Source organism: Curtobacterium sp. LFS084 (assembly GCF_047977705.1).
GTDB lineage: Bacteria > Actinomycetota > Actinomycetes > Actinomycetales > Microbacteriaceae > Curtobacterium.
This window is the reverse complement of the sequence record NZ_JBFPFM010000005.1, coordinates 1-57249: the sequence shown is the minus strand read 5'-3', so window position 1 is coordinate 57249 and position 57249 is coordinate 1. Positions and strand designations below refer to the sequence as shown.

49 protein-coding genes (1 of these 49 only partly in view) are annotated in these 57249 nt (G+C 70.9%); 27 read left to right on the top strand and 22 right to left on the bottom strand.

What is annotated here, in order from left to right:
* From ACNQOV_RS05060 to ACNQOV_RS05050, 3 genes are all read right to left on the bottom strand, one after another.
* Positions 1-615, bottom strand: the 5' portion of a protein-coding gene (locus ACNQOV_RS05060) for a hypothetical protein (RefSeq protein ID WP_416393633.1). Its footprint begins 333 nt before the window's first position; the window shows 615 of its 948 coding nt (coding positions 1-615); its start codon is at positions 613-615; the stop codon falls past the left edge of the window.
* 93 nt (positions 616-708) lie between these two features.
* On the bottom strand, positions 709-939 hold the full coding sequence (locus ACNQOV_RS05055; RefSeq protein WP_416393632.1) for a hypothetical protein: 231 nt from the start codon (positions 937-939) through the stop codon (positions 709-711).
* A complete protein-coding gene (locus tag ACNQOV_RS05050; protein ID WP_416393631.1) occupies positions 936-6938 on the bottom strand; it encodes an RHS repeat-associated core domain-containing protein in 6003 nt (2000 codons plus the stop codon). Before ACNQOV_RS05050 ends, ACNQOV_RS05055 begins: the two co-directional genes overlap by 4 nt.
* Before the next feature lie 359 nt (positions 6939-7297).
* On the opposite strand from ACNQOV_RS05050, the gene ACNQOV_RS05045 reads away from it, so the two are divergent.
* Both ACNQOV_RS05045 and ACNQOV_RS05040 read left to right on the top strand, forming a co-directional pair.
* A complete protein-coding gene (locus ACNQOV_RS05045; RefSeq protein ID WP_416393630.1) occupies positions 7298-7831 on the top strand; it encodes a hypothetical protein in 534 nt (177 codons plus the stop codon).
* A 65-nt stretch (positions 7832-7896) separates the two neighbouring features.
* Positions 7897-8133, top strand: a complete 237-nt coding sequence (locus tag ACNQOV_RS05040; RefSeq protein ID WP_416393629.1) for a hypothetical protein — start codon at positions 7897-7899, stop codon at positions 8131-8133.
* 36 nt (positions 8134-8169) lie between these two features.
* On the opposite strand, the gene ACNQOV_RS05035 is transcribed toward ACNQOV_RS05040, so the two are convergent.
* Positions 8170-8742: a TetR family transcriptional regulator gene (locus tag ACNQOV_RS05035; RefSeq protein WP_402264848.1), complete on the bottom strand. Its 573-nt coding sequence runs from the start codon at positions 8740-8742 to the stop codon at positions 8170-8172.
* Between the two features lie 87 nt (positions 8743-8829).
* On the opposite strand from ACNQOV_RS05035, the gene ACNQOV_RS05030 reads away from it, so the two are divergent.
* Positions 8830-9705, top strand: coding sequence for an SDR family NAD(P)-dependent oxidoreductase (locus ACNQOV_RS05030; protein ID WP_416393628.1), 876 nt, complete (start codon positions 8830-8832; stop codon positions 9703-9705).
* A 396-nt stretch (positions 9706-10101) separates the two neighbouring features.
* On the opposite strand, the gene ACNQOV_RS05025 is transcribed toward ACNQOV_RS05030, so the two are convergent.
* Together ACNQOV_RS05025 and ACNQOV_RS05020 are read right to left on the bottom strand one after the other, a co-directional pair.
* A complete protein-coding gene (locus ACNQOV_RS05025) occupies positions 10102-10689 on the bottom strand; it encodes a TetR/AcrR family transcriptional regulator (protein WP_416393627.1) in 588 nt (195 codons plus the stop codon).
* 70 nt (positions 10690-10759) lie between these two features.
* The gene (locus ACNQOV_RS05020) at positions 10760-12862 is read right to left on the bottom strand and encodes an MDR family MFS transporter (RefSeq protein ID WP_416393626.1); all 2103 of its coding nucleotides are present in this window, start codon (positions 12860-12862) and stop codon (positions 10760-10762) included.
* Positions 12863-12972: 110 nt separating this feature from the next.
* Here ACNQOV_RS05020 and ACNQOV_RS05015 point away from each other — a divergent pair, with 110 nt between their 5' ends.
* The 3 genes from ACNQOV_RS05015 (at position 12973) to ACNQOV_RS05005 (ending at position 16981) form a co-directional block, all read left to right on the top strand.
* Positions 12973-13449, top strand: coding sequence for a MarR family winged helix-turn-helix transcriptional regulator (locus ACNQOV_RS05015; protein WP_416393625.1), 477 nt, complete (start codon positions 12973-12975; stop codon positions 13447-13449).
* Positions 13450-13625: 176 nt separating this feature from the next.
* The gene (locus ACNQOV_RS05010) at positions 13626-15470 is read left to right on the top strand and encodes a DEAD/DEAH box helicase (RefSeq protein ID WP_416393624.1); all 1845 of its coding nucleotides are present in this window, start codon (positions 13626-13628) and stop codon (positions 15468-15470) included.
* 194 nt (positions 15471-15664) lie between these two features.
* Positions 15665-16981: a fibronectin type III domain-containing protein gene (locus ACNQOV_RS05005; protein WP_083858030.1), complete on the top strand. Its 1317-nt coding sequence runs from the start codon at positions 15665-15667 to the stop codon at positions 16979-16981.
* A gap of 78 nt (positions 16982-17059) precedes the next feature.
* Here the strand turns inward: ACNQOV_RS05005 and ACNQOV_RS05000 are convergent, their stop codons facing one another.
* On the bottom strand, positions 17060-17986 hold the full coding sequence (locus ACNQOV_RS05000; protein ID WP_022908163.1) for an NAD-dependent epimerase/dehydratase family protein: 927 nt from the start codon (positions 17984-17986) through the stop codon (positions 17060-17062).
* A 125-nt stretch (positions 17987-18111) separates the two neighbouring features.
* Here ACNQOV_RS05000 and ACNQOV_RS04995 point away from each other — a divergent pair, with 125 nt between their 5' ends.
* The 7 genes from ACNQOV_RS04995 (at position 18112) to ACNQOV_RS04965 (ending at position 26334) form a co-directional block, all read left to right on the top strand.
* Positions 18112-18831 (top strand): TetR/AcrR family transcriptional regulator, encoded by a 720-nt coding sequence (locus tag ACNQOV_RS04995; RefSeq protein WP_022908164.1) that lies wholly within the window; start codon positions 18112-18114, stop codon positions 18829-18831.
* 258 nt (positions 18832-19089) lie between these two features.
* On the top strand, positions 19090-21111 hold the full coding sequence (locus tag ACNQOV_RS04990) for a glycosyltransferase (RefSeq protein ID WP_022908165.1): 2022 nt from the start codon (positions 19090-19092) through the stop codon (positions 21109-21111).
* Positions 21108-21521 (top strand): ATP-binding protein, encoded by a 414-nt coding sequence (locus ACNQOV_RS04985; protein ID WP_022908166.1) that lies wholly within the window; start codon positions 21108-21110, stop codon positions 21519-21521. Before ACNQOV_RS04990 ends, ACNQOV_RS04985 begins: the two co-directional genes overlap by 4 nt.
* Positions 21518-24091 carry an OpgC domain-containing protein gene (gene opgC / locus ACNQOV_RS04980; protein WP_416393623.1) on the top strand — a complete coding sequence of 858 codons (2574 nt, stop codon included), beginning with the start codon at positions 21518-21520 and terminating at the stop codon, positions 24089-24091. Before ACNQOV_RS04985 ends, opgC begins: the two co-directional genes overlap by 4 nt.
* A 230-nt stretch (positions 24092-24321) precedes the next feature.
* A complete protein-coding gene (locus ACNQOV_RS04975) occupies positions 24322-25800 on the top strand; it encodes a putative Ig domain-containing protein (RefSeq protein WP_416393622.1) in 1479 nt (492 codons plus the stop codon).
* Positions 25800-26087 carry a hypothetical protein gene (locus ACNQOV_RS04970; RefSeq protein ID WP_416393621.1) on the top strand — a complete coding sequence of 96 codons (288 nt, stop codon included), beginning with the start codon at positions 25800-25802 and terminating at the stop codon, positions 26085-26087. Before ACNQOV_RS04975 ends, ACNQOV_RS04970 begins: the two co-directional genes overlap by 1 nt.
* Before the next feature lie 40 nt (positions 26088-26127).
* Positions 26128-26334 (top strand): hypothetical protein, encoded by a 207-nt coding sequence (locus tag ACNQOV_RS04965; RefSeq protein ID WP_416393620.1) that lies wholly within the window; start codon positions 26128-26130, stop codon positions 26332-26334.
* A 126-nt stretch (positions 26335-26460) separates the two neighbouring features.
* Here ACNQOV_RS04965 and ACNQOV_RS04960 read toward each other — a convergent pair whose 3' ends face one another.
* The 8 genes from ACNQOV_RS04960 to ACNQOV_RS04925 all read right to left on the bottom strand — a co-directional run bounded on the left by ACNQOV_RS04960 (position 26461) and on the right by ACNQOV_RS04925 (position 34810).
* Positions 26461-27342: a hypothetical protein gene (locus tag ACNQOV_RS04960; RefSeq protein WP_416393619.1), complete on the bottom strand. Its 882-nt coding sequence runs from the start codon at positions 27340-27342 to the stop codon at positions 26461-26463.
* Positions 27343-27428: 86 nt separating this feature from the next.
* The gene (locus tag ACNQOV_RS04955) at positions 27429-28055 is read right to left on the bottom strand and encodes a response regulator (protein ID WP_416393618.1); all 627 of its coding nucleotides are present in this window, start codon (positions 28053-28055) and stop codon (positions 27429-27431) included.
* Entirely contained in the window at positions 28052-29488 is a 1437-nt protein-coding gene (locus ACNQOV_RS04950; protein ID WP_416393617.1) for a sensor histidine kinase, read from the bottom strand. Before ACNQOV_RS04950 ends, ACNQOV_RS04955 begins: the two co-directional genes overlap by 4 nt.
* Before the next feature lie 150 nt (positions 29489-29638).
* Entirely contained in the window at positions 29639-30757 is a 1119-nt protein-coding gene (locus ACNQOV_RS04945) for a Gfo/Idh/MocA family protein (protein ID WP_416393616.1), read from the bottom strand.
* Positions 30754-31548, bottom strand: coding sequence for a ThuA domain-containing protein (locus ACNQOV_RS04940; RefSeq protein ID WP_022906941.1), 795 nt, complete (start codon positions 31546-31548; stop codon positions 30754-30756). The genes ACNQOV_RS04945 and ACNQOV_RS04940 overlap by 4 nt, the downstream gene beginning before the upstream one ends.
* A 129-nt stretch (positions 31549-31677) precedes the next feature.
* Positions 31678-32568 carry a carbohydrate ABC transporter permease gene (locus ACNQOV_RS04935; RefSeq protein ID WP_022906943.1) on the bottom strand — a complete coding sequence of 297 codons (891 nt, stop codon included), beginning with the start codon at positions 32566-32568 and terminating at the stop codon, positions 31678-31680.
* Positions 32565-33515, bottom strand: coding sequence for a carbohydrate ABC transporter permease (locus ACNQOV_RS04930; protein WP_031262171.1), 951 nt, complete (start codon positions 33513-33515; stop codon positions 32565-32567). The genes ACNQOV_RS04935 and ACNQOV_RS04930 overlap by 4 nt, the downstream gene beginning before the upstream one ends.
* A 62-nt stretch (positions 33516-33577) precedes the next feature.
* Positions 33578-34810 (bottom strand): sugar ABC transporter substrate-binding protein, encoded by a 1233-nt coding sequence (locus ACNQOV_RS04925; protein WP_042723770.1) that lies wholly within the window; start codon positions 34808-34810, stop codon positions 33578-33580.
* Positions 34811-34963: 153 nt separating this feature from the next.
* Between ACNQOV_RS04925 and ACNQOV_RS04920 the strand changes: the two genes are divergently transcribed.
* Positions 34964-35980 (top strand): LacI family DNA-binding transcriptional regulator, encoded by a 1017-nt coding sequence (locus ACNQOV_RS04920; protein ID WP_416393615.1) that lies wholly within the window; start codon positions 34964-34966, stop codon positions 35978-35980.
* 561 nt (positions 35981-36541) lie between these two features.
* Here the strand turns inward: ACNQOV_RS04920 and ACNQOV_RS04915 are convergent.
* Both ACNQOV_RS04915 and ACNQOV_RS04910 read right to left on the bottom strand, forming a co-directional pair.
* Positions 36542-36697 (bottom strand): hypothetical protein, encoded by a 156-nt coding sequence (locus ACNQOV_RS04915; RefSeq protein ID WP_022906947.1) that lies wholly within the window; start codon positions 36695-36697, stop codon positions 36542-36544.
* A gap of 159 nt (positions 36698-36856) precedes the next feature.
* The gene (locus tag ACNQOV_RS04910; protein WP_022906948.1) at positions 36857-37303 is read right to left on the bottom strand and encodes a MarR family winged helix-turn-helix transcriptional regulator; all 447 of its coding nucleotides are present in this window, start codon (positions 37301-37303) and stop codon (positions 36857-36859) included.
* Positions 37304-37422: 119 nt separating this feature from the next.
* Here ACNQOV_RS04910 and ACNQOV_RS04905 point away from each other — a divergent pair, with 119 nt between their 5' ends.
* A complete protein-coding gene (locus ACNQOV_RS04905; RefSeq protein WP_416393614.1) occupies positions 37423-38412 on the top strand; it encodes a helix-turn-helix transcriptional regulator in 990 nt (329 codons plus the stop codon).
* A gap of 131 nt (positions 38413-38543) precedes the next feature.
* Here the strand turns inward: ACNQOV_RS04905 and ACNQOV_RS04900 are convergent, their stop codons facing one another.
* Positions 38544-39578, bottom strand: coding sequence for a LacI family DNA-binding transcriptional regulator (locus ACNQOV_RS04900; protein ID WP_416393613.1), 1035 nt, complete (start codon positions 39576-39578; stop codon positions 38544-38546).
* A gap of 147 nt (positions 39579-39725) precedes the next feature.
* Here ACNQOV_RS04900 and ACNQOV_RS04895 point away from each other — a divergent pair, with 147 nt between their 5' ends.
* From ACNQOV_RS04895 to ACNQOV_RS04865, 7 genes are all read left to right on the top strand, one after another.
* Positions 39726-41024 (top strand): ABC transporter substrate-binding protein, encoded by a 1299-nt coding sequence (locus tag ACNQOV_RS04895; RefSeq protein ID WP_416393612.1) that lies wholly within the window; start codon positions 39726-39728, stop codon positions 41022-41024.
* A gap of 5 nt (positions 41025-41029) precedes the next feature.
* Positions 41030-42058, top strand: coding sequence for a carbohydrate ABC transporter permease (locus ACNQOV_RS04890; RefSeq protein WP_416393611.1), 1029 nt, complete (start codon positions 41030-41032; stop codon positions 42056-42058).
* Positions 42055-42930 carry a carbohydrate ABC transporter permease gene (locus ACNQOV_RS04885; RefSeq protein WP_022906953.1) on the top strand — a complete coding sequence of 292 codons (876 nt, stop codon included), beginning with the start codon at positions 42055-42057 and terminating at the stop codon, positions 42928-42930. Before ACNQOV_RS04890 ends, ACNQOV_RS04885 begins: the two co-directional genes overlap by 4 nt.
* Before the next feature lie 188 nt (positions 42931-43118).
* The gene (locus ACNQOV_RS04880; protein ID WP_416393701.1) at positions 43119-45488 is read left to right on the top strand and encodes a glycoside hydrolase family 3 N-terminal domain-containing protein; all 2370 of its coding nucleotides are present in this window, start codon (positions 43119-43121) and stop codon (positions 45486-45488) included.
* Between the two features lie 144 nt (positions 45489-45632).
* Complete coding sequence (locus tag ACNQOV_RS04875) at positions 45633-46955, top strand: PP2C family protein-serine/threonine phosphatase (RefSeq protein WP_416393610.1); 1323 nt, start codon at positions 45633-45635, stop codon at positions 46953-46955.
* Positions 46956-47071: 116 nt separating this feature from the next.
* A complete protein-coding gene (locus tag ACNQOV_RS04870) occupies positions 47072-47833 on the top strand; it encodes a sulfite exporter TauE/SafE family protein (RefSeq protein WP_416393609.1) in 762 nt (253 codons plus the stop codon).
* Positions 47834-47903: 70 nt separating this feature from the next.
* Positions 47904-48479 carry a TetR family transcriptional regulator gene (locus tag ACNQOV_RS04865; protein WP_031263102.1) on the top strand — a complete coding sequence of 192 codons (576 nt, stop codon included), beginning with the start codon at positions 47904-47906 and terminating at the stop codon, positions 48477-48479.
* Between the two features lie 3 nt (positions 48480-48482).
* Here ACNQOV_RS04865 and ACNQOV_RS04860 read toward each other — a convergent pair whose 3' ends face one another.
* Complete coding sequence (locus tag ACNQOV_RS04860) at positions 48483-48803, bottom strand: DUF4190 domain-containing protein (protein ID WP_022908184.1); 321 nt, start codon at positions 48801-48803, stop codon at positions 48483-48485.
* An 87-nt stretch (positions 48804-48890) separates the two neighbouring features.
* Here ACNQOV_RS04860 and ACNQOV_RS04855 point away from each other — a divergent pair, with 87 nt between their 5' ends.
* Positions 48891-49280, top strand: a complete 390-nt coding sequence (locus tag ACNQOV_RS04855; RefSeq protein ID WP_416393608.1) for a hypothetical protein — start codon at positions 48891-48893, stop codon at positions 49278-49280.
* Between the two features lie 13 nt (positions 49281-49293).
* On the opposite strand, the gene ACNQOV_RS04850 is transcribed toward ACNQOV_RS04855, so the two are convergent.
* From ACNQOV_RS04850 to xylA, 3 genes are all read right to left on the bottom strand, one after another.
* Complete coding sequence (locus ACNQOV_RS04850) at positions 49294-50280, bottom strand: acetylxylan esterase (RefSeq protein ID WP_416393607.1); 987 nt, start codon at positions 50278-50280, stop codon at positions 49294-49296.
* 128 nt (positions 50281-50408) lie between these two features.
* On the bottom strand, positions 50409-51887 hold the full coding sequence (locus ACNQOV_RS04845) for an FGGY family carbohydrate kinase (protein WP_416393606.1): 1479 nt from the start codon (positions 51885-51887) through the stop codon (positions 50409-50411).
* Entirely contained in the window at positions 51884-53074 is a 1191-nt protein-coding gene (xylA, locus tag ACNQOV_RS04840) for a xylose isomerase (protein ID WP_022908177.1), read from the bottom strand. Before xylA ends, ACNQOV_RS04845 begins: the two co-directional genes overlap by 4 nt.
* Positions 53075-53171: 97 nt before the next feature.
* Between xylA and ACNQOV_RS04835 the strand changes: the two genes are divergently transcribed.
* Genes ACNQOV_RS04835 through ACNQOV_RS04820 form a run of 4 tightly spaced genes read left to right on the top strand, consistent with a single transcriptional unit; the run spans position 53172 to position 57224 of the window.
* Positions 53172-54350: a Gfo/Idh/MocA family protein gene (locus ACNQOV_RS04835; protein ID WP_416393605.1), complete on the top strand. Its 1179-nt coding sequence runs from the start codon at positions 53172-53174 to the stop codon at positions 54348-54350.
* A 48-nt stretch (positions 54351-54398) separates the two neighbouring features.
* A complete protein-coding gene (locus tag ACNQOV_RS04830) occupies positions 54399-55046 on the top strand; it encodes a ThuA domain-containing protein (protein ID WP_416393700.1) in 648 nt (215 codons plus the stop codon).
* Positions 55047-55057: 11 nt separating this feature from the next.
* Positions 55058-56143 (top strand): Gfo/Idh/MocA family protein, encoded by a 1086-nt coding sequence (locus ACNQOV_RS04825; protein WP_416393604.1) that lies wholly within the window; start codon positions 55058-55060, stop codon positions 56141-56143.
* Positions 56144-56174: 31 nt separating this feature from the next.
* On the top strand, positions 56175-57224 hold the full coding sequence (locus tag ACNQOV_RS04820) for a sugar phosphate isomerase/epimerase family protein (RefSeq protein WP_416393603.1): 1050 nt from the start codon (positions 56175-56177) through the stop codon (positions 57222-57224).
* The last annotated feature ends 25 nt before the right edge of the window (positions 57225-57249 follow it).

Genomic DNA, 57249 nt, shown 5'->3' with positions numbered 1-57249 from the left:
GTAGTCCGGACCAAGTGGGCCAGGCGTACGAATCGAGCTGGCCAGGTCGCTGAGCGCGTCGAGGACTTTCAGCTGTCGCACGATCGGGGTCCACAGCGACGCCAGGCCGTCGGCCATGGTCCCGGACTGGCCAAGCAGCGCCGGGGTGACAAGGGCCGCCGGGCGAGCCCACTGCTGAGCCAGCAACTCGGACGCGAAGGACTGCGTGGCAACGTTCAGGCGGAGCGTCTCTGTCATCTGCAGCACCGAGCTCCGCAGGACCTCGTTCGCGAAGAAGTTCGTCTGCATGGCCCCGGCGATCGACGCGACCTTCGCGGTATCGACGACCTCGCGCCGGTACGGCTCGAACACTCGGCTCGAGGCAGTGAGATCCGTGAAGACGCTTGACGCACGGACCGCCGGTTCGGTGAGCTGCTTGATCGTCGCGCCGATGCCGCTACTGCGAATCATCTCGCGCTGCATGTCGGCGAAGAACCTGGTGTCGATCAACGCGCCGCGCTTGAAGAAGTTGCTCGTATCGACGAGCTTGCTCGAAGCAGAGCCGGCGCTCGTGCCCGCCTTGAGGGCACCTTGGAAGATCCAGCTCGGGTCATAAAAGGAGAACGAGGACGCCATGGATTGATCGTCGCACGACCGACCGACGGCCAGGCGGGAGCGCGGGCCTCGAGCCACCGCCAGAGGTGGGCGGACGACTCGAAGCACCACGCGTCATGCCGGTTCGGTGGGCCAGTTCGCCAGTTCAGAGAGCGCGCTTTGGATGAAGCCCATGACCACGTCCACGGGGATCTCCGCTTCGTCGATTGTGACGACGGAAACTTTCTGTGTCTCGTCGTCGCGATAGACCTGGAGCACGAGGCGGTCGTTCAGATCGTAGAGTTCGACTCCAACCCCATCTCGAGATCCGACGTAGCTGGCGTACTTGGTGCTGTAGTTCGTCATGGTTCCAACAGTCCTAGGTAGTCCTTGCCGTTTCTGTCAACGCCGATGCGGATCCCGCGGCCGTGACTGTCGAAGTACTCGGTGACCATGTCCTTGCGCTCGATGCGGAGGTTCGGATCGTTGAGTATCTCGTCGATCAGCTTCGCTGCTTTCGAGTTGCGTTCGTTGAGAGGGCCGCTGTTCAGAGGTTCGAAGGAGCCACCTGGTCGACTGCCGTGCTTCTGGAAGGCGCGGGCCGCCCAGTTCAGGCCGTTCTTGTTTGGTGCCGCCGCGAGGGCACGTGCTTCGGAGATCGCGGCGACTCGTGATTCCGCGGCTGCGCCGGCGCGGATGGCACCGCGGACGGCAAGGCCGTCACCGGCCGTCGCGACGGTCGTTGCGGCCACGCCGGTGACGACACCGCCGCCGTACCAGCCCGTGTTGGACGTTACGATGCAGCGGCCGTCCGGCGCGACGTTTTCTGTGATGATCTGTGTGAGGCCGAAGCTCGCGCCGTCTCCGAACCCGACGGCGAAGGACGCGAGGTTGCCCGTCCATCCGTGGGTGAGAGCGTCGCCGATCGCGAGGCCAGTGGGGCTGACAGTGAAGTCGGAGAAGGACTGTGCGATCGTCCTGGCGCCTGAATTCCAGTTCGAGATGGCGTCGGATCCCCACCAGAGGCCTGTTGGATCGGTGTTGAGGATCGGGTTGTTGCCCGCGTATGCGTACGGCTGGCCGGTCGCGTCGATGGCGGGGTCGAAAGTCGTGAATTGCCCGGTGGTGGGGTCATAGCTGCGGGCGCGGAGGTAGACCAGTCCGGTGTCTGCGTCGGTGAGGCCTCCGGTGTACCCGATTGCGGGCATGCTGCCGACGTCTCCGAGTAGGTTGCCGAAGGCGTCGTAGCTGGCGGTGCCCGTGACCGTGCCGGCGTCGTCGGTTGCAAGTCGGGGCGAGCCGATGAGGTCCGTCGTCAGGTAGTTGGCTGCGCCGGTCTGGTTGTTGATGCTGATGACCGGTGTGCTGGTCGACCCGTAGATGTATGTGTTGGCGCCGTCATCGAGCAGCAACGGCAGCGCGCCCACCGTGGACCAGGTGAGATGCACGGTGGAGCCGTCCGCTGTACGAGACGTGCGAAGTCCGTCGCCGTTGCTGGTATACGAGATCGCGTCGCCGCTGACGCCAGTCACCTTGTTGAGGCTCCCGGAGCTGTCGTAGCCGTAGTGGACATCGGCCGAGCCAGACGCGGAGCTGATTCGGTTCCCGGCGCCGTCATATTTGAACGTCGATGTGGCCGCGGCCGCTCCCCCGGCTTCGTGGGTGGTCATGCGGGTCACCTGTTGCGCGCCGTTGTAGGTGAGGGTGCTGCCGTTGCTGGTGGTGAGCGAGCCCGCGGGGGTCGCCGCGTAGGGCGTCGCGTTGCTCGAAGTGAGCTGCCCGAGCGCGTCGTACGTGTACTGCTGCGTCGGAGCGTCCACGGCCGACCCGGAAGTTGTTGCGGAGGCAACTTCACCGGACGCCGTGTACGAGTAGCCGAACGATGCGAGCGGGTCAGCGCCGTCGGTGGAGGTCATCGACGTCACCTGACCGGCGCTGTCGTAGCCGATCGTGTCGGTGACGCCGTTGCCGGCGGTCTGCTGCTGCAGGTTGCCTTTCGCGTCGTAGGTGAAGGACACGGCGTGCCCGTCCCAGTCGGTGACCTTCGTGACCTGCCCGGACCCGTTGCGCGTGTAGTCAACCGTTTTCCCACCGGGGTAGCGGACGTTGGCGACGTTGCCGGCGTCGTCGTAGCCATATCCGATGCGGGTGCCGGCACCGTTCGTCTCCGAGGTGAGCCGGCCGTCGGCGTCGTACTCGTAGGCGCTGGTACCGGTGGCATCGGTCATGCTGACGCGATTGCCGACTGCGTCGTAGGAGTACGTCGCCGGGGCGTCGCTTCCGGCGGCTACCTTTTGGAGGTTGCCGTTGTCGTCGTAGGAGTAGGTCGTGACGGTGCCGTTGCCGTCGGTTGAGGTCTTCACCTTCCCGGCCGAGTCGTACGTGTACGCAGTGGTGATCCCGCCCACGTCGGTCTTGCCGGTGCGGAGCCCGGCGTCGTCGAACGTGTACCGGGCGGTCCTGCCGTCCGGGTTCGTGAACGAGGTCACGTTGCCGAGCTCGTCGTACGTGAAGCGCTTCGTGGACGCGTCAGCCAGGGTGACGGTGTCAGCTGCACCGTCGTCGGTGTAATGCGTGCGCGTCACGCGGCCGCCCGGGTCCGTGACCGACACCTGCTGACCGGCAGCGTCGTACGCGTAGGTGGTCTTCCGACCGAGCTGGTCCGTGGCCGTCGTCAACTGTCCTGCGTTGTCGTAGACGTTCGCGGTGACGCCGCCGTCAGCGGCGGTCATGGAGGTGAGGTTGCCGCCCGCGTCGTACCCGTAGAGCGTGGTGTGACCTTCAGCGTCTGTGGTGGATGCCTTCTGCCCGAGCACCGTCCACGTCGTTGAGGTCACCGCGCCGGCGGGGTTGGTTGACGACGTCAGCCGGCCGGCCGGGTCGTAGGTGAACGTCGTCTTCTCGCCCGCGCTGTCGGTCGTGGTGAGCTGTTGACCAGCCATGTCGAATGTGCTTGAGGTCGTCCGGCTGTTCGGATCCTCGACAGCGACGATGTTCCCATCGAGGTCGTAGGAGGTCGCCGTCGCCTTCCCGCGTGGATCCGTGATCGACAGGATCCTGCCCGCTGCATCCAGCGCGCGTGTGGCTTCGGGGACGCCCGGTGCGGTCACACCGATGATTCGGCCAGCCGAGTCGTATCGGGTTGTCGTTACGCGTCCGTTGGGGTCAGTGACCGTTTGCTGCTGTCCAGCGCTGTTATACGTGTAGAGCGATACCCCTCCGGCAGCGTTCTGCCATGTGGCCGCAGTGCCGTCGGCGTTTCGCGTCCACGTCTGCGTGCGTCCGGATGGGCTGACCGACTTGAGTAGATTTCCGTCAACGTCGTAGGTGTTGGACGTTGTGCGACCCATGCCGTCAGTCGTCGATGTGACCTGGTTGAACCGGTTGTAGGTGTTCGTCGTGGTGCGGCCGAGCGGGTCCGTCTTGACCAGAACGTTCCCGGCCGCGTCGTAGGCAAAGGTCGAGATGTTGCCGCGGGGGTCGGTCTGCTTGACAAGGTTTCCCGAGGAGTCGTACTCACTGAGAGTTGACCTCGCTGCGGGGGTCGTGGCTCCTTCGACCAGTTTGACGATGACGCCGTTTGCGTAGGTCTCCGTTGTCACGCCTCCGTCAGGGGCCGTGATGGTGGTGGTGTCGGAGGTGTATGCGAATTTCGTGACACGCCCGATCGGATCACGTTGATCTGTAACCCTGTGCTGGCTGTCGTACGAGTTCTCGGTGCGCCCGCCGCCGGGCTTGGTGATGGAAGTGACGTAGTGCGACGGGTCGTAGGTGTACTTCCACACCACGCTGTTGACTGCTCTAACGACCTCGAGGTTGCCGGCGCTGTCGTAGGCGTAGAACACCGAGCGGCCCGCGGAATCATCCGCCTTCGTGATATGACCGTTTGACCAGGTGAGGTCGATGCTCCGGCCGCCGGACCCGACGATTGAGGTAGCTGTGGTGCCGGAGTACCGGACAGTGGTTTCGTTTCCCGACGTGTCTCGGAATGTACTGACCCTCCCGGCGTCGTTGAAGACAATCATCTCGGCGCCCTTGCGCGTGAATGTCCATGATCCGGTTGTCGGGTCTTGTGTGAGGGAAGCGAGAATGCCAGTGCTCGCGACCCACGCTCCCGAGCTGTCCAACGTGAAGTAGATCTGGGCGCCGTTTTCCTGGTCGATTCGAACTACGGACGGTTTCCCGCCGTCGCCGTCGCCGTCGCCGTCGCCGTCGCCGTTACCGGTGATGGTGAGCTTCGCGTCGATGTTGGAGGCAGAGCCGTACCCGAACACCCCGTCGTGTGGCGCGTTCGAAGTGGAGTAGGTGCGTTCGAGTGCGACTTTGGGGCCGATGCCGGGGAGGTCGAGGTCTGTTGCGGAGTGCCAGTACTCGCCGGTGGCCGTGTTGATTGGGTCTGCATGGGAGCACCCGCAGTTGGTTGCCGCTGGGTTCCCACCCCCAGCTTGGCTAGTGGCAAGGCTGTCCGTGAAGCTCGTCCAAGCCGTTCTGACGGGAGGGTGCGTGGCTACGCGGGTGTCCGTGGCGAGCTCGACGCGCGTGCCGATGATGCCATCGGTTCGGGCGTCTCCTTCGATGTGCACTGTGGTTGTGTCACCATTCAAGTCCACGCGACTCGCTCGCGCGATTTCGGTAGCTGACCCGTCCGGGCGTTGCCCCATGAGAGAGATGTGGCAGTCGATGAAGTAGAGATCGGAACGCTCCTCGCAGACGCGGCCGGTCTGTGTGAAGCCCTTCGCGGAGAAGTCGGCGGAGTAGCTGAGCCGGCCGTCGGATCCACGTGAAAGCCTCAGGTTTGAAACCTTGACCGTCGCCTTTTCGGGGTAAGGGTCAGTGACGGAAGTCCATGGTGATGTGACATCGGCGGTGTCTGCGCGGGCGATTGACAGGACGGCGCGGACCTGTAGAACGCGAGCGCTCTTCGTTGTGCCGCTGAACTCGTAGGAGCCCGGGTCTCCGATGAGGTCGAATTGATCGCGACGGCCAAGTTGATCCGTGGTGCCGTTGTCGAGCTTTGCTTGCAATGTCATGAAGCATGCGTACCCACCCCACGTCGAGCTGCCATTGGCGCAGGGGCGGCCGGTCTGGGTGAACCCCGACGCGGAAGCGGTAGCTCGGAAGCTTAGGCTGCCGTCATCACTCCGGCTCATGTGAATCCCGGACAATCCGACCGTGGCCGCGTCTGGATAGCGATCCGATACCGGGACCCAATCGGTATGGATCGAAGACTTGCTGCTCGCCAACGTTGCTCGGATGGCAGAGATCTTCGTGACCGATGCCTGGCTGTTGAAGGACGTAGCCGTCGGGTCGCCCTCATGGTCGACCATCACAGCTTGATCGAGGGTCATGAAGTCGCCGTCAGCCGTTTTCGCCTCGAGTCGGACCGAGCAGCTGTCGCTGCCGTAGACGGACGAGCGGTTCTGACAGATTCGCCCGGGTTGCGTGAACCCGCGTTCAGTGGTGCTCGCCGTCCAATGAAGTTGACCGCTCGGTGCACGGTCGACGTGGACGGAGTCAAGCGTGATGGACGCCTCCCGAGGGTAGTTGTCGTCAACGGTGCGCCAGGGAGTAGTAATCGAGCCCTTCGAGCCTTCAACCGCCACGCGGAACTCGGTCACGGTAGCCAACGCGACCGTTCCGGAGATTTCCCACGATGCCGGGTCGCCTGTCGTGTCGACGCGTGAAAGAGAGCCGAGGGTCGTCGTGGTGCCGTCGACTCCACGCGCGTACGCGACGAGGTTGCAGTAGTCGTAATAACCAGACGAACCGTCCTGGCACGGCCGACCAATCTGAGTGAACCCGGCTGCGGTCGCCTTCACCTCGAACCTCAGTCTGCCGTCTGGCTCGCGCGAAAAGTTCGCCGAAGTGGCGGCTACGGTCGCAGCCGACGGATACGAATCTCTGACGCTTTGCCAGCCGGAATTCTGCTGAGAGTATCCCTGCGACGTCGACGCATAAAGTTCCGCGGAGAATGCATCAACCGGAGCCATCTTGCTGGTCGACGCGTAGTTCTTCGCGAAGGGGTCTCCCTTTTCATCGAGGGAACCGATTCGGTCGATTTCGCGGGTTGTGCCGTCCTGATACCGCACTCGGACCGTGAGTGTGCAGGAAGAAAACGATCCGGATCCCTCGGCACATGCCGAGTGTGGCCCGGTGAATCCCGAGACGCCGACGTCGAAGTTGTAGCTCGCGGACCCGTCTGAGTTTCTGCCGAAGTCGTTAACCTGCAGAGAGACACCGCCCGCGACCGCCGCGGACGCCGCGACAGGGGTGAGCAGCGCGCTCACCACAACCACAATTCCAGTGACGGCCACCAGCAACTTGCTTCCTCGTGCGAACATCGCACTGAGCATGGTGAATTCCAAGCTTTCCCCCCTGAGTCTTTCAGCCTGACCGTATCCTGAGTGCACTTGCAGGAGCATCCCCACTACGGGGCGCACGGAGTTGGCGTCTTTTTCGACGGCCCGAGAGCATCGTGCCGCGGCGGCTAAACATCATCGCCTACGGGTAGCCCCCCTCTGAGCCTGGGGTTCAGCGGCTGGTGTCCGCCCGGTGGTGCCGCAGGTGCCGTCCTGGCTCCGGAGGTGTTCGGGGACCTGGCGGAATCGTTCCTGGCACTGCAAGGGCCGAACAGGTGGGGGCGCTGGGCTTCAGCACGATTGGATAGCTCCGACTGCTCGATTTGACCTAAGATAAATTATCGGCAGTCCGTTGGCGGCCTTGCGTGACCTCCCCGCGAGAGCGCCGATCAGTAAGAAGTGATCTGCTCTGCCCCTGGATCGCCGATCCAGTTAGAAGTGCCGAGCAGGCGACGCAGGATGTGGTCTGCTGCGCGCGGCAGGGCGTACGGAAGCAGGGCCCGCCAGGAGATTCCGTCGGCAAAGCGCGAAAGCTGTCGACGCGGATCCATCCGTCGCGGCTGTTCCGTCTTCTCGGCGCTGCAACGATCGTGATCAGTTGCGTCGTGATCGAGCTGGGCCTTGATTCAGTCAGCTCGAAGTTTCGTCTCAGGTCCGACAGCACTACGCACACGAGGAGCAACCGGGTGATCGTCAAGCGAGGGAAAGAAGTGCAAGCTGCGATCATCGCGTCCGTCTTCGTCATCCTCGGTGCGGTGTGCCTGCTGACGCCGCTTCGCGACCTCGTTACCCGTCGTGGTTTCCCGATGTGGGTGCTCGGGCTCGTGTTCGTCTTCGTAGGCTGCGTCTTTTGGTTCGGAGTGATCCAGAACGTGCTGCGTCGAGGACGCGGCAACTGACGGGGGCCAGAGTGAGCACGACGGGTGGGACGCTTTTGGGCGCGCTACTGCTCCGGTGAACCTCAATGGCTGATTCGCTGGCGCTCTGGGGCCTCGGCGGCGCGTTCGTGCTGATCGGATGCGCGACTGCTGCATACCCGACGGAGATGCGCGACTTCCTCCAGCGGCAGATCCGCACCGTCCAGGGCAAGAAGGCCGCCGATCGTTACGCCCGGCTCCCCACGGCGCTCTTCCGTGCCCTTGGCATCGCAATGCTCTGCGTCGGCATCGTGCTCGGCGCGTTCGGAGCGACGGGCGGCTGAGCGTCGACAGATGGCTGAGCGCGCCGAAGGCCTCGATCAGCCCCGCACGACCGCCGCCACCGTCGCCACGACGACCTCCCGCCGCCGCGCCGCACCAACCTCGTCCGTCAGCCGGGCGTACTCCGGTGTCGCACCACTCCACAGCGCAGCGGTGTGGATCACGACCCCGAGGAGCTCCGCCGCCGAGAACGCCGTCGGCAGCCGTCCGTCCCGCTGCGCGTCCTCGATAGCCCGGAGCTTCGCGGCGTTGCTCTGCACCACGGCGTCGATCGGGTGCGAGGTGTCACCCCGCTCGAGCCGGTACCAGGTCGCCAGGCGCTGCACCCACGGCCTGTGCGCGTACGAGTCGTGCAGGCGTCCGGCGTACTCGGGGAGGTCGTCGGCGTCGATCGTGACCTCGTCGAGCGTCTCAGCGACCATCGCGTCGAAGACCGCGTCGAACAGGCCGTCCTTGCTGCCGAAGTAGTGGTAGATCTGCGCCTTGTTGCTCGCAGCGGCGGCGGCGATCCGGTCCACCCGCGCGCCGGCGATCCCGACCGCCGCGAACTCGTCGCGGGCGGCGACGAGGAGTCGGGCGCGGGTGGCGTCGGCGTCGCGGGGCATCGGCATCCGCCCACGTTATCAACCGGACGGTTGACAAGCGAGCAGCAGGGATGTTCCATGAGGGGAGTCAACCAACCAGTCAGTTAGGACACCATGTCCGTCTTCCTCGTCACCGGTGCCTCGCGGGGCCTCGGCCGCTCGATCGTCACCGCAGCCCTCGCCGCCGGTCACCAGGTGGTCGCCGGGGTCCGGGACCTCCTCGCCCTCGACGACCTCATCGCCGGCACCGAGCCGACGTCGGCCAGCGCCCAGCTCGTCCCGGTCGCCCTCGACGTCACCGACCCCGACGCCGCCCGTGCAGCCGTCCGCACCGCGGTCGGGCGCTTCGGACGGCTCGACGTGCTCGTGAACAACGCCGGGTACGCGAACCTCGCCAGCATCGAGGACGTCGACCCTAAGGACTTCCGCGCCCAGGTCGAGACGAACCTGTTCGGCGTGGTGACCCTCAGCCAGGAAGCCGTGCACGTCATGCGCGAGCAGGGCTCCGGACACATCGTGCAGGTCTCGTCCGTCGGTGGCCGCATGTCGACGCCGGGGCTCGGCGCGTACCAGACCGCGAAGTGGGCCGTCGGCGGGTTCTCCTCGGTGCTCGCGAAGGAGGTCGGGCCCCTCGACATCCACGTCACCGTCCTCGAGCCGGGCGGTATGCGCACCGACTGGGCCGGCTCGTCCATGACGGTCGCTCCGGTCCGGCCGGAGTACGAGGCGACCGTCGGCGTGTCCGCGCGGATGCACGGAGGCACGAGCATCGGTGCGAGCGACCCGGACCTCGTCGCCCAGCTCGTCCTGCAGGTCGTCGCGATGGACGAGCCGCCGCTCCGCCTGCTCGTCGGCCCGGACGCGTTCGAGCACGGGACGACCGCCGGTCGCGCGCTCCTGGCCGAGGACGAGCGGCACGAGGCGCTCAGCCGGTCGACGCAGGCGGCCGACGCGACACCCGAGCAGCTGGACCCGCTGGCGCACGCCTGAGTCGTGACCGCCCGCCGGACGGGAGGCGCGGTGCCAGCTGGTACCGCGCCTCCCGTCCGCGAACGGTGCCGTCGTCACGCGCTGGCCGACAGTTCACGGGGCGGGGAGCGCGTGAGGTGTCGGTGAGCGCGAAACGTCCCCTGCACGCGCACCCGCCCCCTCGCGTGCACGACGCACCGTGCGGGTACACGGTGCGTCGTGGTGTGGTCACGTCGCGACACGCGCCGTTGCGCGCCGCGACGCGAGTCCGTCGGCCGCGGGGCGGCAGGGGCTGGTCGTGCGGTCCCGGCCGTGGGTCCGGCCGGTGTCAGGAGCGTACGCAGGATCGGGGCTTCCGTGGCGGAGTGCTGCGGGATGCCGAACACGCCCTGCGGGTCCACGCAGGCGGGCGTCCGGTCAGGCGGCGGCCAGCGCGCCCATCTCGGCGACGACGGCGCGGAGCCTGGTGGCGAGTTCCTCAGGGCCGCTGACGGTCTCGCGGTGCGCCACCTCGGACAGCGCGGACATCACGAGCGCCACCGCGGTGCGGGCGGTCTGCTCGTCGGTCCGGGCCCCGACCGTGGCGAGCAGGGACTGCCGGGACTCGGCCATCCACTGCATGACCATCGCGGACATCTCGGGGCGGAGCACGAGCAGCTCCTTCATCCGGCGCCGGTCCTGCGACAGGGGCACGGTGGCGGCGACGAGGCCGCACAGGTCGTCGATGAACCGACCCTCGGCGGCGGCGAACCAGGTCGTGGCAGCCTCCGGGACCTCGACGGTGTCGAGGCCGAGGGCGGCGTGCGCCTTCGACGAGAAGTAGTTGAAGAAGGTCCGCGGCGAGACGTCGGCATCGGCGCAGATCTGCTCCACGGTGACCCCGTCGAGGCCGTGCGCGGAGACGAGCGTCAGCGCGGCGTCGTGCAGCGCCGTGCGGGTCTGCTGCTTCTTCCGTTCACGCAGCGAGCACGGCTCCGTCGCCGTCGTCGCGGGGATGGTGGTCACGGTCGCTCCTGGGGTGGTGGTGTGGGGCGCCCGTCCACGAAGGGGGACAGCGGACGGACGCCCCGGTCGGTCACCGACGCCGCGCGGGCTGCGTCGGGGTGGATCCGGTCATCGGGCCGGTGAAGGACCCCGCCTCGGCGGCGGCGAGACCAGCGGCGGCCTCGAGCTCGTCCTCGGCGGAGAGCCGGTCGTCGTCGGCGTCGCGCTTCGCACCGGCGGCATCCGCCTGCTCCTGCAGGGCCGAGCGCTGACGCAGCGGCGGCACCCGGAAGAACCAGGTGAGGACGAAGGCGAGCAGGATCACGCCGAGCCCGACCCAGTAGATCGTCACGGACGAGGCGTTGAAGCCCGCCATGAACGGCCGGGTGAGCCGGCTGTCCGCACCGGTCAGGAACGAGGTGTCGTTCGTGCTCATGGTGCTCGACCCGGAGTCACTGCTGTCCGAGACCTGCTTCGCGACGGCCGGGGTGAGCTCGCCCACCCAGTACGACCGCTCGGAGGCGTCCGACCAGTCGACGACGAACCTGCCGTCCTGCACCGAGGCGTGGGCCTTCTCGGCCGCTGCGGCGAGGGCCTGGTCCTGCACGGCTGCCGGGGCGCTCGCGGTCGCCTGCTGCACCTGCGCGGTGACGTCGTCGAGCGACGCCTGCACGTTCTGCTCGAGCGGGGTGACGATCGGCGACCAGATCTCGTCCATGACGCCGCGGTTCGCGGGCGCCGTGGCCACGGTCGGGTTCGTCGCCGCCTCGAGTGCCTGGCGCAGGTCGGTCCGGTCCGCGGTCGCGTGCAGGATGTTCGACGGCATGACCGAGAACAGGATGGACAGGAGCACCGCGGTGCCGAGCGTGCCACCGATCTGGCGGAAGAACGTGGCGGACGACGTGGCGACGCCCATGTCCCGGGCCTCGACCGAGCCCTGCGACGCCAGGGTGAGCGACTGCATGACCGAGCCGAGCCCCAGGCCGATGAGGAACATGCCGATCATCAGGAACCAGAGCGGCTTGTCGATGGTCATGAACGTCAGCACGACGTAGCCGGAGGACACCAGCGCGGTGCCGATCACCGGGAAGATCCGGTAGCGGCCGACGCGGGCGACGATCTGGCCGGAGGTGATCGACGCGATCATGAGCCCGCCGACGAGGGGGAGCGTCGCGAACCCGGACTCGGTGGGGGTCAGGCCGACGACGATCTGCAGGTAGAGGGGGATGGTCAGCATGGCGCCGAACATCGCGAAGCCGACCAGGAAGCCGATGACGGTCGCCATCGAGAACGTGCCGGAGCGGAAGAGCTTGAGCGGGATGATCGCGGCGTCGCCCATCTTCGACTCGACGAGCAGCAGGACGACCAGGCCGACGACACCGATGACGTAGCAGGCGATCGCGGCGGGCGACCCCCAGCCCCAGGTGCGGCCCTGTTCGGCCACGAGCAGGAGCGGGACGAGCGTGACGATGACCGCCGTGGCGCCCCACCAGTCGACCTTCGGCTTCGCACCGTCGCCGCCGTGCACCTTCGGCAGGTGCAGGAAGACGAGCACCATGACGAGGGCCGCGATGCCGATCGGCACGTTGATGAGGAGCACCCAGCGCCAGCCGGTGATCCACAGGATCTCGGAGGAACCGGCGAGCAGACCGCCGATGAGCGGGCCGATGACGCTCGAGATGCCGAACACCGCGAGGAAGTAGCCCTGGTACTTGGCACGCTCACGCGGGGCGAGGATGTCGCCCATGATCGCCAGCGGCAGTGACATGAGCGCACCGGCGCCGATGCCCTGCACGGCGCGGAAGCCGGCGAGCATGAGCATCGAGGTCGACATCGACGAGAGCACGGCGCCGAGGATGAACACCACGATGCCGAAGATGTAGAGGGGACGGCGTCCGAAGATGTCGGAGAGCTTGCCGTAGATCGGCGTCGCGATCGTCGAGGTGATGAGGTACGCGGTCGTGACCCAGGCCTGCTGGTCGAGCCCGTGCAGGTCGTCACCGATCGTCCGGATGGCCGTGCCGAACACCGTCTGGCCGAGCGAGGACAGGAACATGCCCGCCATCAGCCCGTAGATCACGAGGAGGATCTGGCGGTGGGTCATCAGCGGCTGCTGACCGGCTGCGGCGGAGTCCGTGGGGACCCCGGCTGCGCGTCGGCCGTGCTGCACCGGGACGGGTGCGGTGGCGGTCATCGAGCTCCTTGCTTCGTACTGTGTTTCCTGCTGTGAAAGTTTGCAGACCGCGCAACGATACATCCATTGCTTCCGACAAGCAACTAAATGTGGCCGCTACGCTGTGCGGCATGACCGAGGGCCGGGACGACGCCGAGCGACTGCTGCGCGCGCAGCTCGACCGACTGTGGGTCCGGCAGACCCTGCGGTCATCGCTCATCGAGTCGCGCGGGGGACTCGACCCCACGGCACGCGTGATCCTGCGCGCGGTCGACCACTTCGGGGCCGTGCGGTCGATGGCCATCGCGAACGCCACGGGGCTGTCGCGCCCGGTGATCAGCCGTCGCGTGGCGTCGCTCGTCGAGTCCGGGCACCTCGGCACCGAACCGGACCCGGCGGACGGTCGCGCCAGCCTCGTCTCGATCGCGCCGGCCGGACGCACGCTGCTCGACACGCTCGACGTCGCCGGCGCCGAGGTCTTCGACGACCTCACCGGGGCCTTCGCGACGGGGGAGCTGCACACCCTCGCGGGGCTCCTCGCCCGGCTGAACGACCGCGCCGACGCGGTCCTCGGGATCGGCGCCACGGACCGGCGCGACGCGTCCTGACGACGCGGCACGCGTCCTGGACGTGACCACGGGGCGGACGGGAGGCGCGGTGCGGGCCCGCCCCGCCCTCCCTCGCAGGCTCGGTCGGCGCGTCTCGCGTGCCGCTGGCGCGTCACCGCTGAGCGAGACGCGCCACACCGTCACTGCTGACGCCGTATTCGAGATACCGTTTCCGCATGAGCACGGACACCGCCACCACCACTGAGACCCTCGACGACGGGCCAGTGGTGACCTTCGCCGACCTCGGCCTGAGCGATGCTGTGCTCAAGGCCGTCAAGGACATCGGCTACGAGACCCCCTCCGCCATCCAGGAGGCCACGATCCCGACGCTGCTCGAGGGGCGCGACGTCGTCGGCCTCGCGCAGACCGGAACCGGCAAGACCGCGGCGTTCGCGCTCCCGATCCTGTCCCGCATGGAGGCCGGCGCCGAGGTGCCGCAGGCGCTCGTGCTCTCCCCGACCCGTGAGCTCGCCCTGCAGGTGTGCGAGGCGTTCGAGCAGTTCGCGTCGCACATGAAGCACGTGCACGTCCTGCCCGTCTACGGCGGCCAGGCCTACGGTGTGCAGCTGTCCGCGCTCCGCCGTGGCGTCGACGTGGTCGTCGGGACCCCCGGTCGCATCATGGACCACATCGCCAAGGGCACGCTCGACCTGTCCGAGCTGAAGTACCTCGTGCTCGACGAGGCCGACGAGATGCTCAAGATGGGCTTCGCCGAGGACGTCGAGACGATCCTCGCCGAGACCCCGGACGACAAGCAGGTCGCGCTCTTCTCGGCGACGATGCCCGCGCAGATCCGCCGCATCTCGCAGCAGTACCTCACCGACCCGGCCGAGATCACGGTCAAGACGAAGACGAAGACCGCCGCGAACATCACGCAGCGGTACCTCATGGTGTCGTACCCGCAGAAGGTCGACGCGCTCACCCGCATCCTCGAGGTCGAGGACTTCGAGGGCATGATCATCTTCGTCCGCACGAAGAGCGAGACCGAGACCCTCGCCGAGAAGCTCCGCGCCCGCGGGTACGCCGCAGCAGCCATCAGCGGTGACGTCGCCCAGGCCCAGCGCGAGCGCACGGTCAACCAGCTGAAGTCGGGCAAGCTCGACATCCTCGTCGCCACCGACGTCGCCGCCCGCGGCCTCGACGTCGACCGCATCACGCACGTCGTGAACTACGACATCCCCGTCGACATCGAGTCCTACGTGCACCGCATCGGCCGCACCGGGCGTGCGGGCCGCTCGGGCGACTCGATCAGCTTCGTCACCCCGCGTGAGCGTCGTCTGCTCTCGGCGATCGAGCGGCACACCAAGCAGCCGCTCACGCAGATGCAGCTGCCGACGATCGAGGACGTCAACGAGACGCGCCTCACCCGCTTCGACGACGCCATCACCGCGGCGCTCGAGCAGCAGGACCGCATCACGGCGTTCCGCGACATCATCGCCCACTACGTCGAGCACCACGACGTGCCGGCGGACGACGTCGCCGCCGCGCTGGCCGTCGTGGCGCAGGGCGAGGACCCGCTGCTGCTCGACCCGAAGGCCGACGAGCTGCGGAACCGCGTCGACCGCGACGGCCGTGGTGGCGACCGCCGCGACCGCGACGACGACCGCGGCGCCCGGGGCGAGCGGTCCGACCGTGGCCCGCGCCGCTCGCAGCCGATGACCGCCTACCGCATCGAGGTCGGGCGTCGGCACCGCGTCGAGCCGCGCCAGATCGTCGGGGCCCTGGCGAACGAGGGCGGCCTGCGACGCGACGACTTCGGGGCGATCCAGATCCGTCCGGACTTCTCGATCGTCGAGCTGCCCACCGACATGGACGCCGGTGTGCTCGACCGGCTGACGGACACCCGCATCAGCGGCAAGCTCATCGAGATCAAGCCCGACCGCCGCGGTGGCGGTGCCGGTGGTGCGCGTCGGTTCGACCGCGACGACCGTGGGCCGCGTGCCGGTGGTCGGGACCGCGACGACCGCGGCCCGCGTCGGTACGACCGCGACGACCGTCCGGAGCGCAAGCCGCGTCACTGAGGCACGACCGGGCGCGGGCTGCCCGCGCGGCGGATCACGGAACGCCCCGCCGTCCGGGTGCTGCCTTGCGGGATGACGCACGAGGGCGTGCGCTGCCCGCACGATCCCCGTGCCGACGGGTCCGCGGCGCCCGAGCGGTGGTCTGATACCCCTAGCCGTGGCGCAGGACCACGGGACGACCGAGGGGAACGCACGTGTTCAGAGCCGTAGTCACCGCCGCCGCAGCGGTGGCGCTCGTCATCGGGGGAGCAGCGCCGGCGACGGCCGCACCCTCGTCGGTGCCGGGTGCGCCCACCTCCGTCCGCGTCACCGGTGCCGCCGACAGCGCGACCGTCACCTGGGGACGGCCGGGGTCCGGTGCGAAGGTCACCGGCTGGCGCGTCACGGTGTCGCCCGCCGAGCAGCAGCCGGACGGCGGCGTCGACCGACTCCCGGCGACCGCCCGCTCCGACCGGTTCGGCGACCTGACCGCGAGCACGACCTACACGTTCTCGGTCCGTGCGGTCGGGACCCGCGGCGCGGGCAAGGCCGTCTCGGTGCGCTACACCGCGCCCGGGTCGGTCCGGACCGTGCAGTCGCTGTACGCCCTCGACGGCACCGGCTCCGTCGTGCGCTTCCCGGTCAGCGGGACCGGCGCACCGACCACGATCGCGCCGAACGGCGCGGGCTTCACGGCGGACGACGTCGGCGACGTCTTCGTGCCCTCGGGAGACCGCACGTCCATCGTGATGTACCCGGCGGGCGGCGCTGCTCCCCGGACGGTGGCGACGGGGCTGCACCTCGGCGCCGACCTGCGCTCGGACGTCGCCGGGAACCTGTACTGGGTCGACTCGTCGACGGGCGCGATCACCAAGCTGCCGGTGACGGGTGCCGCGCCGAGGGCGATCATCCCCTCGGCCGGGACCGGGTGGGCGGTCGGACGCGACGGCACGGTCTCCGCGGTGACGTTCGGCCGGGCGGGCGCGGACAGCACCGTCGTCTCCGTGTCACCCTCGGGTGCGCGCACCACGCGGAGCTTCCCGGAGACGGGGTACCGCGTGTTCGCCGGCGTCCTCGCCGACGGCCACGGCAACCTCTACCTGAACTACACCGCGACGGGTGCCTCCGGCGCCAGCGGGTGGGTGCTCCTGGCCGCCGGCTCGTCGACGCTCACCGCCGCCGACGACCGGCTCGCATTCGACTACGCGGCGACGACCACCCGTTCGCTGCTCATCGCCAAGTCTGCGGAGTGGTGCGCCGCCCCGGCGGACTCCAGCCCGACCGGCTGCTCGGCGGACAAGACGATCACGAGCGTCGTGTCCCGGAACGCCGACGGCTCCGTGGCCGAGCGGGTCACGAGCGGCGTGAAGGCCCAGGGGCGCGGGCTGTGGATCGGCGCCGCCGACGAGGCCGGCGACCTGTTCATCGACGTGCGTGCCGGTGCGACACCGGGCCTCTGGCGGCTCGACGCCGCCGGCGGCGTCGCCCAGCGGCTGTCCGCCGGAGCGTTCACGCGGTTGCTGGTGATCTGAGGTCGGACCCGACCGGACGCCGGACGCCAGGCGCGGTGCCAGCGGGTGCCGCGCCTGGCGTCCTGCCGTGCGTAGCGGTCACACCACACCCGTCACGGTCCGTCGGCACACCTCGTCCCACGGGGTCGGCTCGATCCCGAACCGGGCGCGGCTCGCCGAGTCGTCGACCACGTACGGCGCGGTCCACTGGTAGCCCATCTCGGCGATCTCGCGCATCATCGGCGACACCAGGCCCATCGCGCGGAACACGCCGACGGGCATCCGACCGACCCGCACCGGGGGCTTCCCGGCCGCGGCCAAGACCTCGGTGAGCGCCTGCACCTGCGTCCGGGGCGCGTTGCTCGGCACCATCCAGGTGCGCCCGTGGGTGCCCTCGTCCGCACCGGCGGCGACGAGCATCCGTGCGACGTCGAGCACGTCGGTGAAGGTGTGCGGCAGGTCGGTGCGTCCGACCATGGACACGGACCGGCCCTCGAGCGCGGCCGGGAGCACGCGGGTGACGTGCCCGTTCTGGCCGATGCCGGGGCCGACGTAGTCCGACGCGCGGACCTCGACGGCGCGGACCCGTCCGGCCTCGTGCGCGGCGCGCGCATCGGCCCAGAGGCGTGCCCGCAGGATGCCCTTGTGGTCGGTCGCGGCGTCCGGCAGGCTCTCGCGCATCGGGCCGTCCACCGGACCGTACGGGTAGAGGTTGCCGGTGATCGCGTACACGGCGCCGGTCCGTTCGGCGGTGGTGAGCAGTGCGGTCGCGAGCGGCGGCCAGGTCCGTTCCCACTGCGTGTAGTCGCCGGGGTTCGCGCAGTTGTAGAGGACGGCGGCCCCGTCGGTGACGCGGGTGAGCGCGTCGGCGTCGGACGCGTCGAGTGCGACGTGTTCGACGCCGTGGACACCCGTGTCCCGGCCGGACCGGGTGACGACGGCGACCCGCTCGCCCTGCTCGGCGAGGAGTGCGGCGACGTGACGGCCCACGGGACCGGCGCCGACGACGACGTGCTGGTGTGACATGACTTCCTGCTTTCGTTCGTGAGCGAGAGCACCGCTCTCTGTGTCCAGGATGCACGCCCGGTCGTCGAATTGCAAGAGCAGTGCTCTCGTTTGTGTGCAGTGCTCTCGCGTGGCATGGTGGAGGGATGACCGACACGGCCCCGACCGCCCGAGCCCGCGCTCGCGAGGCGGTGCACGCGAGCATCCTCGCCGCCGCCCGGGTGCGGCTCACCGACGAAGGTCCATCGCAGCTGAGCCTGCGGGCCGTGGCCCGTGACGTCGGCATGGTGTCGTCGGCCGTCTACCGGTACTTCCCGAGCCGCGACGACCTGCTGACGGCGCTGCTCATCGCCGACTACGACGAGCTCGGGGCCGCGGTCGAGGCGGCCGACGCGGCAGCGGGTCCGGCCCCGGGGGCACGGTGGGTCGCGGTCTGCCGAGCGATCCGCACCTGGTCGATCGCCCACCCGGGGGACTTCGCGCTCCTGTTCGGCTCGCCGGTGCCCGGGTACGCCGCGCCGCGATCGACCGTCGAGCCGGCGTCGCGGACGACGCTCACGATCGTGCGGGTGGTCGCCGATGCCGTGGCCGACCCCGGGTACCGGGCGCCGGACGCGCCCCGGTCGGGCCCGGGCCGGCTCACGCCCGCCGTCGCCGACGGGGTGGAGTCGCTCCGGGCCTTCGGAACGGGGCTACCGGAAGAGGTCCTCGCCCGCACGCTCATGGCCTGGACGACGGTGTTCGGCACGGTGTCGTTCGAGCTGTTCGGGCACTACGTCGGGTCGGTCTCCGACGGCGCGGCCTTCTTCGACGAGGTCGTCGCCCGGCTGGCCGAGGGGCTCGGGATCGTCGCCGCGTTCGACTGAGTGCTGTCCGTCCCACGCCGGTGGACGGATGCGGGCTGTCCCCAGACCGGGGCGCCGGTCTGGCAGGAGGGTGCTCCCTGCGGTAGACAGGTCGTGGGCCCCGGCCGTACCCGACGGCGCAGCCCTCGCCCGGGACGGCACACCTGGAGTCACCCCGGACGGACCACCACCCTCGGGCGCGCGCCGCGGCCGGGGCCGACGGATCAGGGAGGCACGCTTGCGACGCAGCACGTTCGGCGACGCCGTCGGGGGCACCCGGTGACCGCGCTCGACGTCAGCCGGCAGGACCGCCGCCGCCTCACCACCGGCACGTCCCGGCGTCGACTCGTCACGGTGCGGACCGTCGCACTGCTCGCCTCGATCGCCGGCGTGAACTACGTCGTGTGGCGGTGGGCCGCGTCGGTGAACTGGCACTCGTGGTGGATCGCCGTGCCGCTGATCCTCGCCGAGACGTACAGCGTGATCGATTCGCTCCTCTTCGCGTTCGGGGCCTGGCGGCTCCGTGAACGCGGCGAGCCACCGACCTCGCCGGGGGACCACGTCACCGTCGACGTGTTCATCACCACCTACGACGAGCCGGTCGACCTCGTGCTCCGCACCGCGCGCGCCGCGAAGGCCATCCGCCACCCGCACGCCACGTGGATCCTCGACGACGGCAACCGTCCGGAGATGCGTGCGGCCGCCGAGTCGCTCGGCATCGGGATCATCACCCGTGGGGCCGACTGGGTCGATCGGCCCCGGCACGCCAAGGCCGGCAACCTCAACAACGCACTGCTCGCGACCCAGGGCGAGTTCCTGCTCATCCTCGACGCCGACCAGGTGCCGGACCCGGCGATCCTCGACCGCACGCTCGGGTACTTCAAGGACACCGAGATGGCGCTCGTGCAGACGCCGCAGTGGTTCGAGAACGTCCCCGACGCCGATCTGCTCGGCAGCCAGGCGCCGTTGTTCTACGGCCCGATCCAGCAGTCGAAGGACGGCTGGAACGCCGCGTTCTTCTGCGGTTCGAACGCGATCCTCCGCCGCGAAGCGCTCATGCAGCTCGGGGTCACCCGCTACGTGCGCGAGGTCGAGGCGTCGGTCGCGCGGACGATCAAGACCTCGCGGAAGCTCCTCGCCCGTGCGCGGGAGACCGAGACCGACGAGCGGGTGCTCGGCGCCCTCGACGAGGCCGAGGCCGTGATCGACCGGGCTCGCGACCAGGTGGAGCGCGGCGAGCCCCTCGGCGACGTGACCTACGACTTCCAGCGCGGGATCGACGCCATCTCCTACCGGTTCGCGGCCTCCGACCTCGAGTCCGTCCGCAACGACCTGCAGGAGCTCGCGGCGATGTCGACCGACGCGAACACCTTCGCCGGCCTCGACGATGCGGCGCTCGACGTCCTCGGTCGTCGCGACGCCTCGCCGGTCGCCGCGATCGAGTCCATCGCCGTGCTCACCCGCGCGCTCGACGTCAACCGCGACGACGAGGCCCAGCCGATCATGCCCCTGGCGACGATCTCGGTGACCGAGGACATGGCGACCGCGATGCGTCTGCACGGCCTCGGCTGGAAGTCGGCGTACCACGACGAGATCCTCGCGACGGGCCTCGCCCCCGAAGACCTGCCGACCATGCTCGTGCAGCGGCTCCGTTGGGCGCAGGGCACCATGCAGGTCTTCTTCCGCGAGAACCCCCTCGTGCAGAAGGGGCTCTCGTGGGGGCAGCGGCTCATGTACTTCTCGACGATGTGGAGCTACCTGTCCGGCTTCGCCGCGATCGTCTACATCGCCGCGCCGGTGCTCTGCCTGTCGTTCGGCGTCGTGCCGGTCCAGGCGTACAGCGTGGACTTCTTCGCCCGGCTCATCCCGTTCCTGGTGCTGAACCAGCTGCTGTTCTGGGTGGTGGCGGCCGGCAGACCGACGTGGCGCGGACAGCAGTACTCGCTGGCGCTGTTCCCGGTGTGGATCGAGTCGGTGACGAGCGCCTTCGAGAACGTGTTCCGCGGCAAGCCGTTGGGCTTCCGGGTCACCCCGAAGGTCCGTGACGAGTCCGAGCAGCGGCCGCGGTGGGACCTCGTCAAGCCGCAGCTCGTCGCGATGGGGGCCCTCGTGGCGGCGCTCGTGCTGATCGGCATCCGGTACCTGACCGGTCAGGCGTCCGGCATCGCACCCCTCGTAAACACCGCGTGGGTCGTGTTCGACCTGTTCATCTTCAGCATCGTCATCCGTGCGGTGCTGTACCGGGGCCCCGGGACGGCACGGTCCGGCCACGGGTCGAGCACGGTCGGAGGACCCCTGTGAGCCCGGAACGCATCGAGTTCGACGTCCCCGCGGTCCCCGAGTCGCTCGACGAGGTGCAGGACCGTTTCGGTGCGTGGTGGGACGCCCTGGGCATCGACGACCTCCGACTCCGGTTCGGTCTCGAGACCGCCGTCGCCGAGATCGCGGCGAACATCGTCGAGCACACCCGTCGTGCCGACCAGGAAGCAGGCAGGCGCTACACCGTGGAACTCGACGTGACCGACCGCGAACTCGTGGCCGTCCTCACCGACAACGGGCTGCCCGTCGACATCGACCTCGCCGCGGTGACGATGGCGGACGTCGACGAGGAGAGCGGCCGCGGCCTCGCCCTCGCGATCGCCGCACTCGACCGGCTCGAGCACCGGCACGAGGGCGGGCACAACGTGTGGACCCTGGCGTGCACGCGGTGAGCCGACCCGCCGCCCGGCTCCTCGCGTTCCTGGTCGTCCTCGCGACGTTCGCGCTGGGCGGTGCGCTGCCGGCGTCCGCGGTGCAGGCGACGACCGCCGCAGCGGCGTCGGCGACGACCGCAGCGGCGTCGGCGACGACCGCCGCAGCAGCGTCTGCGACGACCGCCGCCGCGGCGGGACCGAGCTCCGGGACGACCTGGTTCGGCCCGGACATCGACTGGGGTGACGACGCCCCCGACGGCTACGCCGGACGCCTCGGCGCGACACCGTCGATGTACGGCGTCGAGATCCCGTACCCGCTCGACCGCAGCGCCCGCAAGGAGTTCCTCCGCGCGACCAGAGCGGCGGCGACGCAGGGCGCGGTCCTCGTCGTGAGCTTCGAGCCCGACCGGTCGCTCGGGTCGCTGACCGCCGCCGACGCCCGAGCCGCGAACACCCTGCTCGAGGACGTCCACCGGCAGTACGACACCCAGCTCCTCGTCCGGTTCGCACCGCAGATGAACGGCACGTGGGTGCGGTGGGGGCAGCAGCCGACCCAGTTCGTGCAGGCCTTCCGCGCGCTCGCGACGGCGGTGCACGCCGGCAGCTCGGACGCCCTGATGGTGTGGTCCCCGTCGTACGGCGCCGGGTACCCCTTCGGCGAGTCCGCGGGACGCCTGCAGGACCTCTCGGCGACGGACGTCTCGAAGCTCGACACGAACGGCGACGGGCGGCTCACCGCCGACGACGACCCCTACGCGCCGTACTGGCCGGGGGACTCCGCCGTCGACTGGGTCGGGCTGTCGATGCTGTACTTCGGCAAGGGCAAGGCGACCGAGGCCGCCGGCCGGGACGTCCCGCTCACCCGGAACGACGTCCCCGAGGCCGGCGAGGTCTCCGCTCGCTTCGACGAGACCTGGGGCTACGAGCAGCGACAGCAGGGGAGCTTCTACGACCGCTTCGCCGTGGCGGACGACCGGCCGATGCTGCTCGACACCGGGGCGCTGTACGACCACTCGCTCCGTGGCGACGACGAACTCCCGGTGAAGCAGGGCTGGTGGCGACAGGTGATCGCCGCCGTGCAGGACCGCCCGTTGATCCGCGGGGTGACGTTCCTCGAGACGAACCGCCGTGAGCCCGAGGCCGGCAACCGGGTCGCCGACTGGCGCGACACCGCGGTCCCCGGCATCGCGGGTTCCTTCCGGACGGACCTCGAACGCGCGGGCGACTTCGTCTTCGGACCGGTCACCGAACGGGTCACGCCCGTGGCCGGAGCCGCGGCGACCGACCAGCAGTACGACACCGGCGGCGACCAGATGGCGTGGATCGTCTGGTGCGCGGCCGGCCTGGCGGTGGTCTTCCTGCTGAGCGGGCTGTTCGGCCGCCTGCTGCCGAGCTGGCGGTACCCGGACGACGGCAAGCCCGGGCGTGACCTCCGGCTCGACCTGTTCCGCGGCTTCATCATCCTCGCCGTGGTGATCACCCACATCGAGATCGGCGGTCCTTACTCGTACATCACGCTGCACGCCGTCGGTGCGATCACGGGCGCCGAGATGTTCGTGTTCCTGTCCGGCATGGTGCTCGGCATGACGTACCCGTTCGCCATCAAGAAGTTCGGCGAGTGGGCGGCCGCGATCGGGGCGTGGAAGCGGGCGCGGAAGCAGTACCTCGTCACGCTCGCGGTGATCCTCGTCGTCTTCGCGCTGAGCTTCGTGCCCTTCCTCAACACCGACGCGATCACCACGTTCACCGACCGGGGGACCGGCACCGGGGGCGTCGGGGCCGAGGGGCGCGTGTACGACCTCTACCCGAACGCGATGCAGCTGCTGGCCTACCCGCCGCCCTGGTACGCGATCCGGCAGTTCCTGCTGCTCGAGATGGGCCCGTGGCCGTTCAACATCATGGGGCTCTTCGTCGTGCTGAGCCTCTTCATCCCGGCGTTCATGTGGGTGATCCGTCGCGGCTTCTGGTGGTCGCTGCTCGTCGTCAGCTGGGCGCTGTACCTGTTCCAGGCGCTCAACCCCGAGTTCCGGCCGCTGAACTCCCAGTTCGAGGCGGTGTTCCCGCTCCTCACCTGGCAGGTGGTGTTCACCCACGGCCTCGTGCTCGGGTACTACCGTCGCCAGATCATCGCCGCCCTCACCGGACGACTCGGCAAGGTACTCATCGGCGTGGGCATCGGCGGCTACGCCCTGTTCCTCGTGTACGTGTGGGCGGGCAACCACTTCGGGTTCACGCCCGCGCCGTTCCCGGCGTCGATGTACGACCAGCTGTACAACACCGCCTACCAGCGCGTCGACCTGCAGTGGGGACGCCTGGTGGACATCGCCTTCTTCGCGATCGTCTCCTACGCGATCCTCACCGTGTTCTGGAAGCCGATCTCGACGGCGATCGGCTGGCTGTGGATCCCGATCGGCCAGGCGAGCCTCTACGTCTTCGTGTGGCAGGTGTTCTTCGCGCTGGCGATCGCGTCCATCCCGGGCATCGACTGGGGCAACGCGTGGATCGGTTTCGCGACCCACACCCTGCTCATCCTGTTGGCCTGGTACATGGTCCGGAAACGGTTCCTGTTCTCGGTCATCCCGCGCTGACGCGCTGGCTGACGGACTGGAGGCGCGGTGCCAGCCGGCACCGCGCCTCCCGTCCGGCCGGCGGTCGCGGCGCGTCGGCTGCCCGCGTCCGTCTGGCCCCACTTGGTGGGTGAGACGCGCCGGGTCCCTCGCGGAGTGCGCTGCCGTTTGGTTACGCTCCGAGAGCGCCGCATCCGGCGTCTTGCTTCCGTTCGACCGTCGGTCGGACAGCACCACCCGAGGGGACGCCCGTGCAGCACAGCCCTGCCACGATCCGACGCGCCTGCGCGATCGGAACCACCATCGCGATCGTCAGCGTCATCACCGGGTTCGGCGCCCTGGGTGCGACGGGTGCGTACGCCGATGGGCAGACAGCCGCGTCCACGACCGACTCGCAGACGCCCGCAGCGAGCGCCTCGGCGGTCCCCACGCCCATCGCGGGTACGACCGCACCGGCTGTGGATCCCGACTCGACGGTCGGTGCGTCAGCGCCGCGCACCGCGGTGCCGTCGCCGGCTGCGGCGACGCCTGCTGTTCCGTCCTCGAGCAGCACACCGACGCCTACCGCCGCGTCGACGGCGGCCGTCGTGTCGATCACCGGTGACGCGGTCGTCGGGGGTTCCCTCACGGCGACCTGGCACGACCTGGTCGCTCCCGTCACCTTCACCTGGAGCAGCGGCTCCACGGTCGTGCCGACGACCACGGACACCTACCACCTCACCGCGGCGGATGCGGGGAACGTGATCACGGTCACGATCACCAGCAGCACCGACCAGACCGCCTCGGCCTCCACGGAGCCGGTCACCGCACCGGCGGCGTTCCCGGACGCCTCGAGCCCGGAGGACCCGATCCTCCTCACCGCGACCGCGGGTGAAGCGTTCACGCACACGTTCACCGCGACCGGGTTCCCGAAGCCGACGTACGCGGTGACCTCCTCCCCGGGCGACGACCTCGGCGACGACCCGGTCACGTCCGACGAGGACGGTGACGCCGCATACCTGCCCGACGGGTTGACGTTGGACCACACCACCGGCGTGCTGTCGGGCACCAGTGACTACGCCGGCACGTACGCGTTCCGCATCACCGCCACCAGCGGCACGACGACGGCCTCGCAGGACGTCACCATCACCATCAGCCCGGCTGCGGCCCTCGGCGTGGAGGTCACCGCGGAGGACAAGGCCACGTTCCTGACCGCGCACTCCACCAGCTGGGTCATCGAACGCGACGGCACCGTCTGGACCTTCCAGAACGAGACCACCCGGGATGGAGACGGCTACACCACGATCGGGTTCGGTCTGGAGGGCGGCCAGCCCACCATCGGCCAGGGCGGGACCCTGCTCGTCAGCGGGAACCTCGTCGACCGGTTCGGCAACGCCGTCTCCGAGGCTGACGGGTACCCGGCGCCGTTCACCGTGACCTCCGATGATCCGTCCGACGTCGTCGTCGCCAACACCGAACCGTACGAAGGCGCGCAGGTCACGTTCCCCCACGCTTCGACACACACCCTCACCGTGACGTCCAAGACGTTCGACACCGCGTTCGCCGTCGACGTGCGACCCACCGCCGCCACGGTCAGCGCCACGCCCGCCACGACGCCGACCGTCGCCCGACGCGAGCTCGCCTACACCGGGACGGACACCACGCAGCTGCTGCCCTGGGCCGCCGGGCTCACCATCGCCGGCCTCGCACTCACCACGTCCCAGCTCCTGCGCCGCCGGAAGCAGCGCTGATGCACCGTCAGAGCGCTCATCGAGTGCCCGGGAACGACACACGGCGGCTGGTCCTGCTCGCCGGCATCTTCGCAGCAGTCGCAGGGTTGCTGAGCGGTACCGGCGCACTCCTCCTGGTCATCCTCGCCGCGGCGGGCAGCACCTTCCCGTTCGGAGCAGCGCTCCTCGTGCTCGCTGGCGTGCCGTTCCTGCTCATCGGTGCCACGCTGGCCGTGATCGGCGCCGTCGAGCGCCGCGGTGCCCTGCGAGCGACCCGGTCGGCCGATCGGCGACCGCGCCGTCCCTGACTGCGTCCGCTGTCCCGACCGCGGTCGCCTCTCCCACCAGATGACCCGCATGGAGGAGCGTGGGCTGCACCGTCGGCGGAACGTGGACGGCGAGGTCCTCGTGCAGGTCACGGAGCAGGGAGCGGACCTCGTCGACATCGCGCGGCCGATCCACGCCGCGGCGGTCCGGGAGCACCTGCTCGACCACATCGGGGATCGGGACCGCACGGCACTCGTGCGGCTGCTCGAGGCACTCGCGGGGGACTGAGGTCGTCGGGACGGAGGACCGCTCGACGCGCGGGCGCGCAGTCCGCAGCACGTCCAGGAGGCGGGGGGGGGGGGGGGCCCCCCCCCCCCCCCCGCCTCCCGTCACGGTGTGCGCTGTCCGTCCGCGTCAGCGGACCGCGACGCGCAGCGGCTGCGGGTCCACCGGGTCCGGCGGGACCGGCAGCGAGCCGCGGATCTGGTTCTGCGCCTGGCACTGGCTCGTGCAGTTCGTCGCACCCTGCGAGAGCTCGACGGCGTCCTCGCCGAGAACCCCGCCCATCCGGCCGCCGGGCTGGACGGTCCACGTCGTCGTGGTCGCGGTCTGCGATGTCTTGGTCGCGACCTGCGGGCTGTCCTTGCCGAGCAGCATCTGGTGGGCGCCGCTGCCCGAGGTCACGGCGGGGGTGCCGTCGCCGAAGTTGATCTTCCCGGTGTACGGGTTCGTGAAGTAGAACAGGCCGGCGCCGAGCGTGTGCGTGAACGTCACCGGCTGGGCGAACTCGGTCTCCATCTGGAAGATGCCGCCCTGCGCGCCGTCCTTCGCCTGCACCTTGAGCTTGCCGGCCCCGGTGGCGAAGATCGCGACGAGGGTGTCGTCCCGCACCTCGAGCGACGACAGCTTCGCGCCGGCGAGCTGCGCGGCGGTCAGCGACGGGACCTTCGAGGCGAACACCACGGTCGGCTTCGTCACCATCCGCTGTGTGTCCGGCGCGCCGGTGAGCGTGTAGTCGTACACGCCGAGGTCGGCCGTGCGGATGTCGAACCCGTTGTGCTTGCCGCGCACCGCGATGGTGCCGGAGACGGCGACGTCCTTGACCTTGAAGTCCTTGCCCGGTGCGGGGTTGGTGGTCGTGCCGTTCAGGGTGACGGCGTAGTCCCCGCCGGTCGAGGTCTTGCCGGACGCGTTCGCGGGGGCGACCCCGGCGAGGGCGACCGCGGCGACGACGCCCGCGGTGACCGCGGCGACGATGCCGATGCGCCGTCCGTGGCGCTGGTGCGTGCTGGTCATGGTGTGCCTCCTGGTGTGCTGGGGGTGAGAACCCCTCGACACCGATCGTCGCCGCCCCGCCGCGGCCGCACCATCGGACCTTGGTACTAGTACCCGTGGTCCCTGCCCCAGAGCGCCGCGCTCGTGCGGTCGGCCACCCCGATGCGGCGGAAGAGACTGCCGGCGTGGACCTTGTCGGTCCGTTCCGCGATGCCGAGTTCGGTCGCGATCTGCCGGTTCGACAGGCCCCGCGCGATCCGGACGAGGACGTCGCGTTCCCGGGGCGGCAGCTGGACGTCCGGTGCGGTGGTCGACGTGGTCGACGTGCCGCCGGGGAGCAGCGCACGGGCGACCCGGGGGTCGATCGGCGTCTCGTCGCGGGCGGCCGCGCGGACGGCACGCACGACCTCGTCCGGGGCGGCGTCCTTCAGCAGGTACCCGGTCGCCCCTGCGGCGAGTGCGGCGCGCACCCGACCGTCGTCGGCGAACGTGGTGAGGACGAGGACCCGGACGTCGGGCATCGCCGACCGCAGCGCCGCCGTGGCAGCCACCCCACCGGCCCCCGGCATCGACAGGTCCATCACGACGACGTCCGGCCGGAGTACGGGCGCGAGCGCGACGGCCTCCTCGCCGGTGGCGGCCTCGCCCACGACCTCGCAGTCACCGGTCGCCGCGAGGACGGCCCGCAGCCCGCTCCGCACGAGCGCGTGGTCGTCGACGACGAGGACCCTCACCGCAGTGCCTCGGTGTCCACCGGCACCCGCAGCCGCCAGGTCGTCCCGGCACCCGGAGCGGTCTCGAGCTCGAGCGAGCCGCCGGTGTCCTCGGCGATCTCCCGCAGCAGCGTGGTGCCGAGGTGCCCCGGACGGTCGGGAGCCGTCGCGCGCACCGGGTCGAAGCCCACGCCGTCGTCCGAGACCGTGACCACCAGCACGGCACCGCGGCCGGCGCCGGAGGCACCCGGGGCCGCAGCGACCTGCACGTCGACGACGGAGGCACCCGGGGCCGCAGCGACCTGCACGTCGACGACGGAGGCGTTCGCGTGCGTGACGACGTTGGCGACCGCCTCGCGGACGAACCGGACGACCGCGAGCAGCGCCGCGGACGACGCCTCGACCGGGTCCGGCACGTGGACGCTCGTGGTGAGCCCGGCGGCGCGCGCCCGTGCGCAGACGTCGTCGAGCGCCGCGCCCAGGCCGTCCCGTTCGGGAGCCGCCGGACGGATCGCGGACATCGAGCCGCGCAGCGACGACACCGCACCGCGCAGGGCCGCCGCCGCGTCACGGGTGGCCGGGTCCGCCCCGAGCGACAGGGCGAGCCCGGCGACGTCCTGCACCGGGCCGTCGTGCAGGTCGGCCGCCATCCGTCGGCGTTCGGCGGCCTCGGCGTCGAGCGCGCGACCGAGCAGCCGCTCCCGCGCGCGCTGCCCCGACCGGATCCGGAGCAGCAGCCAGAGCAGCAGCGGGACGAGCAGGGCGAGCACGACGCCGACGGTGCCGAACGCGAGGGCGGCGAACGCCCCACGCAGGTCCGCGGCGCGGGACACGACCTCGTCGTAGCGCTGGTAGGCCTCGAACAGCAGCGCCTCGCCCGACGGGGTGTGCACCGCCTGGTACGCCTCGAGCAGCGGGCCGTGTCCCCGTTCGAAGCGGTTCTCGGGCTCGGACAGGTCGGACACCTCGGCGTCGGACCGGTCGGTCTGCAGCGCTTCGAGGTCCTCGGCGCCCAGCGGGAACCGTTCCCCGACGAGCCGGGCTTCGTCGGACCAGAGGACGGTGCCGTCGGCGGCCCAGAGCTTCATCCGAACCGCAGACCCCGCCCGCAGCTCGCCGGCCACCGCATCGGCCAGTCGTGCGCGGGCCCCAGCCCGTTCGGAGGTGGGCGCGTCGGGGTCGGCGATCGCGTCCACCAGGGCGGGCTCGACCACGACCCGCGCCAGTGCGGCCGTGTCCGACGTCGCGTCACGGACGGCGAAGCCCTCGGCGATGCGCTGCGAGACGAGCGCGCCCGCCGTGGCGACGGCCGCGCCCCCGACGAGGGCGGCGATCACCACCCCGACGAGGACCCTGCCCCAGGGCGTCCGGCCGGTCCGACGACGCTGGTCGGCCGCGACGAGCACCAGCGGGGTCCCCGCCGCTTCGGTGTCCGACGACCGGTGTCCACGCACAGGGCCACCGTAACGGTGCCGGCCCGGGTCCGGTGGGTGCGCGCCGACGACCGGTGGTGACGGTGACGCACGCTGGACAGACGGGAGGCGGGGGGGGGGGGCGCCCCCCCCCCCCCCCCCCCCCCCCCCCCCCCGGCCCACCTGCCTCGTTCAGCCGAGCGCGGCCGTGTCCGGTGACCCCGTCGCGAGCGCGCTCCGGACCGATCCCCACGCGGCGAGCCGCTCGCGGATCGACTCGTCCTGCTCGGCCTCGAGCGCGGTGGCGTGCGCCTGCTCGAGGACCTCGTCGATCACGATGCGCCGTCCGGTGCGGGCGGACGCGATCGCGGCGTCCACCATCGTCAGGCTCATCACGTTGCCGTGCACCTCGCCGTCGGGGCGCTCGCCGGAGCGGACCGCGCGGACGAAGGACGCGAGGGCGCCGGCGATCTCGTTGCCGACGCCGGGTGCCGCCTCCGGAGCGCCCGGGGTGCCGTCGAGGTCGCTCCACGGGTCGTGGTCGCCGTCCCACAGCGCGGTCCCGTCGGACCCGGAGGCCCGCCAGTCGCCGTTCCACGAGGTCTCGGCGCCCGGCGCGCACCACGAGCCGTCGTACACGTAGCGGACGTCGTCCTCGAAGGTGAAGACCGCGGCGGCCGCGGCGTCGCCCCGGTACCAGGACCACGACGGGTTCCACGACTCGCAGTACACCGACACCGGGTCGCGCTCGAGGACGTACCGGGCGGAGTCGAAGGCGTGGATCGCCATGTCGAGCAGGAGGACGTCGTCCATCTCCTCGCGGAAGCCGCCGAAGTGCGGGGCCTTGGCGAAGCGCGTGCTCAGGCCGCCCACCTGTCCGAGCCCGCGGACGTGCTGCCGGAACGCGACGAGGTGGTCGTTGTACCGACGGGACTGCGAGACCATGAACAGCTTGCCGGTGGCCTCGGCGGCCGCGGCGAGCGAGAGCGCCTCGGCGACGGTCTGCGCTGCCGGCTTCTCCCCGAGGACGGGGAGCCCGGCGCGGAGGGCCTCGAGCGTGACCGGGTGGTGCGCGACGGGGACCGTGATGTCGAGGACGGCCTCGGCACCGGTCTCGGCGATGAGTGCGGTGAGGTCGCGGCCGACCGGGATCGTCGCGTCGCCGGCGACCTCCGCCCCGGCGCGCGCGGCGTCGAGGTCGAGGTCGACGATGCCGACGAGCTCGACGTCCGGGTCCGCGGCGACGGTCGCGAGCCACGCCCGGCCCATGCCACCGGCACCGACCTGGACGACCCGGAGCGGCGCGGTCACGCGGACACCTCCTCGTCGACCGGTGCGTCGTCGAACGGGCCGCGGTAGTGCTGGCCGTCGAAGTACTCGCCGAGGTCGTACCGGCGGAGCGTCGGGATCTCCCGCTCGCGCTCCGGCCGGGCCCACTCGGTCGCGTTCGCGATCACGCGTCGGACGTCCTTGTGGTGGTAGACGGGGAAGTCCTGGTCGCCGGGGGAGAAGTAGAAGATCTTCCCGAGGCCGCGGCGGTAGGTCATGCCGCTCCGGAACACCTCGCCGCCGGTGAAGCCGGAGATGAAGACCAGCTCGTCGGGCGTCGGCACGTCGAAGTACTCGCCGTACATCTCCTGCTCGGGGATCACGATCGGGTTCGGGACGCCGCGCGTGATGGGGTGCTGCGGGTTCACGGTCCAGACGAGTTCCTGGTCGTGCTCGCTGCGCCACCGGAGCGTGCAGGTGGTCCCCATGAGCTTCCCGAAGATCTTCGACCAGTGGCCGGAGTGCAGCACCACGAGCCCCATGCCGGACAGGACGTGCTTGTGCACGCGGTCGACCACGGCGTCGTCCACCTCGTGGTGCGCGGCGTGCCCCCACCAGGTGAGGACGTCGGTCTCGGCGAGGACCTCGTCGGTGAGTCCGTGTTCGGGCTCCTGCATCGTCGCCGTGCGGACGACGGCGTCCGGCAGGTTCTCGCGGATGCCGTCGGCGATCGCGCCGTGCATGCCGTCGGGGTACCGCTCGGCGACGTGCTGCTCGACCTGCTCGTGGACGTTCTCGCCCCAGACGGTGATGCGCAGCGGGGTGGTGGTCATGGTGTGCCTTTCTGGCTGGGTTCGTGGGTGTCGCCGGCCGTCACAGGACGGCTGCCCCGGGGTCGACAGCCGCGGTCGCCGCGGTCGCCGCGGTCGCCGCAGGGTCGGTCGCCGCGGGGTCGGTCGCCGTCACTTGACGGCGCCGCCGAGCGCACCGGCGGAGATGTACCGCTGGGCGACGATGAGCAGCACGGCGGCCGGCAGCGACGCGAGGACGGACGTCGCCATGACGGGCCCCCAGTCGGTGACGTTCGAACCGATGTAGTTGTAGATGCCGAGCGTGATGGGCCTGACCGCGGTCGTCGACGTCAGGGTCAGTGCGATGAGGAAGTCGCCCCAGGCCCCGAGGAAGGTGAAGAGCGCCGCCGTGACGATGGCGTTCCGGCTGATGGGCAGGACGATCGAGACGAACGCCCGGAAGTCGTTCGCGCCGTCGACGAGCGCGGCCTCGACGAGGCTCGGCGGGATCGACTCCATGAACGCGCGCATGAGCAGCACGGCGAACGGCACCTGGACGGCGCTGTCGGCGAGGATCAGCCCGATGTAGCTGTTCAGCAGTCCGACGTTGTTGAACAGCGTGTAGAGCGCGTTCGCGATGACGATCGCGGGGATCATCTGCGTGATGAGCAGCACGAGCAGGAACACCCGGGTGCCGCGCATCTTGAACCGGGCCAGCCCGTACGCGGCCGGGGTCGCGATCGCCAGGGTCAGCACGACGGTGCCGAGGCCGATGATCATGCTCGACAGGAAGTTCTGCCCCTGCTGCGCGAACGCCGTCTCGTACCCGCGGAAGGTGGGCGAGAACGGGAACCAGGTCGCGGTCGCGGCACCGGACGTGGCCTGCAGGCTCGTGTTCACCATCCAGTAGACGGGGAACACCATGATCGCGAGGAACACGCAGCCGAGGATCGTGAGCGGGATGCCCTTGACGCCGCGCTTCGGCCCGGGGACCCGTGCGCTGCGCTTCGTCGTGATCGCCCGGGTGGCGGTGACGGTCTGGTTCGCGATTCCGACGCTCATTCGTCGACCGCCTTCCTGGAGATCGCGATGTAGACCATCGCGAAGACGAACGAGACGACGATGAGCACGTTGCTCACCGCGGCTCCGATGCCGAACTGGAAGTTGATGAACGACTGGTGGTACGCGTTCGTGGCGAGGGTCTGCGTGGAGTTCGCCGGTCCGCCGCCGGTGAGGCCGAGGATGATGTCCACGACCTTCAACGTGTAGACCACCCCCAGGACGATCACGACGCTGACGACGCTCCGGATGCTCGGCCAGGTGATGTACCAGAACGCCTTGAAGCCGGTGGCGCCGTCGAGTGCGCCGGCTTCGTACAGCTCCGGCGGGACGGACTGCAGTCCGCTGTAGAGGATCGTCGTGTTGAACGGGATGCCGAGCCACACGTTCACGCCGATGACGGCGATGAGGGCCAGGCTCGGGCTGACGAGCCACGGCACCGGTGCGATGCCGACCAGGCCGAGGAGCTGGTTGAGCGCTCCGCTGTCCTGGTCGAGCAGCCACTTCCAGACCGCGCTCGACGCGATCAGCGGCAGCAGCCACGGCAGCAGGAGGAGCCCGCGCAGGAAGCCGGAGAGCGGGAAGTGCCGCCGGAAGAACAGCGCGAGACCGAGGCCGATCACGAACTGCAGGACGATCGAGCCCGCGGTGAACAGTGCGGTGTTCACGACGCTCGTCGCGAAGACCGAGCTCTGGAACACCTGGATGTAGTTGCCGAGCCCGACCCACGGGGCCTCGCCCGTGAAGAAGGTCTTGGTCGTGTAGTCCTGGAAGGACATGATGACGTTCTTGACGACCGGGTAGCCGAAGAACACGGCCACGAACAGCGCGGCCGGGATGACGAAGAGCCATCGGGTGAGCCCGGTGCGCATGCGCGCTCGGCGCTGGCCGGGTCGTGGTGGTGGGACGGACGCCGTGGTCCGTGGTCGGGTCTGTGTCGTGGCGCTCATGCCGGAACCGCTCCTTCCGAGGGTGGGGAGGGAGCCGACCGGGCGGCCGGCTCCCTCGTGCACTACTGGCTCTGCGACTGCGCCTGCTTGAGCGCGGCCTCGGGGTCGGCCTTGCCCGTGAGGGCGAGCTGGACGGCGGTGTAGATCTTCGTCGCGGCCTTGGGCCAGTCGGGTCCGAGCTCACCGGTGCGGGCGCGGGCGGTCTTCACCGTGGTGACGAACGAGGCGACCTGCGGGTGGTCGGACGCCCACGCGGCGCCGGCCTCGAGGTTCGTCGGCACGTTGCCGCTCACCTCGGCGAGGGCCTTCTGGGTCTTCTGCGAGTGCAGGCAGCCGACGAACTTGGCGGCCAGCTGCATCTTCGCCTTGTCGCCGGTCTGCGGGACGGTGAACGCCTCGCCGCCGAGCGGTGCGACGGTCGCCTCACCGGTGCGGGTGGGGATCGGGACGCTGTCGAACTCGAGGCCCTTCTTCGCGTTGAGCGCGGGGAGCTGCCACGGGCCGTTGATCATCATCGCGGCCTTGCCGGCGAGGAACTGGTTGTTGACGTCGGCCTGGGCCCAGTTGATCGAGCTCTTCGACATCGAGCCGTCGTTCTGCAGGTCCTCGACGAGCTGCAGGGCCTGCGCCGCCTCGGGTGTCGCGATGTCCTTCTCGTCACCACCGTTCGACCAGAAGAAGGGCAGGAACTGCCAGGTGCCCTCGTAGGTGTTGATGTTGCTCATCGCGAAGCCGTACGTCGACCCGGAGGTGAGCTTCTTCGCGGCGGCCTTCAGCTCGTCCCACGTCTTGGGCGGCTGGACGCCGGCGTCCGAGAGCAGCTTCTTGTTGTAGTACAGCGCGATCGAGTTCGTGTTCGACTGCAGGCCGTAGAGCTTCCCCTTGTAGGTGCTCGCCGCCTTCACGCCGGGGACGTCGCCCTCGGCGCTCAGGCCGTAGTCGCTCAGCTCGGACAGCGCACCCGAGGCCGCGATCTGCTGCACGTCGGGGTTGTCGAGCATGAGGACGTCGGGGAGGGTCCGCGACGATGCCTGCTGCAGGACCTTCGAGATCAGACCGGCGCCGGCGACGTGGTTGATCGTGACGGTCGCGTCGACCTGCTTCGCGCACTGCTTGTAGACGGGGTTGTAGGTCGCGTCGTAGTAGTCCTCGATCGTCAGGGCCTTGCTCCCGCCGGAGGAGGCCGAGCCGGAACCGGAGCACCCGGTGAGGACCAGGGGGATCGTCGCGAGCACGGCGACCGCGCCGACGAGGGCTCGGGTCCGGCGCGTCGTGGAGGGGAATCTTTGCTTCATTGCAGAGCTCTTCTCTGTGCGGATGCAGGGGCAGGCACGCAACCACGAATCCGCTGACGTCATCGTCGCTGTGTCCTTGGGGCGAGAAGCTAACAGAAAAGCGCTTCACCTGTAAAGCGCTTTTTTCGCATCCTGGACGGTAGGCTGGACGGCATGGCCACGATGCAACAGGTCGCCGATCGCGCGGGAGTCTCGATCGCCACCGTGTCCTTCGTGGTGAACGGCACGAAGTACGTCACCCCGGCGACGACCGCCCGGGTGCAGGCGGCGATGCGCGAACTGAAGTTCCGCGGCAATGTCGTCGCCCGTGCGCTGGCGAGCCGGCGCACCCGGATCATCGCGCTGCTGTTCCCGACCACGGGCAACCGGTTCAGTCCGACGACGTCGGAGTTCTTCATGAGCGCCGCCGAGCGGGCGTCCGAGCGCGGCTACCACCTCGTGCTCTGGCCGGTGGACCCGGCAGGGGACGACCTCGACGACCTCGTCTCCGGGGGGCTCGTCGACGGCGTCATCCTCATGGAGGTGCGGATGGACGACCCGCGCGTCGCCGTCCTCACCGCCCTCGCCGTCCCCTTCACGCTCATCGGGCGCACCCGGGACAGCAGCGGTCTGCCGTTCGTCGACATCGACTTCGAGACCACGATCGAGTCGAGCATCGATCACCTCGAGGCGCTCGGGCACCGGCGGTTCGCCCTCGTGCTCGAGGACCTCGAGGGCACGCCGATGGCCGGCTACGCCCCGCACCTCCGCACCCAGGACACCTTCCGTCGGGTGACCGCTGCACGAGGACTCGTCGGCACGGTGGTCACGGCGGGCCCGGGGAGCGACGGTGGACGCACGGCCGCGAGCGAGCTCCTCGCCCTCGACCCCGACGTGACGGCGGTGCTCGTGATGAAGGACGACTCGTCGGCGGGGCTCCTCGTCGGGCTGTACGCCGCCGGTCGTCGCGTGCCCGAGGACGTCTCGGTGCTGAGCATCGCCTCGTCCGAGACGAACGCCGACCAGCACTACCCGCGACTGTCGACCATGGTGGCCCCTGGCCGCCGGCTCGGCACCCGCGCCGCCGATGCGCTCATCGACCAGCTCGACGGGAAGTCCGACGAGCTGCCGCACTTCCTGCTGCCCTGTACCCTCCGCGAAGCCGAGTCGACGGCTCCCGCGCCCGCCTGACCGGCACTCCCCGCCCCGCGCGAACCGCGCGCCGAGTCTCGCCTGGGCGGACACCTTTGCGGCTCCGACGCCGCGAAGGTGTCCGCGTGGCCGAGTCTCGGGGCAGCGCCGCGTCCGGGGGGGGGGGGGGGGGGGGGGGGGCCCCCCCCCCCCCCCCCCCCCCCCCCCCGCCACCGGCCGCCGTTTCGCACTGACCGACACGTCACGCGCTGCGTGACCCGTGCGGTGTCGCCCAGCGCGTGGAGACGAGAATCAGCGCCCACACGGAAGCCGAGTCGACGGCTCCCGCGCCCGTCTGGCGCTGGCCGAGTCTCGCCTGGGCGGACACCTTCGCGGCTCCGATGCCGCGAAGGTGTCCGCGTGGCCGAGTCTCGGGGCAGGGCCGCGTCCGGGCGGACGGGAGGCGCGGGTCGGCCCCGCACCGCGCCTCCCGTCCCGCGCCCACCGGCCGCCGCTTCGCGCTGACCGACACGCCACGCGCTGCGTGACCCGTGCGGTGTCGCTCAGCGCGTGGAGACGGGAGGCGCGTGGCGGATCCGCCACGCGCCTCCCGTTGGTTCGTCAGCGGCCGCGCGGGTCGCGGGCGGTGTCGGTGAAGAAGTCGTCGTAGAGGCCGGCGCCGTCCTGCAGCTCGCCGTACTTCCAGCGCTTGCGCATCCGACGGAACGTCTCGATGCGCACCGGATCGACGCCCTGCTGGGATTCGTACGTGCCCATGGTTCCCTCCCCGTCGTCTGGTACCCCCGATCGGGGGCATCCTCCGGAGACGCTACGGCCGCCGCTGGCTCCCGTCCGGCCAGATAGGTAGGGAAGTTACCTAACTGCGCTTGGTGGACAAACGTTCGGGGTGCGTCCGCCACCGCCCGTACGCTGCCGTCACGGGGACGGGGCGCCGAACTCGAGCGCCTCGATGACGCGGTCGATGACCCGGACGTACTTCGCCCGCTCGCGATCAGTGAAGGAGGACACCAGCTCGTGCAGATGCTCGTTGGTGCTGTCCATCGCACTCGCGTAGGCGCGCTCGGTCTCCGGGGTCAACTCGATGTAGCGGCTCCGCCCGTCGTCCGGGTTCGGCACGCGGCACAGGTGTCCGGCCCGTTCGAGACGATCGACGGCGCCCGTGACCGCCGGGCCGCTCAGGCCGAGGTGCGACGCGAGGTCCTTCACCCGGACCTTCCGCTCGGCGGCTTCCGCGCGGGCGACGTACTGCAGCACCGTGAGGTCCGAGCCGGAGACGTCCAGGCGCACCCGCAGTCGCCCGCGCAGCGCGCCCATCGCGGCCTCGAGCCGGGTGATGGCGGCCGTCAGGTCGATCTCACTCACGCGGTCGCCCCTTCGGTGCGGATCGGTTCCGCGCAACGATACGCCGCGCTCACCGGGACAGCGTATCCAGATAACGAGGGAGACAGCGGGTTCTGGACATCCATCCGACGGGGGTGCGCGTGGCCGACCCGTTGACGGACGACTTCGCCGACGGACCGGTCCCGGCACCGGCGACGGTCCGCTTCGAGGTGTCCGGTGAGCTCCCTGCCGACGCCGCGCGGGACCTCGGCGCGGTCTACGGCGGCGAGCGGTGGGTGGCGCGCGTGACCGAGACGCCGTTCGAGTACCGGTACACGGCGATCGGTGACGCCGAGCTGACCGTTCGGCGGTCCCAGCTGCGCGGTGCGCTCTCGGGGGTGGTGCCGGCCGGCGGTGACTACGTCGTCACCTGGATCGGCTCCGGCACCGCCGAGGTCGAACGGCTCGGCGAACGGCTCGTGCTCCCGCTCGGGGCACCGGCGCTGTTCCCGCCCGACCACGAGTACGCCTTCCTCGTCACGGACCACGACCAGCGCATGGTGCACCTCGACCGCGACTTCGTCCACCGGGTCGCCGCGACCCGCAGCACCGTCGGCGACCACGCGCTCCGCTTCGACGACCAGCACGTGCCCGAGCCCGAGGCCGCACGGCGGTGGCAGGGGGCGCTGACCGCGCTCGTCCGGTCGCTCCGGGCCGGCGGCACCGAGTCCGTGGCGTGGCAGCAGGCCAAGGTCGTCGTCGCCGAGCTGTTCCTCGAGCTGTTCCCGCCGATGGTGGACGACCTGCCCGGGGTGCTCGGGCAGCCGCGCAATGCCCGGCTCCGCGCCGCCGTCGAGTACGTGCACGACCACGCCGCCGAACCCGTCACGATCGCCGACCTGTCCGCGGCGTCGGGGTTGAGCGTCCGGTCCGTGCAGGAGTCCTTCCGCCGCGTGTTCGACGTGTCCCCGCTGACGTACCTGCGGCAGGTGCGACTCGACCGTGTGCGGGCGGAGCTGCTCGACGCCGACCCGCTCGCCGGCGCCGTGGGCGACGTCGCCAGGCGGTGGGGGTTCGCGCACCTCGGGCGGTTCTCGGCGGCGTACGTCGAGCGGTTCGGGGAGTACCCGAAGCAGACCCTGCGGCGCTGACGGCCCAAGGCCAGGCCGGGCCAGGCCTGGCAAAGCAAGGCCAGGCCGGGCCGGGCAAAGCAAGGCAGGGCCGGGCAGGGCAGGGCCGGGTAGTGCCGGGCCGGGCAGGGCCGGGCAGCGCCGGGCCGGGCTCAGCGACCGGCGGGCACCGGGCCGGTGCTCCGGCGCACGCGCAACGTCGTCGGCAGCCGGACGTGGTCCGACGCCCGCTCGCCACGCAGCATCGTCAGGAGCATGTCGACCGCCCGCGAGCCGAGCTCGACGAGGGGCTGCGCGACGGTGGTCAGCGGCGGCGTGGTCGTGGCGGCCTGCGGCACGTCGTCGAACCCGACCACCGACAGGTCGTCGGGGACCTGCAGCCCGAGCTCGGCGGCGGCGCGGAGCACCCCGACCGCCGACGAGTCGTTGGCCGCGAACACCGCGGTCGGACGGTCCGCGCCGGCGAGCAGGTCGGCGGCGACCTCGGCCGAGCGGTCCTCCTGGTAGCCGCCGTCGCGGACGAGCGACTCGTCCACCGGCAACCCGGCCGCGGCCAACGCTCGCCGGTAGCCGGCCTCGCGGAGCTGTGCCGATGCCAGGTCCGGACGGCCGCGCAGGTGCGCGATCCGGGTGTGTCCGAGCGCGACGAGGTGCTCGACGGCCTGGACGGCCCCGGCCTCGTTGTCCGAGTCGACCGTGGCGTGTCCCTCGGGCCCCGTGTGCGGGTCGATCGCCACGACCGGGATCGACGAGCTCGACAGCGCCGTGCTCGGCGTGACGACGATCGCGCCGTCGATGAGCGTGCCGGACAACCGTGAGAGCGACCGGCGTTCCCAGCCCTTCTGCTCGGCACCGGTCACGAGGCCGGCGTAGGCGAGCAGTTCGTAGCCGGTGCCGGTGGTGGCGCCGGACACCCCGCGCAGGAGCTCGGTCGAGAACGGTTCGAACTCGGTGACGAGGATCCCGATGACGTTCGTCCTCGAGCTGCGGAGGCTCCGTGCGACGAGCGAGGTCTCGTAGCCGAGCTGCTCGACCACCTCCTGCACCCGCAGGATCGTCGCCGCGGCCACGCCGTCGCGCTGGTTGATGACCTTCGACACGGTGGGGATGGACACCCCGGCGGCACGTGCGACGTCCGCGATGGTGACCCGGCCGGCTCCGGGACGCATGCCGAGGGCCGTGTCCATGTGCACACCGTACCGCTGACCCCGCGCCGAATCGGTAAAGAAAACGTTATCGATATCGATTGACAAGCGTCCGGAGCAGCTGGCACGCTCTCCGCAGCGGCAGTCGATGTCGCTGTTTGTCAACGACGACACTTCAGGAGATCCACGATGACGAGGAAGATCCGTGCCGCGGCAGCCATCGCGCTGATCGGGGCGACCGCACTGGTGGCCGCGGGCTGCTCATCCGGCAGCGACGCGGCCGGCGGCGACGGCGGGAAGGTCTCGATGACCTTCTGGCACAACTCGACCACCGGTCCCGGCAAGGCGTTCTGGGAGAAGACCGTCAAGGACTTCGAGGCGAAGAACCCGAACGTCACCATCAAGATCCAGGCCATCCAGAACGAGGACCTGGACGGCAAGCTCCAGACCGCCCTCAACTCGGGGTCCGCACCCGACGTCTTCCTGCAGCGTGGCGGCGGCAAGATGTCCGCGATGGTGAACGCCGGTCAGCTGATGGACATCTCCGACTCGATCGGGAAGACGGCGAAGAGCGAGATCAGCGACGGTGCCTTCGGCGGGTACAAGCAGGACGGCAAGACCTGGGCCATGCCGGTCGACGTCAACCCGGAGGGGATCTGGTACAGCCAGGACCTCTTCGAGCAGGCCGGCATCGAGGGCACGCCGACCACGATGGACGAGCTGAACGACGACATCCAGAAGCTCAAGGACAAAGGCATCCAGCCGGTCGCCGTCGGTGCGAAGGACGCCTGGCCGGCCGCGCACTGGTACTACAACTTCGCGCTCCGCGCCTGCAGCGAGAAGACCCTCGTCAAGACCGCGCAGGACCTGAAGTTCACGAACTCCTGCTGGACCCAGGCGGGCAAGGACACCAAGGCGTTCTTCGACACGAAGCCGTTCAACGACGGCTACCTGACCACCGCTGCGCAGCAGGGCGCCGGCAGCTCGGCCGGCCTGGTCGCGAACCACAAGGCCGCGATGGAGCTCATGGGGGCGTGGGACCCGGGCGTGATCTCCTCGCTCACCCCGGACGGCAAGCCGCTCGCCGACCTCGGCTTCTTCCCCTTCCCGGAGGTCTCCGGCGGCAAGGGCGCACCCGGTTCGATGATGGGCGCGGTCGACGGGTACTCCTGCTCGGCCAAGGCTCCGAAGCAGGCGTGCACCGACTTCCTCAACTACATGACCGAGAAGCCCGTGCAGGAGGCCTACTACAAGGCCTTCAACGCGATCCCGGCGAACGAGTCCGCGCAGTCGGTCGTCACCGAGCCGTACCTGAAGACCGTGCTCGAGTCCTACAACAAGGCCCCGTTCGTGTCGAACTACCTCGACACGGTCTACGGCCAGAACGTCGGCAACGCGCTCAACACGAGCGTCGTCAACCTGCTCGCGGGCAAGGGGTCCGTCGACGACATCATCTCCACCGTCAACCAGGCCGCGGCGAAGGGCTGACACCCATGACCACCTCCGTCACCAGCGCCTCCTCGGCTCGTCACGAGGAGGCCCGGTCCGGGACGGGGCGTCGCACGGGCGGGGCCGACGGTTCGCCGTCGGCCCCGGTCCGCCGGGTCCGCAAGGGGACCGACGTCCGCACCCGGGTCGAGATCGCCGTCCTCGCGGGCCCCGCGACCATCATGTTCGTCGGGTTCGTCATCCTGCCCGTCGTGCTCGCGGCCTACTACGGCTTCTACCGCTGGCAGGGCTACGGCACCCCCACCGACTTCGTCGGCCTGCAGAACTACGCGGTGATCTTCACCGACGCCGCGTTCCGGGGCGTGCTCTGGCACAACCTGATCATCGTCGTCGGGTCGCTCCTCGTGCAGGGCCCGATCGCGATCGTCCTCGCGCTGCTGCTCAACCAGCGCATCCGCGGACGTGGCCTGATCCGCGTCCTCATCTTCCTGCCCTACGTCATCTCCGAGGTCATCGTCGGCACCGGGTGGAGCCTCATGCTGCAGTCGAGCGGCGCCGTGAACGACCTGCTCCAGACCGTCGGGCTCGGTGCGCTCCGCGCCGACTGGCTGTCGAACCCCGACATCGCGATCTGGACGCTGCTCGCGATCATCTCGTGGAAGTACATCGGCTTCGCGGTGATCCTCTTCCTCGCCGGACTGCAGAGCATCCCCGAGGAACTGTTCGAGGCCGCGCAGCTCGACGGCGCGAGCTACTGGCAGATCCAGCGGCGCATCACGCTGCCGCTCCTCGGCCCGACCGTGCGCATCTGGGCGTTCCTGTCGATCATCGGGTCGCTGCAGCTGTTCGACCTCGTCTACATCATCTGGGGGCAGTACATCGCCTCGACGGCCGGCACCTCGACGATGGCGACGTACATGGTCGCCAACGGCCGCCTCTCCGGCAACTACGGGTACGGCAACGCCGTCGCCGTGGTCATCTTCCTCATCTCGCTGGTGATCGCCCTGGTCTACCAGCGGTTCGTCCTGCGCCGCGACACCGCCGGCGCCCTGACCGAGAAGGCCGACCGATGACCGCCACCGCCTCCCTCGTCGCACCGAAGCGTCGACCCCGCGACACCGGGCCCGTCCGGCGCGAGCGCAACCTCGGCACCTACTTCATCGCGCTGCTGTTCATCGCGGTCTGCGTCGGGCCGGTCCTGTACATCGTGCTCGGCGGGTTCCGCAGCAACTCGCAGATCACCGCGAGCCCGGCGGGACTCCCCAGCCCGTGGCAGGTCGACAACTACCTCTCCGTGCTGTCGAGCGGCGTGTTCTGGCAGCAGCTCGGCAACTCCGTCATCGCGGGCGTCACCACCACCGTCGGTGTCGTCGTGCTCGGACTGATGGCGAGCTTCGTCATCGCCCGCTACCGGTTCCGGGGGCGCGACGCGCTCTACTCGCTCTTCGCCGCCGGCCTGATGTTCCCGATCACCGTCGCGATCACCCCGCTCTACCTGCTCGTGAAGGACCTCGGGCTGACCAACAGCCTGGCCGGGGTGATCCTGCCGCAGATCGCCTTCGCCCTGCCCACGACGGTGATCATCCTCGTGCCGTTCCTCCGCGCGATCCCCGACGAACTCGAGGAGGCAGCGTCGATCGACGGGGCCAGCCGGCTCGGGTTCTTCTTCCGGATGGTCGTCCCGCTGTCGCTGCCCGGTGTCGTGACGGTCGGCATCCTGGCGTTCATCGGCAGCTGGAACAGCTACATCCTCCCGCTGTTCATCCTCAACGACGCATCGGCGTACACGCTGCCGCTCGGGGTCCAGGCGTTCTCGTCGCAGTACTCGGTCGACACCGCCCGGGTGCTCGCGTTCACGTCGCTGTCGATGATCCCCGCGCTCGTGTTCTTCGCGGTCTTCCAGAAGCGCATCGTCGGCGGTCTGACCGGGGCGGTGAAGGGGTGAGCACGCTCGGCCCGACGGCCGAGACCACGGACGGCCAGGAGGCGCGCCCCGCGACGCAGGAGCACGTCACCAGCGCGACCGGTGACGGACGGGAGGCGCGGGGCGGTCCCGCACCGCGCCTCCAGTCCGAACGCACCGAGCTGGCGGACGAGGCCGCCGCCGACCGAGCGACCACCCTGCTCGCCGCGATGACGCTCGAGGAGAAGACCGCCCAGCTCGTCGGCTACTGGCTCGACCAGAACGGCCTCGTCGCCCCGATGCAGGGCGAGATGGCCGGCGACCGGGACGCCGACGGCGGCCGGACGCTCGCGGACATCACCCGACACGGTCTCGGGCAGTTCACCCGGGTGTACGGCACCCGGCCGGTCGAACCCGACGAGCGCGCCGCCTGGCTCTGGGCCGAGCAGCGCCGGCTCAAGCGGGAGACGCGACTCGGGATCCCGGCGCTCGTGCACGAGGAGTGCCTCACCGGGCTCGCCGCGTGGAAGGCCGCCACGTTCCCGACCCCGCTGGCGTGGGGTGCCGCGTTCGACCCGGACCTCGTCGACCAGGTCGGCGAGGCGATCGGCGACTCGATGCGCCAGCTCGGCGTGCACCAGGGCCTCGCCCCGGTGCTCGACGTCGTCCGCGACCCGCGGTGGGGGCGTGTCGACGAGTGCATCGGCGAGGACCCGTACCTCGTCGGGACGATCGGCACGGCGTACGTCCGCGGACTCCAGCGCGCCGGTGTGGACGCGACGCTCAAGCACTTCCTCGGGTACTCAGCGTCGCAGGCCGGCCGGAACCACGCCCCGGTGCACGCCGGCCCGCGTGAGGTCGCCGACGTCTTCCTGCCGCCGTTCGAGATGGCGCTGCGCGACGGCGGCGCCCGGAGCGTCATGAACTCGTACGCCGAGGTCGACGGCGTCCCGGTCGCGGCGAACGGCGAACTGCTCACCGACCTGCTCCGCGACCGTCTCGGCTTCGACGGCACGGTGGTGGCCGACTACTTCTCGGTCGCGTTCCTCGAGGTCATGCACGGCATCGCCGCCGACCGTGGCGAGGCGGCCGCGATGGCCCTCACGGCGGGGATCGACGTCGAGCTCCCGTCCGGCGACGCCTACCTGCAGCCGCTGGTCGACCGCGTGCGGGCCGGCGAGGTGGACGAGGCGCTCGTCGACCGCGCGGTGCTCCGCGTGCTGCGCCAGAAGGAGCGGCTCGGACTGCTCGACCCCGACGCGTTCGAGGACGAGCCGCCGACCCGGATCGACCTCGACACGCCCCGGCACCGGGCACTCGCGACGGAGCTCGCCGCGAAGTCGCTCGTCCTGCTGTCGAACGGGTCCGTGGACGGCAGCGACGCCCCGGTCCTTCCCCTCCGGCCGGGTGCCTCGGTCGCCCTGATCGGCCCGAACGCCGACCGGGCCGAGGCGCTGCAGGGCTGCTACTCCTTCGCCAACCACGTGCTCGCGGCCCACCCCGACCTGCCGCTCGGGTTCGCCATCCCGACCGTCCGCGAGGCCCTGACCGACGCCCTCGGCAGCGACGCGGTCCGCTTCACCGCGGGCTGCGCCGTGACGGGCGACGACCGGTCCGGGTTCGCCGACGCGGTGGCGGTCGCGGAGCGGTCCGACGTGGCGGTCGTCGTGGTCGGCGACCAGGCGGGGCTGTTCGGCCGCGGCACCGTCGGCGAGGGCAACGACACCGAGTCGCTCGACCTGCCCGGTGTCCAGCGCGGCCTCGTCGAGGCCGTCGTCGCCACCGGCACCCCGACCGTCGTGGTGCTGCTGACCGGTCGGCCGTACGCGATCGGCTGGGCGCTCGACGGCGTCCCGGACCACACCGGCACCGTCGGACCTCGACCGGCCGCCGTCGTGCAGGCGTTCTTCCCGGGCGAGGGCGGCGGATCCGCGATCGCGGACCTCCTCACCGGGGTCGCCGCACCGTCCGGTCGTCTGCCGGTCTCGCTGCCGCGGGCGGCCGGGGCGCAGCCGTACACGTACCTGCACCCGCGCCTCGGTGGGCCGTCGGACGTGACCGCGACCGACTCGACCCCGGTCCGACCGTTCGGGTTCGGGCTCTCCTACACGTCGTTCGCCCACGAGGACCTCGTCGTCGACCCGACCGTGTCCAGCGCGGACGCCTTCGAGGTCTGGGTGACCGTCCGGAACACCGGGGAGCGCGCGGGCGAGGACGTGGTGCAGCTCTACGGCCACGACGTGCACGCGAGCGTCACCCGCCCGGTCGTGCAGCTGCTCGGCTACGCCCGGGTCGCGCTGGGACCGGGGGAGACCGCGCGGCTCCGCTGGAGCGTGCCCGTCCAGCGCTTCGCCTTCACCGACCGGGCCCTCCGCAAGGTGGTCGAGCCCGGGGACGTGCAGGTGTGGGTCGCGTCCCACGCGGCGGCGTCGGAGCCGGGAGGCACGGTGCGCGCGGACGGGATCGTCGCGGCGGGCGACCGCACCGGTCCACCGCCCGTCCCCGGCTCCGCCACCCGGCGCGCGGTGGTCCGCGTCACCGGTCCGGTCCGCGAGGTCCGGGCGTCCGACCGGCGCACCGTCACCTGGGAGCGCTGCTGACGGCGGCTGCGCCGGGACACGACCAGCGTGTCGGGACCCGGCACGACGCCGGGTGGTGCGAAGGGGGCACCACCCGGCGTCCGGTGGCGCGCCGAGGTCCACGGCGCGGCCGGATCCCGGTGGCGACGGTACGGTGAACGAGTCATGACCCAGTACACGCTCGGCCCGGTCATCGCACGGATCAGCGTGCCCGAGGCCGCCACCGCCCCGCGGGCAGCTCCGGTCGCCCGGTGGCGCCTCGCCCGGTCCGCCCCGCTCGTGAACCAGGCGGTGATCGCCGGGCTCACGATCGTGGCCGCCGTCAGCAGCGCCGTCGTCCCGGTCCTCGCGATCACCGACGCCGCCAGCGTCTGGGGCGGCGTCGTGCTCGCCCTGGCCGGGCTCGGGTTCGCCGCCCTCATGGTGTGGCGGCCGGGTCTGGCGCGCGCCGAGCTGCTGGTCCCGGCGGTCGACTTCATCGCGATCGGCCTGCTGCGCTTCGGCACCGGGGACGCCCGGTCGCCGTTCCTCGCCGCCGTCCTGCTGCCGCTGGTGTGGATCGCGGCGAAGCCAGGTCGACAGCACATCGTCTACCCGCTCGTCGGCACGGTCATCACGTTCGCCGTGCCGATCGTGCTCGACCCGGACGACCTGATCGCGAGCGAGATGGTGCGCCTGGTCTTCGTGATCCTGGTGTTCGCGGCGGTCGCCGGCGTCACGAACGAGCTCGCACGGCAGGCCGACCTGCGACTCCGGTTCGCCCAGCAGCGCCGGCGGCAGGCGGAGAGCGAGATCAGCGAGGCCGCCCTCGTGCAGCGGTCCCTGCTGCCCGACTCCCACGACGACATCCCGGTCGAGCTCACGACGCGGGGGATCTGCCTGCCTGCCCGCACGGTCGGCGGCGACTTCTACGACTGGTACCCGACCGCGCACGGTGCGGCCTTCACCCTCGGCGACGTGATGGGCAAGGGCGTCGCCGCGGGCATGATCGCGGCCGTGGTGCGCTCCCTCGTGCGGGCGGCGTCGAGCCCCGGCACTCCGGAGGCCTCGATCGGGTCGGCGGCCGAGGGGATGCGGTCCGGCCCGGGCGCCGACCAGTTCACGACCTGCTTCCACTTCCAGATCGCCCGCGACGGGACGACCCACTGGGTCGACGCCGGTCACGGGCTGTCCGTGCTCCTCCGCGCCGACGGCGACGACGAGTGGCTCCGCTCCGACGACCTGCCGATCGGCGTCGGCACCGAGTGGGCCCCGCGGCGGACGGTGCTCGGCCCCGGTGACGTCGTGGTGAGCGTCAGCGACGGAGTGCTGGACCTGTTCGGCGGCGACCTCGACGCCCCGGAGCGGTTCCGCGACTTCCTCCGTACCCACCGCGACCCGGACGAACTCGTGGCCGCGGTCCAGGAGCTCGGCGGGTCGGTCGACCACGAGGACGACGTGACCCTGCTCGCGGTCCGCTACGAGGGACCCGTCGCCCCCGCGGCCTGACGGCCCCGCCCGGACCGGTTCCCCGACGATCGGCGGCGTGCTCGCGACGGCAGGCGATCGGGGGCCCTGCAGCGACCGATCGCGCCCCGGGCCGCCGCGTCGTGACAGCATGGAGCGTGCTGACCGTCGGGATCCTCGTCGTCGCGGGCGTGGTGGCCGGGGTGATCGGCACCGCCGGTGGGATCACCTCGCTCGTCGCCTACCCGGCGCTGCTCGCCGTCGGGATCCCGCCGCTCGCCGCCAACGTCACGAACTCCGTCGCGCTCATCGGCAGCGGTGCGAGCTCCGCGTTCCGCGCGCGGCACGAGGTGCGTGCCGATCCCGCGGTCGTGCGACGCTGGATGCCGACCACCGTCGTCGCCTCGCTCGCCGGCGCGGTGCTCCTCGTCGTCACGCCGGCGCACCTCTTCGACCGCATCGTCCCGTTCCTCGTCCTCGCCGGGGGACTGCTCCTCCTGCTGCAGCCGCTCCTCGACCGTCGTCGTGCACGGACGACCGCCGACGCCCGTGCTCGGTCCACCGGTGCTGCGTCGGCCGGGATCGCCGGGGTCGGCGTCTACAACGGCTACTTCGGCGCGGGGTCCGGTGTGCTCATGATCGCCGTGCTCCTGCTCACCGGGTCGCCGTCGTTGCACCGGGCGAATGCCGTCAAGAACGTGCTGCTCCTCGCTGCGGACCTCCTGCCCGCCGTCGTGTTCGCGGTGTCCGGGCACGTCGTGTGGTCCGCCGCCGTCGCGCTCGGTGCGGGGGCGGTGATCGGTGGGCTCATCGGACCGACCGTCGCCCGGCGGGTGCCGCACGGCGTCCTCCGGGTCGCGATCGCGTGCTGCTCGGTCGCGCTCGCCGTGTACCTGTTCGTCACGGTGGCGCCGTCCTGACCGGCGGACCGATCCGGCGCGCTGGTGACCCGCGGCCGTGCCCGTCGTCGGGATCGGTACGGTGGACGGCATGGCACCGTTCACGCCCCCAGCCGCCGACGCCGTCCGTGCACGACTCCTGCTCGCCGCGCGCGACGAGTTCGCCGCGTCGGGGCTCGTCGGCGGCAAGGTCGAACGGATCGCCGCGGCCGCCTCGAGCAACAAGGCCCAGGTCTTCCACTACTTCGGCAGCAAGGAGGGGCTGTTCGACGCCCTCGTCGAACAGACCGTCGCGGAGACGTTCGAGCGGGTCCCGCTCGACACGGACGACCTCCCGGGGTTCGCCGGCCGGTTGCACGATGCCTGGGCCGAGCGGCCGTGGGCCCAGCGGCTGACGACCTGGCACCGGCTCGACCGGGCCTCGGCGGTGCCGCTCGACGCGGTCCTCGAACGGCAGACCGCGATGGTGGCCGAGGTCGAGCGGGCGCAGCGAGCCGGCGTCCTGCCGCGCAGCTACCGGCCGGCCGTCCTGCTCGGCCTGGTGCTGCACCTCGCGGCCTTCTGGAGCGAGGCGGGTCCCGAGTCCGAGGCGCTGACCCGCGCGGTCGTGCCGGCGCGCCGTCGGCAGGTCGTGGTGGACGCGGTCACGTCGCTCGTCGGCGGCTGACGGTCAGGACCCCAGGCCAGCGGTCAGGCCGAGCCCGAACGGCACACCCAGTCCGAGGAAGCCCGACGCAGCGATCGCCGCGGGCACCACGACCGTCGCCAGCGTCAGGGTCGCCCCGATCAGCACGGCCGCGAAGGCGAGGCCGTCGCCGCGCTCCCCGGTGCGCCGGACCTCGCGACGGGCGATGCAGCCGACCACGACGCCACCGATCGGGGCGACGAACGCGAGGGCGATGGCCACGACGGCCAGCAGGCTCAGCGGGGCGAGCGTGGACGGTGCGGCATCGGCGGCGGGAGTGTGCAGGCCGGGGGCGGTGTCGGTCACGGCCCCCGAGCCTAGGAGCGTCGGCCGCGGGACGGGAGTACCCGGTCCTGGTGGCGTCCGGGCGCCTCGCTGTGCCACGCTCGGTGCGTGGACGACGGACTCCTCTACGACCTCTGTGCTCGAGCGCGACGCGTGCACCAGCGCACCGGCGGCTCGGAGCCGGCGCTCCGCGGCCTGGTCGACTTCATCTCGGCCGCCGCCGACCCCGGCGGGACCTCGTCCGACGCGGCCATCGTCGCCCTGATCGACGCCGGTCCCGAGCCGGTCGGCTTCCGGTGGGGACTCGAGCGCCTCGAGGCGGTGAGCACGATCCGCACGGTCCCGCCGTCGGACTACTCCGCCGACGAGGTCGCCGAGTACGAGGACGCCCAGGCCGACCTGCTCCGACGGATCGGCCGCGACAGCGGGGACCCGGCGCCGGGCCCGGTCCAGGTCGTCAAGAACGTGCTGGAGCAGTTCGTCCGACACTGGTACTGACCCGGGTGCCCGGTCAGTCGCGGGCGCGCAGGAACGCCACCTGGCGTTCCCAGTGCGCGAACCCGCCGCCCTCGTGGCCGTTGTACGGGTAGACCTCGATCGCCGTGTCGGTCGAGCCGAGCGCGTTGTAGGCCGCGAACGTCGTCCGCGGCGGCACGACGTCGTCCATGAGCGCGACGGAGAACAGGGCCGGCGCCGTGATGCCCGCGGCGAAGTGCACGCCGTCGAAGTACGCGGCGGTGCGCCACACGGTGTCGACCTGGTCACGGTGCACCGACAGGTACGTCGCGAGCTCGAGGTACGGGCCGCCGACGGCGACCGCGGTCCCGTCCTCCCAGTCGCAGAGGAAGGCGACGTCGGGCAGCAGCGCGGTGATCGGTCCCACGTGCGCCTCGACGAGCGCGGCCGCGGCGATGGTGATCCCGCCGCCCTGGCTCCCGCCGGTCAGGGCGATGCGTGCCGGGTCGACCCCGGGGAGCGTCCGGACGGCGTCGACCAGGCGGACGGCGTCGGTGTACACGCGGCGGTAGTAGTGGTCGGCGGGGGAGCCGATCCCGCTCGTCATCCAGCCACCGACGTGCGGGCCGGAGCCGTGCGGGTCGGGGGTGTCGCCGCCGGAGCCCCACCCGCTGCCCTGGCCGCGCGTGTCCATCACGACGTGCACGTACCCCGCGAGGGCCCACGAGACCCGCTCGCCGGGCAGCCCGCGACCGCCGTTGTAGCCGAGGAACTCGACGACGACGGGCAGCGGCTCCTCGGCGGCGAGCGGCCGAGCGACCCAGGCGCGCACGGGGTCGCCCGCGAAGCCCGGGAAGGTGAGGTCCTCGACCACGAGGCCGGTGACGGGTGTGTCCGCCGGGACGAGGACGGGGTCGGTGCCCGCGCCGGCGGCCCGGGACGCGGCGATCGTGTCGGCCCAGAAGGCGTCGAAGTCGTCGGGACGGCGGGCGTCCGAGCGGTGCGCGCGCAGGGCGTCGAGTGGCAGGTCGGTGAACGGCATGTGGTCTCCTCCGGGGACGATGGTGCCCCCGACACCGTCGTGGACGGCGTCGGGGGCTGGTGTGTCCGCGAACGAACGAACGGACGAACGGACGGACGAACGGACGGACGGACGGGTGGCGCGACCGCTCAGCGTGCGGCGGCTCGGTACTGCTCGAGCACCTCGGGGCGCGGATCCGCGGCGACGACCGTCGTGGCGGTGTCCCACGCGGGCAGGGTCCCGGTCAGCACCCACGCGGCCTGCTTCGCCGCGCCGGCCGCCACGTACTCACCCGGCTCCGGCACGAGGACGTCCCGGCCGAACACCTGCGCCGCGACGACGCGGACGGCCTCGTTGCGGGCCGCACCGCCGATGAGCAGCAGCCGCTCGACGACGACACCCGTCCCCTCGACGGCAGCGAGGCCGTCCGCGAGCGCGCAGAGCATGCCCTCGACGGCGGCGCGGGCCAGGTGCGCCCGGTCCGTCGTCCCCGGCGTCATGCCGACGAGCGAGGCCGTCGCGTCCGGACGGTTGGGCGTGCGCTCGCCGACGAAGTACGGCACGAGCACGAGACCGTCGGCACCGGCCGGCGCCTGGAGCGCCAGCTCGCCGAGCGCGTCGTGGTCGACGCCGAGCAGGCCGCCGATCACCTCGAGCACGCGGGCCGCGTTGAGCGTCGTGACGATCGGGAGGCGCGACCCGCTCCCGTCGGCGAAGCCCGCCACGGTCCCGCTCGGGTCGCGCACCTCGGCGTCGGTGACGCCGAAGACCGTGCCGCTCGTCCCGAGGGACACCGCGACGTCACCCGGACCGAGTCCGAGGCCGAGCGCTGCCCCGGCGTTGTCGCCGAGTCCCGCGCCGACGACCAGGCCCGAGGGAGCGGTCGCACCGCCGGGGAGCGGCACGTCGACCCCGAGGGAGCCCATCGCCTCGTCGGGCGCGACGACCCGCGGCACCACGACGTCGTCGTCCCGAGCGCCGTCGGTGCCACCCGCGACCCGCAGCCCACGGCCGAGCGCGAGCTCGAACAGCTCGGCGTCGTACTCGCGGCGCACCGGGTCCCAGTAGGCCGTGCCGCTGGCGTCCGAGCCGTCGGTCGCGAGCGCGTCGAGGTCCGGTCCGAGCGGGCTCTCGTCGGCCGGGCCGTACCCGCGCAACCGCCACGACAGCCAGTCGTGGGGGAGCGCGACGGCCGCGACGCGGGCCGCGTTCTCGGGCTCCGCGTCGCGGAGCCACCGGAGCTTCGTGCCGGTGAACGACGCCACCGGCACCAGACCCGTCCGGGCGACCCATGCCTCCTGGCCCAGCTCCTCGACCATCTGCGCGGCCGCGTCGGCGCTCCGCACGTCGTTCCAGAGCAGCGCGTCGCGGACGACGCGACCGTCGGCGTCGAGCGCGACCATGCCGTGCTGCTGCCCGGCGACCGCGATCGCCCCGACGCCGTCGAGACCGCCGGCGTCCGCGATCGCGCTGCCGAGCGCGTCCCACCAGTGGCGGGGGTCGACGGACGTGCCGTCCGGGTGGGTCGCGCGACCCTCCCGGACGACGGCGCCGGTGTCAGCGTCGCGGATCGTGACCTTGCAGGACTGGGTCGACGAGTCGACCCCGGCGACGAGCTGCGAGCTCAACGAGCGCCCATGAGGTGCTCGATGGCGAGCTGCTGCAGCTTCACGAAGCCGAAGCCCTTGCCGCCGAAGTACGCGTCGGCGTCGAAGTCCTCGTACGCGGAGCGGTCCGCGAGGAACGAGTCGTACGTCTCGCCGTCGTTCAGGGTCGGGGTGCTGAGCTCGCCGACCTTCGACGCCTCGAGCGCGGCCTGGACCTCGGGGTCGGCGCGGAACGCCTGTGCCCGCTCCTTGAGCAGGAGGTACATGCGCATGTTCGCGGCCGCCGAGTCCCAGACGCCGGTGATGTCCTCGGTGCGGCTCGGCTTGTAGTCGAAGTGGCGGGGGCCGTCGTACGCCGGGCCGCCCTGGGGAGCGCCGTGCTCGAGCAGGTCGACGAGCGAGAACGCGTTCTGCAGGTCGCCGTGACCGAAGACGAGGTCCTGGTCGTACTTGATGCCGCGCTGGCCGTTGAGGTCGATGTGGAAGAGCTTGCCCTGGTAGAGCGCCTGGGCGATGCCGGCCGTGAAGTTCAGACCGGCCATCTGCTCGTGGCCGACCTCGGGGTTGATGCCGAACAGCTCCGGACGCTCGAGCGTCTCGGTGAAGGCGATCGCGTGACCGAGGGTCGGCAGGAGGATGTCGCCGCGGGGTTCGTTCGGCTTCGGCTCGATCGCGAACCGGATGCCGTAGCCCTTGTCGGTGACGTACTGGGCGAGCAGGTTGACGGCCTCGCGGTAGCGCTCGAGCGCGGCCTGCACGTCCTTCGCGCTGTCGTACTCGGCGCCCTCGCGGCCGCCCCACATCACGAACGTCGACGCGCCGAGCTCGGCGGCGAGGTCGATGTTGCGCAGGACCTTGCGGAGCGCGAAGCGGCGCACCTGGCGGTCGTTCGAGGTGAACCCGCCGTCCTTGAAGACCGGGGCCGAGAAGAGGTTCGTCGTCACCATCGGCACCTGGATGCCGGTGGCGTCGAGCGCGCCCTTGAGGCGGTCGATCTGGGTCTGCCGCTCGGCGTCGGTCGAGCCGAACGCGAAGAGGTCGTCGTCGTGGAAGGTCAGGCCGTAGGCGCCGAGCTCGTCGAGCTTCTCGACTGCCTCGACCACGTCGAGTGCGGGGCGGGTCGGGCCGCCGAAGGGGTCGGAGCCGTTGTAGCCGATGGTCCAGAGACCGAAGGAGAACTTGTCTGCACGGGTGGGCGTCGTTGCCATGGTGGTCACCGTTCGTCGTCGAAACAAAATGTTGCCGCGCCCAACATAAGCGGTAGTGTTGACTCTGGCAAGGACGTGATCGCAAGGGAGCGAGCGGATGGCACAGGACCGACTTCGAGTGGCCATGGTGGGCCACGGCTTCATGGGAGCCGCGCACTCACAGGGGTGGCGGACCGCACCGAGGTTCTTCGACCTCGGGGTCGAACCGGAGATGGCCGTCATCGTCGGCCGTGACCCCGACCGGACCGAGGCCGCACGGCAGCAGTACGGCTGGCAGGCCGCGTCCACCGACTGGCGCGCCGTGGTCACCGACCCGGACATCGACGTCGTCGACGTCTGCTCGCCGGGGTCGTCGCACGTCGAGGTCGCCATCGCGGCACTCGAGGCCGGCAAGCACGTGCTGTGCGAGAAGCCGCTCGCCAACAGCGTCGCCGAGGCCGAGGCGATGACCGCCGCCGCCGCAGCGGCGCGGGCGGGCGGGGTCCGCGCGATGGTCGGCTTCAGCTACCGCCGCGTCCCGGCCATCGCGTTCGCGAAGCGGCTGGTGGAGGACGGGAGGCTCGGGACCGTCCGCCAGGTCCGCGCGCTCTACCTGCAGGACTGGTTGGCCGACGAGGACGGCCCGATGACGTGGCGGCTCGACAGGGCGCTCGCCGGGTCCGGATCGCTCGGTGACATCGGTGCGCACGCGATCGACCTCGCCGAGCACGTCACCGGCGCACGGCTCTCGACCGTCTCCGGCACGCTCGAGACGTTCGTGACCGAGCGTCCGCTCATGGCCGAGGGCGTCGGGCTGTCCGGCACCGCCTCGACCGAACGCGGGCAGGTCACCGTCGACGACGCTGCGTTCTTCCTCGGACGCCTCGCCGGTGGCGCCGCCGATGGTGCGATCGGCTCGTTCGAGGCGACGCGCTACGCGACCGGTCGGAAGAACGGGCTCACGCTCGAGATCAGCGGGTCGGCCGGCGCGATCCAGTTCGACCTCGAGTCGATGAACGAACTGCGCTTCTACGACGCCACGGCACCGGCCGGCGAACAGGGCTTCCAGCGGATCATGGTCACCGAGCCCGAGCACCCGTACATGGCCGCGTGGTGGCCGACCGGGCACCTCATCGGCTACGAGCACACCTTCAGCCACGAGGTGAAGGACTTCGTCGAGGCGATCGTCGCGGGCACCGACCCGTCGCCGTCGTTCGAGGACGGGCTGCACGTGCAGCGGGTCCTCGACGCCGTCGAGCGGAGCGCGGCCGACGGCAGTGCCTGGACGGTGATCTGAGTGGCGGACCGGAAGGCACTCGTCGTCCGCGGCGGGTGGGACGGGCACATGCCCGTCGAGACCACCGACCTGTTCGTCCCGTTCCTGCAGGACAACGGCTTCGACGTCCGCGTGTCCGACTCGACCGCCGTGTACGCCGACGAGTCGGTCATGGCGGACGTCGACCTGATCGTGCAGGTCGTCACGATGTCGACCATCGCCGACGACGAGTTCGCCGGACTCCAGAAGGCCGTGCTCGGCGGTGCCGGGCTCGCGGGCTGGCACGGCGGGATCGCGGACGCGTTCCGGAACACCGCCGACTACCTGCACATGGTCGGCGGGCAGTTCGCGCACCACGCCGGGAAGCACCCGTCGGAGCGCACCGGCGAGCAGTCCGACAACTACATCCCGTACACGGTGCACATCACGGACCTCGGGCACGAGCACCCGATCACCGAGGGCATCGAGGACTTCGACCTCGTCACCGAGCAGTACTGGGTGCTCTCCGACGAGTACAACGACGTGCTGGCCACGACCACACAGTCGGCGAGGGACTTCGACGCCTGGAACCGTCCGGTCACGGCGCCGGCGATCTGGACCCGCCAGTGGGGCGAGGGACGCGTGTTCGTCTCCGCGCCGGGGCACCGGCTCGAGGTCGTCGAGTCGCAGCCGCTCCGCACCATCATCGAACGGGGACTCCTGTGGGCAGCACGGTGAACGACGGACCGATGCGCGTCGGCGTCGTCGGCGTCGGCAACATCAGCCAGCAGTACTTCGAGCACTTCCCGGCCCTGCCCGGACTGGCGCTCACCGCCGTGGCCGACCTCGACGTCGAGCGTGCGCGGTCGGTCGGCGAGGCCCAGGGCGTCCGGGGCACGAGCGTCGACGAGCTCCTCGGCGCGGACGACATCGACGTCGTGCTGAACCTGACGATCCCGGCCGCGCACGCCGAGGTCGCGACCCGGGCCCTCGACGCCGGCAAGCACGTCTACGGCGAGAAGCCGCTCGCGCTCGCGACGGCCGAGGCCGCGCCGGTGCTCGAGCTGGCCGGACGCTCGGGCCTGCGGGTCGGCAGCGCGCCCGACACCGTGCTCGGGACCGGCATCCAGACCGCCCGCGCCGCGATCGACGACGGCCTGATCGGTGACCCGGTCGGCGCCGCGGTGTCCTGGAGCGCCCCGGGACACGAGCTCTGGCACCCGGCACCGGCGTTCTACTACCAGCCCGGGGGCGGCCCGCTGCTCGACATGGGGCCGTACTACCTGACGAGCCTCGTGCAGTTCTTCGGCCCCGTCGTCCGGGTGAGCGGCAGTGCCACCCGGTCGACCCGCGAGCGGACCATCGCGACCGGCCCCTTCGCCGGAGCGCCGATCCCCGTCGACGTCGACACCCACGTCGTAGCCGTCCTCGAACACGAGCGCGGAGTCGTCTCCACGGTCACCGTCTCGTTCGAGGTGTGGGCGACCCGGGCCCCGCTCTTCGAGGTGCACGGCACCGCCGGCAGCCTCGCCGTCCCCGACCCGAACCGGTTCTCCGACCCGGTGTCGATCGCGACGGCCGACGACCGCGAGTGGCGGGAACTGCCCGTGACGGCCGGGTACGCCGACGCGGGCCGCGGGTACGGGCTGGCGGACATGGCGCACGCCATCGCGACCGACCGGCCGCACCGCGCGTCGGGGGACCTCGCGTTCCACGTCCTCGAGATCATGGAGGCCGTGCAGACCGCCTCGAGGAACCACACGGTCGTCGCGGTCGAGTCGCGCGTCGACCGCCCCGACACCGTGCCCGCCGGGTCGGACCCGGGATCATGGTGACCACCGCACACCGCGAGGAAGGACGACGACGATGACGACGACGGACGGAACCGACGAGACGGGGACGACCCGCGCCTCCAGGCCGGTCACCCTCTTCACCGGCCAGTGGGCCGACCTGCCCTTCGAGGAGGTCGCGCGCCTCGCCGGCGAGTGGGGCTACGACGGGCTCGAGATCGCCTGCTGGGGCGACCACCTCGACGTCCGGCGCGCCGCGACGGACCCCGGGTACGTCGCGGACCGCAAGGCGATCCTCGAGCGCAACGGGCTGCAGGTCTGGACCATCGCGAACCACCTGACCGGCCAGGCCGTGTGCGACGACCCGATCGACCAGCGGCACGAGGACATCCTCGCGCCGCACGTCTGGGGCGACGGCGACCCGGAGGGTGTCCGGCAGCGCGCCGCCGAGGAACTGCAGTGGACCGCACGGGCCGCAGCGGCACTCGGCGTCGACACCGTCACCGGGTTCTCCGGCTCGTCGATCTGGAAGACGGTCGCGGGGTTCCCGCCCGTGCCCGCGTCGATGATCGACGCCGGGTACCAGGACTTCCACGACCGGTGGTCGCCCATCCTCGACGTGTTCGAGGAGGTCGGCGTGCGCTTCGCGCTCGAGGTGCACCCGTCCGAGATCGCCTACGACTACTGGACGGCCAAGCGGGCGCTCGAGGTCTTCGCCGACCGACCGGCGTTCGGGTTCAACTTCGACCCGTCGCACTTCGTCTGGCAGGACCTCGATCCGGCAGCGTTCCTGCTCGACTTCGCCGACCGGGTCTACCACGTGCACTGCAAGGAGTCGGTCAAGCAGCTCGACGGCCGCAACGGACGACTCTCGTCGCACCTGCCGTGGGGCGACCCCCGGCGCGGGTGGGACTTCGTCACGGCCGGGCACGGCGACGTCCCGTGGGAGCGGGTGTTCCGCGTGCTGAACCACATCGGGTACGCCGGGCCGACGAGCGTCGAGTGGGAGGACGCCGGCATGGACCGACTCGTCGGCGGGCCGGAGGCGCTGGCGTTCGTGCGGCGGCTCGGGACCATCGCGCCGCCCGAGGCCGCGTTCGACGCCGCGTTCTCGCGCTCGCGGTAGCGCGCCGCGGCGCGGCCCGCGGCCC

Bases quoted from the DNA above. Each gene is read 5' to 3' on its own strand.
- ACNQOV_RS05010 (WP_416393624.1), top strand. From the start codon at position 13,626: ATGAGCACGGACACCGCCACCACCACTGAGACCCTCGACGACGGGCCA.
- ACNQOV_RS04875 (WP_416393610.1), top strand. From the start codon at position 45,633: ATGACCCAGTACACGCTCGGCCCGGTCATCGCACGGATCAGCGTGCCC.
- ACNQOV_RS04835 (WP_416393605.1), top strand. From the start codon at position 53,172: ATGGCACAGGACCGACTTCGAGTGGCCATGGTGGGCCACGGCTTCATG.
- ACNQOV_RS04940 (WP_022906941.1), bottom strand. From the start codon at position 31,548: ATGACCACCACCCCGCTGCGCATCACCGTCTGGGGCGAGAACGTCCAC.
- ACNQOV_RS04880 (WP_416393701.1), top strand. From the start codon at position 43,119: ATGACGCTCGAGGAGAAGACCGCCCAGCTCGTCGGCTACTGGCTCGAC.
- ACNQOV_RS04960 (WP_416393619.1), bottom strand. From the start codon at position 27,342: ATGACCAGCACGCACCAGCGCCACGGACGGCGCATCGGCATCGTCGCC.
- ACNQOV_RS05020 (WP_416393626.1), bottom strand. From the start codon at position 12,862: ATGACCGCCACCGCACCCGTCCCGGTGCAGCACGGCCGACGCGCAGCC.
- ACNQOV_RS04895 (WP_416393612.1), top strand. From the start codon at position 39,726: ATGACGAGGAAGATCCGTGCCGCGGCAGCCATCGCGCTGATCGGGGCG.
- ACNQOV_RS05000 (WP_022908163.1), bottom strand. From the start codon at position 17,986: ATGTCACACCAGCACGTCGTCGTCGGCGCCGGTCCCGTGGGCCGTCAC.
- xylA (WP_022908177.1), bottom strand. From the start codon at position 53,074: ATGGCAACGACGCCCACCCGTGCAGACAAGTTCTCCTTCGGTCTCTGG.
- ACNQOV_RS04865 (WP_031263102.1), top strand. From the start codon at position 47,904: ATGGCACCGTTCACGCCCCCAGCCGCCGACGCCGTCCGTGCACGACTC.
- ACNQOV_RS04885 (WP_022906953.1), top strand. From the start codon at position 42,055: ATGACCGCCACCGCCTCCCTCGTCGCACCGAAGCGTCGACCCCGCGAC.
- ACNQOV_RS04930 (WP_031262171.1), bottom strand. From the start codon at position 33,515: ATGAGCGCCACGACACAGACCCGACCACGGACCACGGCGTCCGTCCCA.
- ACNQOV_RS04825 (WP_416393604.1), top strand. From the start codon at position 55,058: ATGCGCGTCGGCGTCGTCGGCGTCGGCAACATCAGCCAGCAGTACTTC.
- ACNQOV_RS05015 (WP_416393625.1), top strand. From the start codon at position 12,973: ATGACCGAGGGCCGGGACGACGCCGAGCGACTGCTGCGCGCGCAGCTC.
- ACNQOV_RS04920 (WP_416393615.1), top strand. From the start codon at position 34,964: ATGGCCACGATGCAACAGGTCGCCGATCGCGCGGGAGTCTCGATCGCC.
- ACNQOV_RS04850 (WP_416393607.1), bottom strand. From the start codon at position 50,280: ATGCCGTTCACCGACCTGCCACTCGACGCCCTGCGCGCGCACCGCTCG.
- ACNQOV_RS04830 (WP_416393700.1), top strand. From the start codon at position 54,399: ATGCCCGTCGAGACCACCGACCTGTTCGTCCCGTTCCTGCAGGACAAC.
- ACNQOV_RS04965 (WP_416393620.1), top strand. From the start codon at position 26,128: ATGACCCGCATGGAGGAGCGTGGGCTGCACCGTCGGCGGAACGTGGAC.
- ACNQOV_RS04890 (WP_416393611.1), top strand. From the start codon at position 41,030: ATGACCACCTCCGTCACCAGCGCCTCCTCGGCTCGTCACGAGGAGGCC.
- ACNQOV_RS04925 (WP_042723770.1), bottom strand. From the start codon at position 34,810: ATGAAGCAAAGATTCCCCTCCACGACGCGCCGGACCCGAGCCCTCGTC.
- ACNQOV_RS04915 (WP_022906947.1), bottom strand. From the start codon at position 36,697: ATGGGCACGTACGAATCCCAGCAGGGCGTCGATCCGGTGCGCATCGAG.
- ACNQOV_RS05035 (WP_402264848.1), bottom strand. From the start codon at position 8,742: ATGCCGATGCCCCGCGACGCCGACGCCACCCGCGCCCGACTCCTCGTC.
- ACNQOV_RS04935 (WP_022906943.1), bottom strand. From the start codon at position 32,568: ATGAGCGTCGGAATCGCGAACCAGACCGTCACCGCCACCCGGGCGATC.
- ACNQOV_RS04820 (WP_416393603.1), top strand. From the start codon at position 56,175: ATGACGACGACGGACGGAACCGACGAGACGGGGACGACCCGCGCCTCC.
- ACNQOV_RS05040 (WP_416393629.1), top strand. From the start codon at position 7,897: ATGGCTGATTCGCTGGCGCTCTGGGGCCTCGGCGGCGCGTTCGTGCTG.
- ACNQOV_RS04995 (WP_022908164.1), top strand. From the start codon at position 18,112: ATGACCGACACGGCCCCGACCGCCCGAGCCCGCGCTCGCGAGGCGGTG.
- ACNQOV_RS05055 (WP_416393632.1), bottom strand. From the start codon at position 939: ATGACGAACTACAGCACCAAGTACGCCAGCTACGTCGGATCTCGAGAT.
- ACNQOV_RS04900 (WP_416393613.1), bottom strand. From the start codon at position 39,578: ATGGACACGGCCCTCGGCATGCGTCCCGGAGCCGGCCGGGTCACCATC.
- ACNQOV_RS04970 (WP_416393621.1), top strand. From the start codon at position 25,800: ATGCACCGTCAGAGCGCTCATCGAGTGCCCGGGAACGACACACGGCGG.
- ACNQOV_RS05030 (WP_416393628.1), top strand. From the start codon at position 8,830: ATGTCCGTCTTCCTCGTCACCGGTGCCTCGCGGGGCCTCGGCCGCTCG.